Raw genomic sequence first — 56,592 nt, 5'->3', positions numbered from 1 at the left:
TGGCTCGAAACCCAGCCCGTTCTTGATGATCAGTCTGGTGTTGAGCAATGCCTTTGCATCGTCCGGCGTCGGTTCGTAGGTGTGGGCATCGGCGTCCGGACCGACCATGTTGGTGATCTGAATATGGTCGCCGCCGACCTGATGGGTCATGTCGGCGAGGATGCTGAAGCTGGTGACCACCTGGAGTTTTTCCGCGGCAGACAGCGACATCGACAGCATCAGACTGAACAGCACGAGTAAAGCGCGCATCGGGTTACACCTCATTGGGATGTGAGCAAAGGCGGGCGGCGCAGCAAACCGTGTACCGGACCGAACACCACGGACAGCAGATACACACCGCCAGCCACCAGCACGATTGCCGGGCCGCTGGGCAGCGAGTAGTAGAACGACAGCAACAATCCGAGCCAGACCGATAGGCTGCCGAGCAACGCGGCGATGATGATCAGCACCGGCAAACGACGACTCCAGAAGCGAGAAGCGGCGGCCGGCAGCATCATCAAACCGACCACCATCAGCGCGCCGATAGCCTGGAAACCGATCACCAGATTCAGCACCACCAGCGTCAGAAATACTCCGTGAGCCAGCGGCCCGAGGCGGCTGACGGTTTGCAGAAAGAGCGGGTCGAGGGTGTCCAGCAACAGTGGTTTGTAGATCAGGGCCATGGCGATCAGGCTGAAGCCCGAGACCCAGAGCATGCCGGTCAAGGTCGGGCCATCGACCGCCAGCGCCGAACCGAATAACAGGTGCAACAGGTCCAGCCGCTTGCCGGCGATGCCAAGGATCAGCACGCCGCTGGCCAGGGAGATCGGGTAGATCGCCGCCAGGCTCGCGTCTTCCCGCAAACCGGTGCGACGGGTGATCCAGGCGGCCAGTCCGGCCATGCTCAGGCCGGCACCGAGACCGCCGAGGGTCAGTGCGGGCAGGCTCAACCCGGCGAACCAGAAACCCAGTGCAGCGCCGGGCAAGATGCCGTGAGCCACTGCATCGCCGATCAGACTCATGCGCCGCAGAATCAGAAACACCCCAAGCGGCGCCGTACTACAGGCCAGAACAAGGCCACCCAGCAGTGCTCGACGCATGAATACGAATTCGTGAAACGGTTGCCAAAGGTGAGCAGCAGCGATCATCAAGCCACCTGCGTCTGAGGTTGTTGGCGAATCAGCTCGGTACTGGGACCGAGGACGCAGCCGCTGCTTTTGATCAGTAGCGCTTGTGGAATCTGTTGGCGCACGGCGGCCAAGTCATGACACACCACGACCAGGGTTCGGCCGTCTGCATGCCAGGCGTGGAGGTGTTTCCAGAGCAGCGCCTGGCCGAGTTCGTCGAGTGCGGCGTGGGGTTCGTCGAGCAGCAGTAAGGGCGCTTCGGCGAGGCTCAATCGGGCGAGTAGGGCACGCTGCAATTCGCCTCCGGAGAGGGCCATCAATGGGCGATGCTCCAGACCGGTCAGGCACCAGTCTTCCAATGCAGCCTTGAGTCGCTGGCTGCGAATTTCCGGAGTTTGCTTGTTGCCCCAAAAACCGGCGGCCACCAACTCTTGCAGGCTGATGGGGAATTGTCGGTCCAGGTGTTGTTGCTGAGGCAGGAACGAAAGGCCACCCTTGCGTGGAACATCAATGACGACGTTGCCGGCCAGTGGCTTTTGCAGGCCGGCGATGACTTTCAGCAGGCTGCTTTTGCCCGACCCGTTGGCGCCGATGACGGCGGTCAGACTCCCCTTGGGCAGTTCGAAATCAACTGCTGGAGTGAGCGGCTGACCGGGTGCGCCCCAGCGCAAGGCTTGGCATCGGATCATGCGGCCTCCCAGTTCCAGCGGCTTTCGGCGACGGCATCGTGGGCATGAAGACTTTCGGCGTGGACGACTCGCACTTTGAAGGCGTTGATGCCCGGGGAGCGTCTCAATGCCAGGTTCAGGCGTCGCGCGGCGTCTTCGCAGAACATCAGGTTCTGACCGTTGGCGAGGGCGAAAGCTTGTTCGTCGGCGCGTTTCACGGCGGTTTGCACAGCGGTGCCGAGAGCGGCTTCCGCGTCGTTGATCGCGGCGATCAGTGGCAGGTCATCCAGATAGTCATCCAGACGCAGCTGCAATTGCGCATTACTGCGTTGGCTATGCGGCGTCGCGACGATGCCTTTCGTGGAACCGAGCCAAGCCAGAACGTCTGCGTGTTGCAATGGTTGATTGGCGAAGTCATCAACGAATTGCTGCTGAATCAACTGCCTCGAGAGGGCTGCTGAGCATGGACAGGTTGAGGAATATGGAACGTCGATTTTTAGTTCCACGTGGAACATCGCGTTTTTCAGACTCGCTTCGATGCTCACCGGATAGGTTTTCCAGCCGGCCAACGGACTGACGAGCGCGGGTCTTTTGAGCAGAAGTTCGGTGTGAATTTTTAGGTAAGCGTTGTGGGAAAGTCCTTCATGGGTCTCGAGAAAACTCAGCAAGACTCGCCGCAACAACGTGGGTGAAAGGTTTTCCTGCTCAAGCATCTCCAGCGCCAGGTACAGCCGTGACATATGGATGCCACGCGCCTCTCCATCGTCGAGGCTAACGCCAGCGTCGGCTTTTGCACTCAGTCGCTGGCCATCGAATAAAACAGGAAGAGCAATGCCGCACATGCCCACCCAATCGAGTGGCAGGGCTTGGCGTGAGGCCTGCGCGGCGATATCCGGCAGAGTCAGCGCATTCATGAGCAGGTCCATCGTGGGAGTTGATTTGGCATGTTATATTATAACAATCAAATCGACGATGCCTTTTTCGTGAACGAGTTTTCATCATGCACAGACGTCACTTGCTCAACCTGATTCTGGCCAGCGCAGCCTTTGCGTTACCTTTTGGTGTGTCGGCCACGCAAATTCGCAATGCACGACTGTGGCGTTCGGACGACAAGCTGCGACTGGTGTTCGATCTGAGCGGGCCGGTGCAGTACAAAACCTTTTCCCTGAGTGCTCCGGAGCGGCTGATCATCGATCTGAGTGGCGCCAACTTCAGTGGCGACTTCAGTCAGCTGGCGCTCGACAACTCGGTGATTCGCGCGATCCGTTCCGGGCATTTCGGTCAGGGCGATACACGGATCGTCCTCGACCTCAGCGGTCCGGTGCAGCTCAACAGCTTCCTGTTGCCGCCACAGGATGGGCAGGGGCACCGATTGGTGCTCGATCTGAAGGCCATTGCTCCGCTACAGATCGCGGCGGCGCCGTCGGACAAACGTGAGCCCATCATCGACAAGGCTCATCCCAAGCGCGACATCATTGTGGTGGTCGACCCTGGTCACGGCGGCAAAGACCCGGGCGCGGTTGGCGCCAAAGGTGAGCGGGAGAAAGACGTGGTGCTATCGATCGCCCAGCTGTTGGCAAAGAGGCTGAAGCGTGAAAAGGGCTTCGACGTGAAACTGGTGCGTAACGACGACTTTTTCGTCCCACTGCGCAAGCGCGTGGAGATCGCCCGCAAGCACAAGGCCGACATGTTCATTTCGGTCCATGCGGACGCAGCACCGCGTCTCACGGCTTCAGGTGCGTCGGTGTACTGCCTGTCCGAAGGTGGTGCGACCTCGGCCACCGCGCGTTTCATGGCGCAACGGGAGAACGGCGCGGACCTGTTGGGCGCCACCAGCTTGCTCAATCTCAAGGACAAGGATCCGATGCTCGCCGGGGTGATTCTCGACATGTCGATGAACGCCACCATCGCCGCCAGTTTGCAGTTGGGCAACACGGTGCTCGGCAGTCTGGCGGGCATTACCACGCTGCATCAGAAGCGTGTGGAACAGGCGGGTTTCGCCGTGTTGAAGTCGCCGGATGTGCCATCGATTCTGGTGGAAACCGGCTTCATCTCGAACGCCCGCGACAGCCAGCGACTGGTGACGGCGCGGCATCAGCAGGCCGTGGCGGATGGTTTATTCGAAGGCTTGCAGCGTTACTTCCAGAAGAATCCCCCAATGAACAGCTATATCGCCTGGCAGCAGGAGCAGAAAAAGGCACAGGCCTAGCAACCCGTCATCCGGCTACAGGTGAACTTCGCGCTGCTGCCCCCGGAACTGGAGAACCGATTGATGGTTGTCCAGCCAACCCGACGGTTGTAGCCGACCCAGGCTTCGCCATCGGATGCGAGGCCGGTAAAGAACGTCAGTTGCCCGTAGCGGCTGTTGGTTTGCGCCCAATGGCGTTTGCTGGCCACTTCGAAGCCGCGCAAGTAGATCGTGCTACCCACGGTATTAACGCTGTAGGCATTGCCGTCGGCATCCACGCAAGCCAGCAGGTTGGCGCTACGGGTGCATTTGGCCAGGCTGGGGACTTGTCCCCAGGCATTGACCGCGATCAGCAACGAAAGGCTCAGTAACGAGAATCTCAGGGCGTTTCCCATGGCATTTCTCAAGGGGCGGACGGGCTAAAGCATCGTGCCCTTTGTCGTTGTGGGCAAGAGGGGGAGTGGCTTGTTTGTGTTGTTATACTATAACATAAATTAAGCCCGACATTGCGACCGGGCATCCCTGTGAGGAATACCTGATGCCCAATCGTCTCCCCGTGACCGTCCTGTCGGGCTTTCTCGGCGCCGGAAAAAGTACACTGCTTAATTACGTACTACGTAATCGCGATAATTTGCGGGTCGCGGTGATCGTCAACGACATGAGCGAAATCAACATCGATGGCAGCGAAGTTCAACGCGATGTCAGCCTGAACCGTGCCGAAGAAAAACTCGTGGAAATGAGCAACGGCTGCATTTGCTGCACCTTGCGTGAAGACCTCCTCGAAGAAGTCAGCAAACTCGCCAGGGACGGTCGTTTCGACTATCTGCTGATCGAGTCCACCGGCATTTCCGAGCCGCTGCCCGTGGCGGAAACCTTCACCTTTCGCGATGAAGAAGGGCAGAGCCTGGCCGACATTGCGCGGCTCGACACCATGGTCACCGTGGTCGACGGCATGAACTTCCTGCTCGACTACCAAGCCGCCGAAAGCCTCGCTTCCCGTGGTGAAACCCTGGGCGAGGAGGACGAGCGCTCGATCACTGACCTGTTGATCGAGCAGATCGAATTCGCCGACGTGATCCTGATCAGCAAGATCGATTTGATCAGCAGCCGCGAACGCCAGGAGCTGATCGCGATCCTCGAACGGCTCAATGCCGAGGCCGAAATCATTCCGATGGTCATGGGCGAGGTGCCACTCAAGAAGATCCTCAACACTGGGCGTTTCGACTTCGAGAAGGCCGCTCAGGCACCAGGATGGTTACAGGAATTGCGCGGTGAACACGTGCCGGAAACCGAGGAGTACGGCATTGCCTCCACGGCTTATCGGGCGCGGCGACCGTTTCATCCGCAGCGTTTTTTCAGCTTCATCGATCGCCCGTGGGTGAACGGCAAACTGCTGCGTTCCAAGGGTTTTTTCTGGCTGGCCAGCAAACACATGGATGCCGGCAGCTGGTCCCAGGCCGGCGGCTTGATGCGTCACGGGTTTGCCGGGCGCTGGTGGCGTTTTGTGCCGAAAAACCAGTGGCCGCAAGACGAAGAAAGCACCGCCGGGATCATGGAGAACTGGACGGCCGCCACCGGCGATTGCCGGCAGGAACTGGTGTTTATCGGCCAGAACATCGACTTTGCACAACTCACCGCCGAACTTGATAACTGCCTGCTGATGGATGATGAAATGGCCCTGGGCGTCGAGGGTTGGCGGTTGTTGCCCGATCCGTTCGGTCCCTGGCACGAAGAGGCGGCTGCCTGATGCTGGCGCCCAGTCTGAAGCTGCGACCGGTCATTGCTCAGGTTCAAGGTGAAACGCCAAAGGTGCTGACCGGGATTCTGGACGACGGTGTGAACCTCGCCCTTTGGCAGCGCCAACTGCCGGTGCACATTGCTGATTTCGGTCGCTTGCTGTTGTCCCTGAACCAGCCGCTGGCCGAGTCGCTTTCCCTTGACATGGCCAGTGATGACGCCGAACCCAATCTCCACGGTTTAGCCTCAGGCTTCAGCGATCTTGAAGGCTACGAAGGCTTTATCGCCGACGTTTCCTGGCTGGTCAGCGCGTTCGCCTGCCTGTTGGGCGCCCAACGCGTCGGCCTGCGCCTGCGGGTTCTGGACAAAGCCATGTGCCCGCGTTTCCACGTCGATCATGTGCCAGTGCGGTTGATCACTACCTACGCAGGGACCGGCAGCCAATGGCTGAAAGAAGGGGCGATGGATCGCCGCCGATTAGGCGAGCCTGACGCCGAACCCCAGGATGATTCGCTGATCCAGCGTATCGCCAGCGGCGAAGTGGCGCTGCTTAAAGGAGAGAAGTGGCACGGCAACGAAGGTTTCGGTCTGGTTCACCGTTCGCCGCAGCCGGCACCGGGCGAGCGTCGTTTGATCCTGACCCTCGACTGGCTGGGCTGACGGCTCAAGGTTTGAGCCAGGTTCCCTGGCTCTGGGCTTCGCAAAACGGCTTCAGATACGCCGCATCGGTGGCCACGCCGTAATAGTGAATATCCTGCCGGTAAGGCATATTGGCGACTTGAGCGTTGCTGCATACCCCGAACGCGCCGGCGGGGCATTGGTCGACGTACTGCACCTCGACTTTCTGCCCGGCCAGATTCGGCTGGCAGAAGCCGTCGGCGAACAGTTTTTCCGGGATGTTGCGGTTCTGCTGGCAGACCTTCACGTCCAGCCGCGCTGCCGTACTATGTACCACGCAGGCCTGGGCCAGCGCTTCACCCGACGTGAGTGCCAGAAGCAACGACCATCCCATCAACCGCATCCTTTACCTCCTCAGAAAACTTCGACCATGTTGCAGAACATTCCCACCCACGTCATCGCCGGCCCGCTGGGTGCCGGCAAGACCAGCCTGATCAAGCACCTGCTGGCGCAGCGGCCGGCCGGTGAGCGCTGGGCGGTGCTGATCAACGAATTCGGCCAGATCGGCCTGGATGCTGCGCTGCTGACCCAGGACGCCGATGGTATCGCACTGGGAGAAGTGGCCGGGGGGTGTTTGTGTTGCGTCAATGGTGCGCCGTTTCAGATCGGCCTCGGGCGGCTGCTGCGCAAGGCACGACCGGATCGACTGTTCATCGAGCCCTCCGGGCTGGGGCATCCGGCGCAGTTGCTCAGGCAATTGAGCGAGGCACCGTGGCAAGGCGTCCTGGCGGTTCAGCCTTGCGTGTTGGTACTGGACGCCCGGGCACTCGCGGCCAGAAAACCGCTGCCAGCGGCGCAACAGCAAGCCTTGGACAGTGCCGGGTTGCTGTTGCTGAACAAGGCGGAAAGCCTCGACGACAGTGATCGCCAGCGAGTTGTCGCACAGTTGCCGTCGCGTCCTTTGTACTGGACGCAGCAAGCTGTCTTGCCGCTGAGCGAGTTGCCGGGCCTCAAGGCTCAGGCTGTCGCGGGTGTGGATAACTTCATCGTGCCCAAGGGGCTGGCACAGATGCCGGCCATCTGGACTGACCCTGCGCAGCCGATTTGCTTGAGTCAGGCGCAAGAGGGTGGCTGGAGCGTCGGCTGGCGCTGGCATCCGAGTCAGACGTTCGATGCAGTGCTTGTTGGAAAGTGGCTTGAGAGCCTTGAATGGCTGCGGGCGAAGCTGGTTATCCACAGTGTCGAGGGCTGGGTGTCGGCCAACGCACTGGATAACTCGCTACTGGATTGGCAGCCCAGCGAATGGCGACGGGATTCGCGCATCGAGCTGATTTTCAGTGAGGTACAGGGTGTTGAGTCACTGCAAAGAGATCTGGCCGATTGCCGGTCGGGGTGAAGATCAAAAGACCGCAGCTCCTATGGTGCGATCTTTTAATCTTCAGGGACGCCACTTGGTGTGTTCTTGCCGCCACTGGCTCAATTCAATCACCTCGGCGCTGGGTTTTGCGACTTCGACCACCGGTGGTGTGTCGTCGAATGGCATTGGGTAGGGCGCGAGCTCGATCTGTGCGCTATGGGCGCCGAACTGAGTGATGGTGCCGTTGTGGCGGGTTTCACCGGTCACGGTGAATTCGAAGTTATACACACGGGCCAGGCGCCGACGGCCGTTGGCGTCTTTAATGAAAGCGATCTTTTTCAAAGCTACGTTGCCGTCCAGCAACTCGATCCGCAACTTGGCGCAATGCTGCTGAACCCGCTCCAGAGCGCGTTCACGCAATCCGTGGTTGTGCCACAGCCATGCGCCACCGGTGGCGAGCAGCATGAACACGAAGATATTTCCGAGGGTCAGCATCAACAGGGTGCTCCAACAAGATAGTGCCAGCTTAACTGCGTCTCTGGTCTGTCGTACAGGCTGCGTTTAGTCGCATACTGCGCGGCTCGAATTTCAATCGGTTTATGGAAAACTCACCGCATGAAACGTACGCCCCATCTGCTCGCCATCCAGTCCCATGTGGTGTTCGGCCACGCTGGCAACAGCGCCGCGGTTTTCCCGATGCAGCGGGTCGGGGTGAACGTCTGGCCACTCAATACCGTGCAGTTCTCCAACCACACGCAATATGGCCAGTGGGCCGGGGAAGTGCTGGCCCCGCATCAGATTCCGGAATTGGTGGAGGGGATCGCGGCGATTGGCGAACTGGGCAACTGCGATGCCGTGTTGTCCGGCTACCTCGGCAGCGCTGCCCAGGGACGGGCGATTCTGGCGGGGGTGGAGCGAATCAAATCGATTAATCCCAAAGCCTTATACCTTTGCGACCCGGTGATGGGCCATCCGGAGAAAGGCTGCAGCGTTCCAGCCGAAGTCAGCGATTTCCTGCTGGAAGAGGCAGCGGCAATAGCCGACTTCATGTGCCCGAATCAGTTGGAGCTGAACAGCTTCTCGGGGCGCAAGGCGCAGTCACTGTTCGATTGCCTGGCCATGGCGCGGGCGCTGCTGGCGCGCGGTCCGAAGGCGGTGTTGGTCAAGCATCTGGACTATCCCGGCAAACTGACGGATGGCTTCGAGATGTTGCTGGTGACCGCTGAAGGCAGCTGGCACTTGCGTCGGCCGTTGCTGGCGTTCCCGCGTCAGCCGGTGGGCGTTGGCGATCTGACTTCCGGGCTGTTCCTGGCGCGTGTGCTGCTGGGTGACAGTCTGCTGAGCGCCTTCGAATTCACCGCGGCGGCGGTGCATGAAGTGCTGCTGGAAACCCAGGCTTGCGCCAGCTATGAGCTGGAACTGGTGCGAGCGCAGGACCGGATCGCCCATCCGCGGGTGCGGTTCGAGGCGGTAGCGATCAGTTTGTAACGGTGTGGAGGTAGAAAAGATCGCAGCCTTCGGCAGCTCCTGCGTGCCTGTTGGCGCTGCTCCAGGCTGCGATCTTTTGTTTTAAGCGTCGCCCTTGATTTCCTGATAGCGCTTTTCCAGTTCCTGACGAATCTGCCGACGCTGCTGGGCTTGCATGTATCGACGCTTGTCTTCGCTGTTCTGCGGTTGCAGTGGCGGGACGGAGGCCGGTTTACGCTGGTCATCCACCGCGACCATGGTGAAGAAGCAGCTGTTGGTGTGGCGCACCGAGCGCTCGCGAATGTTCTCGGTCACGACCTTGATGCCCACTTCCATCGAGGTATTACCGGTGTAGTTGACCGAGGCCAGAAAGGTCACCAGCTCACCGACATGAATCGGCTCGCGGAAGATCACCTGATCCACTGACAAGGTCACTACGTAACGGCCGGCATACCGGCTGGCGCAAGCGTAGGCCACTTCATCGAGGTATTTGAGCAGGGTGCCGCCGTGGACATTGCCTGAGAAGTTGGCCATGTCGGGGGTCATCAATACCGTCATCGACAGCTGGGCGTTTCCGGGTTCCATAACGTACTCACGGGTTCAAGGCAGGGGTTGGGGGTTACACCTCTGTGGGTGCTTGTCGGTGTTTTTCAAACCAACAGTTATCGGGACGCCGGGCGGGGAGACGCCGTCACGCCCGAAGCGATCTGTTTCCATATATTGCACCGTCTTTGCGCCGGAAGTCGTGGTGTTACCCTTCAAAAGCCCACCCCCCGAAGGAGCCACACACCATGCATGCCATCAGTTTCATTCAGGATCTGGCAGTGATCATGTTGATCGCGGGTGTGGTGACCGTGCTCTTTCATCGTCTCAAACAACCGGTGGTGCTCGGCTACATTGTCGCCGGTTTCATTATCGGCCCGCACACGCCGCCCTTCGGCCTGATCCACGACGAAGAAACCATCAAGACCCTCGCCGAGCTCGGGGTGATTTTCCTGATGTTCTGCCTGGGGCTGGAGTTCAGCCTGCGCAAGCTGTTCAAGGTCGGTGCCACGGCGTTTATCGCAGCCTTCCTGGAAATCGTCCTGATGATCTGGATCGGCTACGAAATCGGCCGCTGGTTCGACTGGAATACCATGGACTCGCTGTTCCTCGGCGCGATCCTGGCGATTTCCTCGACCACCATCATCGTCAAGGCGCTCAATGACCTGAAGATGAAGAACGAGCGTTTTGCGCAGTTGATCTTCGGCGTACTGATCGTCGAGGACATCCTCGGTATCGGCATCATCGCCTTGCTGTCGAGCATCGCCGTCAGCGGTACGGTCAGTTCCGGCGAAGTCTTTTCCACCGTCGGCAAGCTTTCCCTGTTCATGATTGTCGCACTGGTCATCGGCATTCTGCTGGTGCCGCGACTACTGGCCTATGTGGCGAAATTCGAAAGCAATGAGATGTTGCTGATTACCGTGCTGGGCCTGTGTTTCGGCTTCTGCCTGCTGGTGGTCAAGCTTGAATACAGCATGGTTCTCGGCGCGTTCCTGATCGGTGCGATCATGGCCGAATCTCGCCAGCTGCTGAAAATCGAGCAGTTGATCGAGCCGGTTCGCGACCTGTTCAGTGCGATCTTCTTCGTCGCCATCGGCCTGATGCTCGACCCGATGATCCTGCTGCAATACGCCTGGCCGATTGCGGTGATCACTGTGGCGGTAGTGCTGGGCAAGATGCTGTCCTGCGGCCTCGGCGCGTTTATCGCCGGCAATGACGGACGCACCTCACTGCGCGTGGGGATGGGGCTTTCACAGATTGGCGAATTCTCTTTCATCATCGCCGCGCTGGGTATGACGCTGCAGGTCACCAGCAGCTTTCTCTATCCGGTGGCTGTGGCCGTCTCGGTGATCACCACGCTGTTGACGCCCTATCTGATCCGCGCGGCCGATCCGCTGTCGATCAAGCTTGCTGCCGTGATGCCGCAGCGCCTGGCTCGTGTGCTGGGGATGTATGGCGAATGGCTGCGCAGCATCCAGCCTCAGGGCGAGGGCGCGCTGTTGGCGTCGATGATTCGGCGGATTCTGTTGCAGGTGGGGGTCAATCTGGCGCTGGTGGTTGCGATCTTTTTATCGGGCGCCTTCTTCGCCGAGCGCATGTCCGTTTACCTGCAAGACTGGATCAGCGACCCGAGCTGGCAAAAAGCGTTGATCTGGGGCGGGGCGTTGCTGTTGTCGCTGCCGTTCCTGATCGCCGCCTATCGCAAGCTCAAGGCGCTGTCGATGCTGCTGGCAGAAATGGGGGTGAAGCCGGAGATGGCCGGCCGTCACACGCAGCGAGTGCGTCGGGTGATCGCCGAAGTGATTCCGATCCTCTCGCTGTTGGTGATTTTCCTGCTGCTGGCAGCCTTGTCAGCCAGTATTCTGCCGACCAACAAGTTGCTGGTGCTGATTGTCGTGGTCGCGGCCGCGGTGGCGGCGCTGCTCTGGCGCTGGTTCATCCGCGTGCATACGCGGATGCAGGTGGCCTTGCTGGAAACCCTGGATAACCACAAGGATTCGTCCGAGCATTGAGCGTGACGAATCCCTGTAGCAGCTGCCGAAGGCTGCATTCGACTGCGCAGCAGTCGCCAATCAGGCTACGAGGTGATTCAGGTTAACCGAGTGTCAGGGTTTACGACTGCTTCGCAGCCGAACGCAGGCTGCGCCAGCTGCTACAAAAAGTCGTGCAGGGGTAAATCAGCTTTCCAGCCAGACGTCCCGTGCCCAGTGCCAGACCGATTCCCAGGTTTCTTCGGCGAGTAACTCTTCTTCGGCCAGCCACAACACCACGGTGCCGTCTTCTTCGACGCAGTAGTAGTTGTCACCGTCCTGGCAAATCGGGATCAGGCTGCGATCAACACCAGCGTCCCAGGCGTTGGCGGCAACGTCCGGCAGGTAGGTGTGGGATTGCGGGTCGGTGACGGTCACCGGCTCCAGGCTGCCGTAGACTACATCGCTGACGGTCAGCAGGAATTCTCTGAATACGAAGGGAATGTCGATGAACAGTTGTTCTTCGATTTCTACCAGCAGATCTTCGTCGGGCAACTCCAAGGGGACCGGTACCGGTTCGTTGGCTTCACGCAGTTGTTCGATGATTTCTTCCACGTCCGGGATCCTCTTGCTTGATGGCGCGGTTTAGTTGGGGCGGTTTATACAGTAGCTCGCTATAGATGCAACCGTGAAATAGAAAACCCCGGCAGAGCCGGGGTTTTCATTACAGCATGCGAAAGCGCGGAGTTATCAGCCGTTCTGGCGGATACCTGCTACCAGCCAAGGCTGGTTTTCGCCCTGTGGACGTTCCATGTTCCAGCTTTCGCTGAACACTTCGCCCTGGTCGAAACGCGAGGTCTTCGACACGCCGCTGAAGGTCAGGGTGGCGATGGTCTTGTCCGCACGGTCATCAACGCCGTCCAGTTGTACCTGGAGGTTGTCGATGTAGGTCGACTGGAAGCCGTCGCCCAGGTCGGCACGTTCGCGCTTGAGGAACTCCAGCAGTTGCGGGGTTACGAACTCGGCGATCTTGTCCATTTCGTTGGCGTCCCAGTGCTGTTGCAAGGACTGGAAATGGTTGCGTGCGGCTTCGACGAAGCGCTCTTCGTTGAACCAGGCCGGAGCATTGATCACTGGGCGTGCGGCAGGTGCAGCCGAACCGCCGAAGATCGAACCCATGGCAGGCTTCTGCTCGAACACTTCACGTTGCATCGGCGCGCCGGCCGGAGCCAGGTGCTCCTGCTGCTTGCGACGACGAGCGGCAATGAAGCGGAAGACCAGGAAGGCGATGACCGCCATGATCAGGATGTCGAAGAACTGCATGCCCTGGAAACCGCCGCCCATGAACATGGAAGCCAGCAGGCCACCGGCCGCGATACCGGCCAGAGGGCCGAGCCAGCGCGAAGCACCGCCGGCCTTGGCGGCAGCGCCAGCGGCACCGGCCGCGCCGGCAGTGGCGGCTGCACCGCCCACGCCAGGAGAAGAAGGAGCCATTTGGCTGGTCTGGTGAGTCGGCGCAGCGCCGACACTCTTGCCGCCACCAAAGCGCTTGGCGTTGGCGTCCAGGCTCATCGTCAGGCCGATGCACAACGCCATGGCGATGCTAAGAAAACGTTTCATAAAGGGAATTCCCATTTGTGGATGGCACGCGCGCCATGTTGCACAGCTGAAGTGTCACTGGCTAGCGGCAGAGTGTTTCGGGCTTTTGCCTGACAGGTTCTGTTCAGCTTCAGTCTGCGCAATAAGGCCTGTTAACGTTCGTCAGTAGGACGAGTGGATAGCTTCTGTAGGAAGGATGCTTAGCGCCGCAGCGCCAGCATGACGACACCGGCCGTAATCAGGCCGATTCCGCCCCATTGGCGCAGGTCGAGTTTTTCGCCCAGCAGGATTACGCCGAGCACCGCCACCAGCACCACGCTGAGTTTGTCCACCGGAGCGACCAACGAGGCCGGCCCCAGTTTCAGCGCGCGGAAGTAGCAGATCCACGAGGCACCAGTGGCCAGTCCCGACAGCAGCAGGAACAGGTAGCTCCTGGCCGAGATCGATCCTAATGACTGATATTGGCCCGTGGCGTACAAAATCAAGGCCAGGCTGACCAAAACCACCACCGTGCGCAGCAGCGTGGCGAAGTCCGAGTTGACGTTTTCGATGCCGATTTTGGCGAAGATCGCGGTCATGGCGGCAAACGCCGCCGACATCAGGGCCCAGAATGTCCAGGAAGAAAAGAAACCCGAGCCCATGCTTTCGCGCCTTTCATAAGATCAATCTGAAACAAAGAACCTTGTGGGAGCGAACAGGCTCGCCCCCACATTAAATCACTGGCAGGTTTTAGATCGCTTCCAGCTTGGCGTAACCGAGCATCAGCCACTTGCTGCCTTCGCTGAAGTTCACCTGCACCCGCGCCTGAGCACCGGCGCCTTCGAAATTCAGGATCACACCGTCGCCGAACACCGAATGCCGCACAGTCTGGCCGAGGCTGAACCCGGTGTCCGGGATCTCGCTGCCGCCGAACAGGCTGCTGGAACTCTGCTGCTGGCCACCGCCGAACGGACGGCTGACGCTGTTGGACAGTCGCACTTCCTGGATCAGGCCTTTGGGCACTTCACGGACGAAACGCGACACCTTGTTGTAGGTCTCGCTGCCGTACAAGCGTCGGGTTTCAGCATAAGTCAGCACAAGGTTCTGCATCGCCCGGGTGATACCGACGTAGGCCAGACGCCGCTCTTCTTCAAGGCGGCCGGGTTCTTCCAGGCTCATCTTGTGCGGGAACAGGCCTTCTTCCATGCCCACCAGGAACACGTAAGGGAATTCCAGGCCCTTGGCGCTGTGCAGAGTCATTAGCTGAATGCTGTCTTCGTGCTCGTCGGCCTGGGTGTCCCCGGCCTCCAGCGAGGCGTGGCCGAGGAATGCCGCCAGTGGCGATTGCTCTTCGTCCTCTTCCGGGTTTTCGAAGTTGCGCGCGGCGCTGACCAGTTCCTCAAGGTTTTCTACCCGGGCCTGGCCTTTCTCGCCTTTTTCCGCCTGGTGGTAGGCGATCAGCCCCGATTGCTCGATGACGGTCTGGGTCATCAGGTGCAACGGCATTTCCATGCACTTGGCGGCGAGGTTCTCGATCAGTTCCATAAACGCCCCAAGAGCACCGGCAGCGCGCCCGGTCAGGCCCTTGTTGGCCACCAGCTGACGCATGGCTTCCCACATCGACACGTCGCTGTGGCGCGCATGATCGCGAATCGCTTCGACGGTTTTTTCGCCGATGCCACGGGCCGGAACGTTGATCACCCGCTCCAGGGCCGCATCGTTGCCACGGCCTTCCAACAAACGCAGGTAAGCCATGGCGTTCTTGATTTCTGCCCGTTCAAAGAAGCGCTGACCGCCATAAATGCGGTACGGGATGCGCTCGCGCAGCAAGGCTTCTTCCAAAACGCGCGATTGGGCGTTAGAGCGGTACAGAATCGCGATATCACTGCGAGCCAAGCCGGTTTTCAGCGCGCTTTCAATGGTTTCAACCACGTAGCGTGCTTCATCGTGTTCGTTGAACGCGGCGTACAGATTGATCGCTTCGCCTTCGCCACCATCGGTCCACAGCTCTTTGCCCATGCGCCCGGTATTGTTGGCGATCAGGGCGTTGGCGGCCTTGAGGATCCCGGCGGTGGAGCGGTAGTTCTGCTCCAGACGAATGATCTCGGCATCCGGGAAGTCGTCGGAATACTGATAGATGTTCTCGATTTTCGCGCCGCGCCAGCCATAGATCGACTGATCGTCGTCGCCGACCACCATCAGGCTGTCGCCACCCTTGGCCAGCAGACGCAGCCAGGCGTACTGCACGGCGTTGGTGTCCTGGAACTCGTCCACCAGAATGTGCCGGAAGCGCTTCTGATAATGGGCGAGCAGGCCCGGGTGGTCGCGCCACAGATCGAGGGCGCGCAGCAGCAGTTCGGAGAAGTCGATGACGCCGGCGCGCAGGCACGCAGCCTCGTAGGCTTCATAAATGCTGCGCATGGTCGCCAGGAACAGATCGCCGCTGGCTTGAATATGTTGTGGACGCAGACCTTCGTCTTTCTGCCCGTTGATGAACCACTGGGCCTGCCGGGCCGGCCAGCGTTGCTCGTCCAGGCCCAGCTCGCGGATCACCCGCTTGACCAGCCGTTGCTGGTCGTCGCTGTCGAGAATCTGGAAGGTCTGGCTCAGGCCCGCCTCTTGCCAGTGCGCCCGCAATAAGCGGTGCGCCAGGCCGTGGAAGGTGCCGACCCACATGCCGGCCGGGTTGATACCCATCAGCTGCTCGATGCGATGACGCATCTCGGCAGCGGCCTTGTTGGTGAAGGTCACCGACAGAATGGAGTGGGGCGAGGCGTTTTCGACCTGGATCAACCAGGCGATACGGTGCACCAGCACTCGGGTTTTACCGGAGCCAGCACCGGCCAGGACCAACTGACGACCCACGGAGGCAGCTACGGCCTGGCGTTGGGCATCGTTGAGGGAGTTCAGCAGAAGGGAGAGATCATCGCGCATCGGGGCATTCTAGGGTGCGCCGTCACACCGGGCAAACCGAGCTTTGCATTAGCCGATGAAAGAAGCATCGACGATGACCGGTTGGTCACTGGCTGCAAGCAGGGACGGGGCTCGCCTGGCGGCTTTTGCGCCGGATGCGGGCGACTAAAACTTTTGTCTATTTTATGACCTGAGGCAGTTTGGTCCGGGCATTTGCTTGTGTATGCTCCGTCCACAATTCGGGCTCGCATGCTCAACTATAAGAACAAGAACATCGCCTATGACCCTCAGCTCCGACCTGTCGGGCCCCTCCGTGGAGCCTCGGGCTATCCGCAAACAGTACGCCATGGAGATGGCGGTCGAACGCACGCGTCTGCTGTACCAGGGCTCGCTCTTGCCGACGCTTTTCATGTTGATCAACGGTCTGGTCTGCGCCGGGTTGCTCTGGAGCCCGCAGCGTTACTTCGTGGTCAGCGTCTGGCTGATCTGGTTGCTGTCGCTGGTGGCGTTGCGAGTGATTCAGGTCGCGGCCTTCGATTCGGCGATTCCCCACCGTCAGGCCCATCCGATCTGGCGTCGCATGTTTCTGCTCGGTTCGGCGATGACCGGCCTGACCCTGGCCGGTGCCGGCATCGCGCTGGTGCCCGCTGACAATTTCATCCAGCAAGCGTGGGTGTTCGGCCTGATCGGCGCCGCGGCCCTCTCGGCCAGCGTCGCTTATGCGGTCAGCCTGCCAGCATTTCTATCCTTTACCTTGCCCTGTCTGTTGCCCGCCATCGGCTATCTGTTCTGGGGCGGCGATGAACAGGAGCAGGGCTGGGGCTGGTTCGGGCTGATTCTGCTGGGCTCGTTGAGCGTGGTCGCCTGGCAGGTCAATCGGTTGATCGATCAGGGTTTGTTGCGGCGTTTTCAAAATCAGGCGCTGATCGAGCACTTGCAGCAGGCGCAAAGTCGCAGCGAGCAACTCAATCACGAACTGGCCAGGGAAATCGACCAGCGTCGTCGCGCCGAAGAAGAATTGCGCGAAACCCAGGTCGACCTTGAAAACCGGGTTGCCCAACGCAGTCTGGAGCTGGATGCGGCCAACCAGGCCTTGAGCAAGAGCGAAGCGCGGCTGGCGCTGGCGTTGAAAGCGAGTGAGCTCGGTTTGTGGGACTGGAACCTGCAGACCGACGAAGTTCATCACACTCAGCTCCAGGAGTTGTTCGGGCTGGAGCCGGAATACGTGACGGCGATGCTCCGCCACCTCAAGCCGAGGCTGCATCCCGACGACTTGCCAGCGCTGAAGCGGGCGCTGGTCGAGCATTTGAAGGGCCGCACCGAGGATTATCAGATCGAGTACCGCGTTCGGCATGGCGATGGCCATTGGGTCTGGATCGAGGACCGTGGTCGAGCGGTCGAGCGCAGTGAAAACGGCCGGGTGATCCGCATGGTCGGCACCCGCCGCGACATCAGCGCCAGCAAGCACCTGGAAGAACAGCGCCAACTGGCGGCGACGGTGTTCGAGGCGGCCAGCGAAGGCATCGTGATTTTCGACCCGAATTACGCACTGATCGCAGTCAATCAGGCTTTCAGTCGGGTGACTGGCTATGAAATCGGCGACATGCTCGGGCGCAACGTGGTCGATTTGCCTTGCAGCCGCGACGCCCGTCGGCATTACGCGGCGATTCGTCAGGCGCTGGAGCAGCACGGTAGTTGGCAGGGCGAGTTGGTCGAGACCCGCAAGAATGGCGAGTTGTATCCGCAGTGGCTGCAACTGAATGCCGTGCGCGATATGCGGGGAAATGTCAGTCATATTGTTGGCTTCTTCGCTGATCTGTCCGCTCGGCGTGAATCCGAAGAGCGTATGCGCTACCTCACCCATTACGACGAGCTCACGGGGCTGGCCAACCGTTCGTTGTTCCGTGAACGACTGAGCGAGGCTCATCAGCGGGTGCGCCAAGGCGGTCGACGCAGCCTGGCGTTGCTGCACATCAATCTGGATCGCTTCAAGCTGCTCAACGACAGCCTCGGTCACGAAATCGCCGATCAGCTGTTACAGAAAATGGCCCGGCGGTTGGTCAATGCGTTGCCGGAAGCAGACACCATCGCCCGGTTGTCAGGCGATGAATTTGCGGTGCTGTTCGACGCCTACGGCAACCTGTCGAGCCTGGCGCGCGTGGCGACCCGATTGTCGACCAAGCTGCGTTTGCCGATCACCGTCGAGGGGCATGAACTGGTGATGAGCGCGTCCATGGGCATCAGTCTGTTGCCGGACACCGCGCGGGAGATTTCCGCGCTGGTCAGCCAGTCGAACATGGCCATGCAGCATGCCAAACACTTGGGCGGCAACAACTTCCAGTTCTATACCGACAGCCTGCAGGCCAGCACGCTCGAGCGTTTGCAGCTTGAGAACCAATTGCGCAAAGCCATCGAAGAAAAGCAGTTGAAGGTGTTTTATCAACCGAAACTCTGCCTCGCCACCGGTCGGCTGAATGCTGCCGAGGCGTTGGTGCGCTGGGATCACCCGACCCTGGGTCGAGTGCCGCCGGGGGATTTCATTGGTCTGGCCGAGGAAACCGGACTGATCAACGCTATCGGCGAGTTCGTATTGCGTCAGGCCTGCTGGCAAGCCTGCGAATGGCAGCGTCAGGGGCTTGAGCCGATTCGGGTGTCGGTCAATCTGTCGGTGCATCAGCTGCGTCAGGGGAAACTGGTCAGCCTGGTGCGTCAGGTGCTGGAGGAAACCGGTCTGGCGCCGCACTACCTGGAACTGGAACTTACTGAAAGCCAGTTGCTGGACAGCGTCGAGCACATCATCGCGACCTTCCAGCAATTGCGCGATCTGGGGGTGAAGCTGGCGATCGACGATTTTGGTACCGGGTATTCGTCTCTGAGCTACCTCAAACGTATTCCTGTGGATTACGTGAAGATCGATCAGGCATTTATCCGTGGGCTGGGGGAGAGCAGTGAAGATGCGGCGATCACCCGGGCGATTATTGCCATGGCCCATGGTCTGTCGTTGAAAGTGGTGGCTGAAGGCGTCGAGCGAGCCGAGCAGCTGGAGTTTTTGAAGGCTGAAGGTTGCGATGAGGTGCAGGGCTATCTGATCAGTCGACCGATTGACTCCGATGGTTTGGGTAACCTTCTACTTGAGCAAGATGCTGGTTTCCTCAGCTAAGTCATCAATAAACGTGATGACTTAGCTGGGAAAATTCCGGTTGCTAGCGCGTTAGGAGAATCGTCGTATCCACCAGGATATATAATCTTCAAGATGGTTGTTTGACCAGGTCATATATTTTTTACCCTGAAAATCAGAAAGGTGTTTTACGCTAACATCTTCAGAATTTCTCTGTGGGTATAATTCAAATAAAAAATCTGTTTCTTTTGGAAAGTGTACTATCGAAACTAAGCGGCCGTTGATAAATTTGAATCGGGTAATGCCAGTATTTTTGTCGCCCTGTATTTGGTAATTGGTTATTTCGAAAATATCGGTATTGAACTCTTCTCTGAATATGCCGCCTAAATATTTAGAGCTCTCTAGTATAGCTGGATTGTAGCCATTTTCTTTAAGGGTGCTTAACACGTCTTCGATAAGGCTACAGCTGCGGAAATTATTCACTAATAGGGGGTGGGCGCTTTTGCATGTCTTTTCTATGTTTGCTGGATTATGGTATCTGATATAGAAGATCGCAAAAAGCACCAATATTAAGAATGCAAATGTGAAATATTTTATGGTTAATACTTTTGTTTTAATAGTATGACCCATGAGACGTCGCCTCTGTTGCTAATGCACCATTATTAAGAAGGTTCATGCAGCTTTCGGGACATGCCTCAGGAGATTCGCTGTCCTTGGCTGCACATAAACCTGCTTGGTTGTTCCAGTCATCCATAGCTCTCTCACTACGGTTCTGTCCAACGTTTGATACTTCATTCGCCCAGCCGGCAAGTTTGCTGATCGTTTCTCCCCAATTTGACGCAGCAATCATGCATGAGGCAATGCAATGTCTGTAGGCGTCTTGAGGTCCGTTACGCTGTCCCGGTAGTGGGCTTTCATTCGCTATGGCTTCTGCTTTGGAAGACCATTCAAACACAGATTCTAATCCAAATGGATCAACGTATTTCAACGGATTGCCGTTCACATACCCATATGTATTCATTCCGCCCTTTAGCCCAATTGGGTCGCTCTCCAAATAGCGTCCTGTCTCCGGGTCATAATTTCTGAAGTAGTTGTAGTGCAACCCAGTTTCAGCATCGAAGTACTGACCAGGGAAGCGGAGGTTTAGAGTCAAAAAACCACTGGCTTTTTCCAAACCAAAAGCGTCAGATTTCCATTCCCATACAATTTCCCGAGCGGCGTTCGTTACGATGCGGGGTGTGTTGAGGTGGTCGCTATGAATGTAGAACGGCGTGCTATTAGTCAGTACACCTTCCGTATCGTAACTAATATTCACACCGCCCAATGGCAAGCCATCAAGCCAGAAATAATATTGACTTTCGAGCTTCTTGCCTTCGCTATTGAACATCGTTTCGCCTAGCAGTTGGCCATCAGGTCCGTAGAGAAATGTGGTAACGCCTTGTGAGGTGATTTTCTGGGTGCGTTGACCTAGTGTGTTGTAGCGAAACTGAGCCCGGATCATCCCATCAATCTTCACGCTGCTCAGGCGATTCTGTTCGTCGTATGAGAATTGGCGATTGTCGCGGCCTTCGATCAGATTGCCTGTCGCATCGGAACTCACCAAATGGCCGTCTATTTGGATCAAGCGATTGTTACTGGCGCCATACTGGTAGGTCGTGACTGCACTGTCTTGCACCTTGCCTTCGACCAGAGGAGTGAGAGTTTTGTTGGTGCGGTTACCCACCGCGTCATAAGTGAAGGTTTGCTGTCGGTCTGCATTTGCTTCTTCTGTCAGGCGATCGAGCGCGTCGTAGCTGTAATTCAGATCGCCGACCGAGCTGCTTTGTACTTTGGTGATGTTTCCGGTGGCGTCGTAGGCATAGCTGTTGCTCCAGCCGGCGACGGTTTGTGCAGTTAGCCGATAGTCCAGATTGTAGGTACGTTGAAGCGTAGTGCCATTGTTCCAGGTCAGACTTTTGAGTGGACCGAAAGGTAGATACGCGATGTCGCTGACGAAGGTAGTCGGTTCATCTGCGCCACGCTGGATTTCCACTTGACTGACCTGCCCAGCGGAGTTGCGTAGGTAGTGAATGCTGAACCCGGTCGGGTAGTCGATCCGACTGAGTCGATTTGCTCCATCGTACCCATAACCCAGTTTTTCTAGCTGGGTTTCTTCATTCGTTCGCGGTGTATGCAGTTGGGCCGTGAGGTTGCCTTGCGCGTCATAGGTGTAACTCAGGACGCCATTTATGTCTTCCACTGCTGTCAGTCGGCCGATACCTTTGTTGCCGCTGGCAATCGAGTCGTAGTGGAAGTGAATATCCAGCCCTGAGTTTGCCGGATAACGGCGGGTGGTCAATCGATTAAGGGCATCGTAGGTGAACGTTGTGACTGCGCCGTGCGCATCGGTTATTTGTGTGATGTTACCAGCGGCGTCATATTTGTAGTTACTGGTACCACTGTCGGGGCTGTCCAACTGCGTCAGATTACCTAAACCATCGTGCTGATATCGAGTGATCACACCGCGTGAATCGCTGACTTGTGTGAGGTTGTCTTGAGCGTCGTATTCAAAATTAGTCGTGCCGTTAAGTGGGTCAGTATTCTTTATCAATCGATCGAGTGAGTCATAGGCTCCGGTGTGGTTGTAATGACGAGGATTGGTAATAGTGGTCGGATTATTGTTCAGGTCATATTGCGTGCGACTGATCTGGCCACTAGCTCCCACTGACTGCAGTAAGCGTCCGAGTTCGTCATATACCCATTGATGCTGTTTTGTCAGATCGCCTGTATTGTCTTTGAGTCGTAATATGGTGCGATTGCCCATCGGGTCAAGATCAAATTCGATCTGTTCCTCGAGGTTATTGGTGATGCGAATGAGCCGCCTGGCGTCATCCCAAGTGTAGGTTAACCAACTACCATCGGCACGAATCAGCTTGGTAATGTCACTGACAGCATTGTGTTCGAAGCGAGTATTATTATTGGCAGCACTTACTGACGTTAACCAGCCTTGCGGCGCATAAGTCAGGTTTGTGATGACTCCATTGGGATCGACAATAGTTTGTGAGTTACCCATAGCATCGAAATTCGAAAGTTCAGTGATATGTCCGAGCGCGTTGATGACGCGTGTCAAATGACCTTTCGTATCGTATTCGTAGCGGGTGATGTCGTTTACATCGGTCCTGGGACCATCCGATAACTCAAGCAGGCCTTCAGTGTTGTAGGCGAATGACCTGCTGCGTTCCGTTGTTTGTCCAAACAGGGATGTAATGGTCGCTCCGCCTAGTGCAAGCGCAAAAAGACCTGCGCTCAATATCAGTGTGTTCATGATCAGATCCTTCTGAGTCAGCGTGCAGTAATGGTTTGAGTGAGTTTTCGTCCTTCAGCGTCGTAGGTGTATTGAATTAACCGGTTCGGTTGGGTGATGCGCACGGGAAGGAATAGAGTTGGGTGCCATTCGGTGGTGATGGTTCTGGAGTCGGTTGTTCCGCTGGCTTCGGTGCGGGAGGTTTCTAAACCACGATCATTGTGGATATACGTTGTGATGCTCCCATTGTTATCAGTCTTCGACTTAAGCAGACCGAGTTCGTCATAAATAAAGGTAGAGTTGCTACTTGGGCAATTAGCAGTGGGTTCGCCATCAATCGAAGTGATGCGTTTGACGCCTTGAAAGAAGCCGAATTTGTAATTTGTATGTTTGCCGAGAGCATTAATAACCGTGACTGAATCGTCGAGGTTGTATTTGATGTTTGTTTTTTCCGCTCCGTTAGCGTGCTCGCTAGAGATGGCGCGGCCATGATCATCATAACTCCACGATGCATAGGTGACGCCGCGCTCGTCAGTCATCGACGTCAGTAGCCTACCGTCCCGAGGATCCTGGTAGAAATACCTCTTTTGATCTGACTTGGTAGTAAATACTCTCGATACGGATTTGAGTTGTCGATAGTCATCATAGCTGTATTCGATCTGCATATCTTCGGATGAGAAGCTTAGAGGCTGTTTATTAGGGTCCTCTGTAAATTTTATCGTGGTGCCGTAGCTGTCAGTGACAGTAATATGGTCTTCTTTATATTTGATGTTTTGCACTGTGCCCAATTTGCGGACTTCAGTGAGCCTGCCGTTTTCGTTAAAGATGTAATAATAATTTTCTGGTGAATGGTACGTCCATTGGAGTTTCTCTTTTATCAGAGATTCTGCGGTTGGTTTTTTTGGGTGGTAGGTATCTCCAGTCTTATCAAATGTCGATATTTTTCCATTGGCATGAATAATCGATACAGAGTTTGTATCGAAGAGCATTCGAGACGCATAATTGTGTGTCCATGTACCGCTTTTGCTGCTGTAATTTCGTGAGAATTTAATTTCGTTGGGTTTGGGTGTTTTTCTTGATGCAGGGAAGTCTGTCTCTAGTTCGATTTTATGGCCCGTCAAAAAATTAATCGGGTTCCCGACAATATTTGATGGGCAGCTATTCTCTATGCTCTCAACTTCACATATCCCCGTCAGTTTATTAAGTGATTTATTTTTTTCGCAGGAGTCTCCGGTGAGGAGTATTTCCGCTGTGAAAGTGCCGGGATCAGGCCCGCCGTCTTCCTCGTCTATTTCGATAGGTTCATAGTCTATCTTGCATAGCCATTTCCAATCGTAAGTTTCATGTGGCATGGCGGGGTTGTAACCCAATATATAATCGTCGTGCTCAATTTTTAATTCTTTATGGAGCGCTTGGCACGCGATTTCTGGAGAATTATGCTGCGAGGGTTGATTGAGAAGATCTCCCGCTTTCCAGTTGTATATTTCAGCTGTTGAGTATTGATGGAGTGTTGATGTTAGAAGCAAGATGGGGATGCCGAAGCTTTGTTTGATGTTCATTTGATCTTCCATGATCATTCTTAATAGTTTGTTGGTTAATTTCAGTGAGTGCCCCTCCAGTTTATTCTCCGCAGTTGACTACTTTGCGGTACATATATATTGCATTTGTAAAATTATGCGGCGCGTTGCTTGGCCGGCATTGGGTCTAGGGGCTAGGAGGGGCAGGGGTGAGAGGTGTGGGCTTGTCAGCCGCTTCTACGGTGTGGGTCCGCGCAAACCTTGGCCGTGGGGCTACATGAAGTCCATCACGCCTGATACGGGGACATAGAGTTACGCATTGAGCAGGCAAAAAGCCGATTCATGTAGTATAACTACAAGCGTGCTACATCCCCGGCAACTGCCAATAACAAAGAGTCCAGCCCCTTGAATCTGCTGCAACACATCGCCCAGTCACGCCACCTGTTACGCAAGTCGGAGCTCAAGGTCGCCGACCACGTGCTGCTTGATCCTGCGGCGGTGATGCACAGTTCCATGGCCGACCTGGCCCACAGCGTAGGCATCAGCGAGCCGACCATCGTGCGGTTTTGCCGCGCCATCGGTTGCTCCGGGTTCCAGGATTTGAAACTGAAGCTGGCGCAGAGCCTGGCGGCCGGCGCGAGCTTCGGGCAATTCGCGATCCATGAAGACGATTCGGTTGCCGACTACAGCCTGAAAATCTTCGACACCACCCTGCACACCCTGATGGAAGTTCGCGAGAAACTTGACCCGGTAGCGTTGCAGAAAGCCGTGACCGCGATGTCCCAGGCCCAGCGTGTCGAGTTCTACGGCTTCGGCGCCTCCGGTGCGGTGGCGGCGGATGCCCAGCACAAGTTCTTCCGTTTGTTGCTGACTGCGGCGGCGTATTCCGACCCGCACATGCAGGCGATGTCGGCGGTGACGTTGAAGCCGACCGACGTGGCGATCTGCATTTCCCAGTCCGGTCGCTCAAAAGACCTGTTGATCACCGCCAACCTGGTGCGCGAAAGCGGCGCCACGCTGATCACCCTGTGCCCGAGCCAGACACCGTTGGCCGAGCTGTCGACCGTCAACCTGGCGATCGACGTGCACGAAGACACTGAAATCTACACGCCGCTGACGTCGCGCATCGCCCACCTGGTAGTGATCGATGTGTTGGCGATGGGCGTGGCCATGGCTCGTGGGCCGAGCCTGGTCAATCACTTGAAAAGCGTCAAGCGCAGCCTTCGCAGCTTGCGGTTGTCGCCAAAGTCAGTAAAAGCGCTGGACGATTGATTCTGGCTGGAATTGTGGCGAGGGAGCTTGCTCCCGCTCGGCTGCGCAGCAGTCGCAAAATCTTAGGGCCGCTTTGCGAACCAGCGGGAGCAAGCTCTCTCGCCGCAGGTTCGCGGTCAGCCAGTGAGTTTCATCGTTCTGTAACCCTCCCGCCGCCAAACCGTCATCCCTCGCGCCTATCTTGAAACTCCCGTACTCGCCTTGGGAGACTCGAAATGGCCCAGCCCTACGAAGAACGCAACAGCGCTGTCAAAACCCGTCGTCAGCAAGAAGACCAGCGCCGCATGGAATTTCGCCGCGCCATCGAAGATCGCTGCGAGCGCCGCCAGCTTCTGGCCGAAATCGGCGAATTTCCCGACGACCTCGAACTCAACTACTGGCAGGCAGCACCGGTAACTTCCCGTCGAAACGCTCAACCAGTGCGCTGATTTGCGCCCGTTCGCTGCGGATAAACGCAAGGAATGCGTGGGCCACCGGCGATAGCCGTTTGGCCTTGGCCTGCACCAGGCACCAGCTACGCAGCAGCGGCAGCTCCTCGACCGGTAGCTCAATCAGGGCGCCGGTCGCCAATTCAAGGTTCAGGGCGTGGCGCGTCAGCAGCGCCAGGCCCAGACCCGCCAGCACGCATTCACGCTGAGCTTCCGCCGACGCGACCTCCTGGGTCTGGGTGAAGTGCACGCGCTTCTCTTTGAAATACTCCTCGCAGGCCAGCCGCGTGCCGGAACCGGGTTCGCGCAACAGCAGCGTGTAGGGCTCCAGATCCTGCAAGCGCAGCGGCCCCATATGGCACAGCGGATGATCCGGCGGCGCCACGGCTACAATCGGGTTATTGAGGAACGGCAGGAATTCCAGCCCCATGTCCTGGGGGACCATCGACATGATCACCAGATCGTCACGGTTATCCGACAGGCGCCGGATGACCTGGCCACGGTTGACCACCGTCAGGTGCAGGTTCACTTCCGGGTGCTGGCGCTTGAACGCGGCAAACAGGTGCGGCACGAAATACTTGGCGCTGGACTCCACCGCCAGTTTCAGCTGACCTTGCAATGAGCCTTGCATGTCCGACAGCTGCATATCGAGGTTTTCCAGGCGGCCGAAAATGTCCCGGCTGGCGCGCTGCAGCGCTTCGGCCGCCTCGGTCATGTAGAGCTTTTTGCCGACGTAATCGAACAAGGGCTGACCGATCAGCTCTTCGAGTTGACGAATCTGTAGGCTCACGGCAGGTTGTGTGAGAGACATTTCGTCGGCTGCGCGGCTGTAGGACCTTAAATCGCACACCTCATTGAAGATCTGCAATTGACGCAATGTCATACGCATCAATGACTTACGCATTTTCTATAAATCCTGAGCGAAGGCCGATGACTCAACTATAAGTCTTTGCTTATGCCTGACCCAATTATTATTCATTTTTGTTAATCCCTTACGAGAGCTAGTGTGGAGCTGCGACTGAATTGAAACATTTGGTCACGCGTCGACCTGTCTAATCGGGTCGTGGGTGCCACCGGCTCAAGGGAACCTCCAAGTGATAAAAAAGATCCTGATTGCCAACCGTGGTGAGATTGCCGTACGAATCGTGCGCGCCTGCGCCGAGATGGGCATTCGCTCGGTCGCGATCTATTCCGACGCCGACCGTCATGCTTTGCATGTGAAGCGTGCGGACGAGGCCCACAGCATCGGTGCCGAGCCACTGGCCGGCTACCTGAACCCGCGCAAGCTGGTGAACCTGGCGGTGGAAACCGGTTGCGATGCGTTGCACCCCGGCTACGGCTTCCTTTCGGAAAATGCCGAGTTGGCGGACATCTGCGCCGAACGCGGAATCAAATTCATCGGCCCGTCGGCGGAAGTCATTCGCCGCATGGGCGACAAGACCGAAGCGCGCCGCAGCATGATCAAGGCCGGCGTGCCGGTCACACCGGGCACCGAAGGCAACGTGTCGGGCATCGAAGAAGCCCTGACCGAAGGCGACCGCATCGGTTACCCGGTGATGCTCAAGGCTACCTCCGGTGGTGGCGGCCGCGGCATTCGTCGTTGCAACAGTCGCGAAGAACTCGAACAGGCCTTTCCTCGGGTGATTTCCGAAGCCACCAAGGCTTTCGGTTCGGCGGAAGTGTTCCTGGAAAAATGCATCGTAAACCCGAAACACATCGAAGCGCAGATCCTCGGCGACAGCTTCGGCAATGTGGTGCACCTGTTCGAGCGTGACTGCTCGATCCAGCGTCGCAACCAGAAGCTGATCGAGATCGCTCCGAGCCCGCAACTGACCCCGGAACAGCGCGCCTACATCGGCGACTTGTCGGTGCGTGCAGCCAAGGCCGTGGGTTACGAGAACGCCGGCACCGTGGAGTTCCTGCTCGCCGAGGGCGAGGTGTACTTCATGGAAATGAACACCCGGGTTCAGGTGGAACACACCATCACTGAAGAAATCACCGGCATCGACATCGTTCGCGAGCAGATCCGCATCGCATCCGGTTTGCCGCTCTCGGTGAAACAGGAAGACATCCTGCACCGTGGTTTCGCGCTGCAGTTCCGGATCAACGCCGAAGACCCGAAAAACAACTTCCTCCCGAGTTTTGGCAAGATCACCCGTTACTACGCGCCCGGCGGTCCCGGCGTGCGCACCGATACGGCGATCTACACCGGTTACACCATTCCACCGTTCTACGATTCGATGTGCCTGAAACTGGTGGTCTGGGCGCTGACCTGGGAAGAGGCGATGGACCGTGGCTTGCGAGCCCTCGACGACATGCGCGTGCAAGGGGTCAAGACCACTGCCGCGTACTACCAGGAAATACTGCGTAACCCGGAATTTCGTAGCGGCCAGTTCAACACCAGCTTCGTTGAAAGCCATCCTGAACTGACCAACTACTCGATCAAGCGCAAACCCGAAGAGCTGGCCCTGGCCATCGCCGCCGCCATCGCCGCCCACGCAGGCCTGTGAGGAATATGACAATGTCCAAGAAGATCCATGTAACTGACACAATCCTGCGCGACGCCCACCAATCGCTGCTCGCCACCCGCATGCGCACCGAAGACATGCTGCCGATCTGCGACAAGCTCGACAAAGTCGGCTACTGGTCGCTGGAAGTCTGGGGCGGCGCGACCTTCGACGCCTGCGTACGCTTCCTGAAAGAAGACCCGTGGGAGCGTCTGCGCCAACTGCGCGCCGCGTTGCCTAACACGCGTCTGCAAATGCTCCTGCGTGGCCAGAACCTGCTGGGCTACCGCCACTATAGCGACGACGTGGTCAAAGCCTTCGTCGCCAAGGCCGCGGTCAACGGCATCGACGTGTTCCGCATCTTCGACGCCATGAACGATGTGCGTAACCTGCGCGTGGCCATTGAAGCGGTGAAGGCTGCTGGCAAACACGCCCAGGGCACCATCGCCTACACCACCAGCCCGGTGCACACCATCGAGGCTTTCGTGGCGCAAGCCAAGCAAATGGAAGCCATGGGTTGCGACTCGGTGGCGATCAAGGACATGGCCGGTCTGCTGACCCCGTACGCCACTGGCGAACTGGTCAAGGCACTGAAAGCCGAGCAGTCGCTGCCGGTGTTCATCCATTCCCACGACACCGCCGGCCTGGCTGCGATGTGCCAACTCAAGGGCATCGAAAACGGCGCCGACCATATCGACACCGCGATCTCCAGCTTCGCCTGGGGCACCAGCCACCCGGGTACCGAGTCGATGGTCGCCGCCCTTAAAGGCAGCGAGTTCGACACCGGCCTGAACCTGGAACTGCTGCAAGAGATCGGCCTGTACTTCTACGCCGTGCGCAAGAAGTACCACCAGTTCGAAAGCGAATTCACCGCCGTCGACACTCGCGTGCAAGTCAACCAGGTTCCGGGCGGGATGATTTCCAACCTGGCCAACCAGTTGAAAGAGCAGGGCGCCCTGAACCGCATGAGCGAAGTGCTGGCGGAAATCCCGCGCGTTCGTGAAGACCTCGGCTTCCCTCCGCTGGTGACCCCGACCTCGCAGATCGTCGGCACCCAGGCGTTCTTCAACGTGCTGGCCGGCGAGCGCTACAAGACCATCACCAACGAAGTGAAGCTTTACCTGCAAGGCGGCTACGGCAAGGCGCCGGGCACTGTGAACGAAAAGCTGCGTCGTCAGGCCATCGGCAGCGAAGAGGTGATCGACGTGCGTCCGGCCGATCTGCTCAAGCCGGAGATGACCAAGCTGCGTGCCGAAATCGGCGCCGTGGCCAAGTCTGAAGAAGACGTGCTGACCTACGCCATGTTCCCGGACATCGGCCGCAAGTTCCTCGAAGAACGCGCAGCCGGCACCCTGACGCCAGAAGTGCTGCTGCCGATTCCTGAAGCGGGCGGCGTGGCGTCGGCCGGTGGTGAAGGCGTGCCGACCGAGTTCGTCATCGACGTTCACGGCGAAACCTACCGCGTCGACATCACGGGTGTCGGCGTCAAGGCTGAAGGCAAGCGCCACTTCTACCTGTCCATCGACGGCATGCCGGAAGAAGTGGTGTTCGAACCGCTCAACGAATTCGTCAGCGGCGGCAGCAGCAAGCGCAAGCAAGCCACTGCACCGGGCCACGTCAGCACCACCATGCCGGGCAACATCGTCGACGTGCTGGTCAAGGAAGGCGACACCGTGAAAGCCGGCCAGGCCGTACTGATCACCGAGGCGATGAAGATGGAAACCGAAGTCCAGTCGGCCATCACCGGTAAAGTCACCGCCATCCACGTGGCCAAGGGCGACCGGGTGAATCCGGGCGAGATCCTGATCGAGATCGAAGGCTGAGTTAACAGCCTCGATAGACCGCTTTAAACCTCGGGGGGGCATGTGCTCCCCTTTTTTTTCGCCCGGAGTTTGGGCTTTCCCCAATGCCGGTAAGCTAAAGGAGAACCTGTGGGAGCGTGGCTTGCCGCGAAGAACGATGACGCGTAATACCTGAAAAACCGCGGTGTATTCTTCGCGGGCAAGCCACGCTCCCACAAGGAACTGTGCTGAATCAGTGAGGACGAGGCAATTTCGTCAGAATGCCATCCGCCACTGCCCCATCACGCCATGACTGCGGCTCTCAGTGCCGATTTCCCCAGTGACGCCCACACCCAGCGAGTGGTTGGCCGAGAGCCCCAGGTCGAGCCCGGCATCAAGCGACAGGCTGTCGCGATCCAACCCTGCCCCGGCGATGTCGAAACGTTTCCCGCCCTTGACCAACTGTTGGCGCGTTTCGCTGTCGAGCTCGCCATAGATGTGTATCCAGCCGGCGCTGAATCGCGGCGTCAGGCGCATGCCGTTGTCCAGTGTGTTCAGCTTCGCCGCGCGCAGGCCGAAGGTGCTGCTGAAGTTGTCCTGGGTTTGCCCATGGACTTTCAGCGCTGCATCCCCTCCTTTTTCGGTGTGTTTTTCACGCTGGTAGCGTTGATAACCGACACTGGCGAATGGCTCGATGGTCACATTGTTGCTGCCCAGATTGAAGCCCGCTTCGGCAAAGGCCTGCTGGGTGTTGGCGTCATAACTGCCTTTGATACGGTCGCTGAATCCGTTGAACGCGACCCGACGTTTGCTGCTGCCTTCGTGGCTGGCGTAAGTAGCACCGAGACGCAGCGCCAATGGACCATCCTGGCGCACCGCATAAGCACCCAGATGCCAACTGTCGAGGTCGCCATCGAATTGCCGGGCATCGAGTTGCGTCTGTGATTTTCCGCCCATCACCCCGGCATGCCATTGCTGATCGAGCCGCCAGTCGGCACCCAGAACCAGGCCTTGGGTGGAATGTTTCAGCGTGTTGTCGAAGTCGTTCTCGACTTTGCCGCCATGGCCCAATGCCTGAAGCCAGACGCGACTGCTGTTTTCACTACCAGCGGCAACGCGTGGAGCTTTGTTGGAAAAAGAGCCCGTGCCGTTATCCAATTGGTGCATGGCGGAGAGCATGCTGGCACTGACGGGGCTGACACTGCTTAAAGTGGCTTTTGCGAGATTGGCGTTGCTACTTGCGCTCAATTGTTCAATGGCGATGGAGGCAGTGGTCTTGTTGCTGGCCAGCAGTGCGTTGATGGCAGCGTTGGCAGTGATGGTCTTGGAGGTATCCACATTGCGGGCCAGGGCCTGCCCGCTGGTAGAGGTGTCAGCCGTCTCGAGCGGCACGTCATTACGGGGCAACGCCACTTGAGTGTCGCTATCGGAAGCCTTCGGCGTCATGAATGCCGGATTGCCGGTGACTTGTTCGAACCCATCTTCAACTTTTCCGGCATTCAGTACGGTGTAGACGGAGTTATCGGGAAGATCAATAACATTCAAACCTGTGTTACTTGGTGTGGCCTCTTCAAACCCACTGCCAGTGGGGAACACAGGTTTGGCGGCTTTTTTTCGGGTTTTGGTGGGCTTTGTGTTGGTATCGACTTGAGGCTCCAGTTGCTGGGCAAGGGATAACTCTGCACAACCAACTGCAAGTGCAATGGCCAAAACAAGGTGGTGGGGTTTGTATTTGTGTTGAACGGGCATCGAGTACGGCCTCTTTTGACAGGAGGCCAAACTCTAAGAGGGAGGCTATGGGTGCCGATGTCAGCCGCTTCCGGCGGGTTTGCGGGGGGAGTCAAATGGTTGTGTAGAACATTGCCAGCCGCTTGAAGGTGGCGGTTTTTTAACCATTCCAGCTGGATGCTTTTTCTTACGACGAATCAAGACATGGGAGCTGGCGCACGGCCAAAAACGTATCTACCGCAGATCAAACGATCGCAGCCCTCGCAGCCCTTACCGGCTCACATACGCCTTCCCGTAATGCCGTTCCATCCGCGCCTGAATCAGCTCCAGCCCAATCGACATCAGCCAATAAATGATCGCCGCCGTCGTCAGCATTTCGATATAGCGATAGCTCGAGCGCCCGTACGATTGCGCCAGGAACATCACTTCCCAAACCCCCATCACCGAGATCAGGGATGAGTCCTTGAGCATGGAGATGAACTGGTTGGTGGTGGGCGGGATGATGGCGCGCATGGCTTGGGGCAGGGTGACGCGCCAGAAAATCACGGTTTCGCGCATGCCCAGGGCCAGCGATGCTTCGCGTTGGCCGTGGGGAACGCCGAGGATGCCGGCGCGGAAGATTTCGCTCAGGTAGGCGCCATAGTTCAGCGACAGGGCGATGATGCCGGCGGCGATGGCGCCCGGCACGACGCCCAATTGCGGCAAGCCGAGGTAGATCAGCAATATCTGGATCAGCAGCGGCGTGCCGCGAAAGAACGAGGCATAGAAACTTGCGATGCCGAACGCCACGGCGCTTTTCGACAGTCGAGCCAGGGCCGTGATGAAGCCCAGCAGCGACGAAGCCACAATCGAGCACAGGCACAAGAACAGCGTCAGCGCCGCGCCTTGCAGAAAGCCGTTGGGCGCCAGGTGCAGGCCGATCAGGTTCGGCAGTTTGTCGAGGATGATCGAGAACTTCAGGTCGAAGCTCAGGAAGAAACTGGCGAACAAGCCGAACATCGCCGCCCAGGTCAGGTACAGCCGGGTACGGAAGCCGAAGACCCGTTGCAGTAATGACTCAGCCACCGGTTGCGGCGGCTGAGGAGGTTTGGGGAAGGAAGTCATTTGCTGATGTCGGCGCCGATCCATTTTTGCGACAGCTTGCTCAAGGTGCCGTCCTGTTTCAACTGAGCGAACACATCACGCACTTTGGCGTCCCACTGGGCATCGCCTTTTTCGATGGCCACCGAGTTCGGCTCCGAGTACAGCGGCTGGCCGGCGAGCTTGAAGCGCTTGTCTTCGTTCAGGCGCGGTTGCGCGGTGACGAGGTTGGTGAGGATCGCGTCCAGACGCACGCCAGCGCCCAGGCCCAGATCCTGGAACGCGACGTTGTCGGTGTCATACGGGGCGATCTGCACGTTCTCGAACGGGTACTGCAATTGAGTGTCTTCGGCGCCTTCGATCACCAGGTTTTTGTTCAGGTAGCTTTCATAGCTGGAGGCGCTGGTGAGACCGACTTTCTTGCCGCTCAGGTCTTTGGCGCTGTGGATGCTATCGTCCTTGGCATTGACCACGATCACGGCAGGGGAGGCGTAGTACTCGACCGGGAAGTCGAAGACTTCGGCGCGGGCCTTGCTCGGGGTCATGGAGCAGATGCAGATGTCGTAACGCCCGCTCCAGCGGCCGGCGGCGATCACATCCCAGGACGGCGTTTCCAGACGCAGCTTGACGCCCAGCTTGTCCGCCACGGCCTTGGCCACCTCAACGTCGAAGCCGTCGAGCTGGTTTTGATCGTTGAGGAACGAGAAGGGTGGGTAGCTTTCCATCAACACACCGACCAGTTCTTTCTTTTGTTCGATGCGATCCAGGGTGGCGCCGGCAAAGGCTTGGGTGGAGGCAGCCAGAATCGTCAGGCCCAGGGCCAGCAGCGGTTGAAGTTTCACAGTTGATCCCTGAAAAAAGAGGTTGTTATTAACCGTATGGTGCGCATTAAATAGTTATAAGAACGACTCTGATAGTGAGTTATTTTCATAAGCTTATGAGTGAAAAGCATATGGGCGCAGACAGCACGGTAATTCTGGATGGCGGCATGGGTCGTGAACTGCAACGCCGAGGGGCGCCGTTCCGGCAACCCGAGTGGTCGGCACTGGCCTTGAGCGAGGCGCCACAAGCCGTAGAGGCGGTGCACGCGGCCTATATCGAAAGCGGTGCCAACGTGATCACCAGCAACAGTTACGCGGTGGTGCCGTTCCACATTGGCGAAGAACGTTTCGCCGCTGAAGGCCAGGCCCTTGCGGCGTTGGCCGGCGAGCTGGCTCGGCGTGCAGTCGATGCTTCGGGCCAATCGGTGCGCGTGGCCGGTTCATTGCCGCCTTTGTTCGGCTCCTACCGCCCGGACTTGTTCGACGCTGCCCGGGTGACTGAACTGCTGACCCCTCTGGTCAATGGCCTGGCGCCTCATGTCGACCTGTGGCTGGCCGAAACCCAGAGCTCGATCGTCGAAGCACGGGCGATCCATGCCGGGCTGCCGAAGGACGGCAAACCGTTGTGGCTGTCGTTTACTTTGAAGGATGAAGACACCGACGAAGTGCCGCGTTTGCGCTCCGGTGAGCCAGTGGCTGAGGCCGCCGCGGTGGCGGCTGAGTTGGGTGTCGAGACGTTGCTGTTCAACTGCAGCCAGCCGGAAGTGATCGGTGCGGCGATTGATGCGGCGCGGGAAACCTTCGAGCGCCTGGGGGTGAAGATTCACATCGGCGCTTACGCCAATGCTTTCCCGCCTCAACCGAAAGAAGCCACGGCCAACGACGGTTTGGACCCGTTGCGTGATGATCTCGACCCGCCGGGTTATCTGCAGTGGGCGGCCGATTGGCGCAAGCGCGGGGCCAGCCATTTGGGCGGGTGCTGCGGGATCGGGCCAGAGCATATTGCGGTACTCGCCCAGACATTAGCGTGATGCCATTCGCGGGCAAGCCTCGCTCCAGGTTCGTGTGATCCGTAGGAGCGAGGCTTGCCCGCGAAGTTGTCCGTACGGGCGTCGAAGATTACCCGCGACACTCCGTCAACGTTTGCACTTGCCCCGATTCCGTCTGGTTTTCATCACTCAACCACCGCTCGAACCCCGCCTGAATCGTCGGCCATTCCGAGTCCAGAATCGAATACCACGCCGTGTCACGGTTCTGACCCTTGACCACCATGTGCTGGCGGAACACCCCCTCAAAACTGAACCCCAACCGCTCTGCTGCGTACTTGGAGCGAGCGTTGCCGTTGTTGCACTTCCATTCCAGGCGCCGGTAGCCCAACGCAAAGGCTTCCCTGGCCAGCAGGTAAACCGCCTCGGTACTTTTGGGCGAGCGCTGCATCGGTGCGCCGAAGGTCACATGGCCGATCTCGATGCGACCCTGGGCAGGAACAATCGACATCAGGCTGAGCAGACCCTGCACCTCGCCGCTGACACGGTCGATCACACTGAAGAAATACGGATCGCTGTTGGCCGCATGATTGTTCAGCCAGTCATTGAACGCACTGCGCTCCGGGAAAGGACCGTAGGGCAGATAGTCCCAGAGTTTCGGGTCCGAGCCTGGGCCTTCCAGGGCTTTCCACAAACCATCGGCGTGACGCGCCGGGTCGAGTTTTTCCAGGCGAATGAAACGCCCTTCGATCAGTTGGGCCGAGGGCGCCGGGACGCCTTTCCAGTCTGCGAGTGAAGTCGACATGGTGTTCTCCTTGAACCTTAAAGGGCTTTGCGAAACTGGATGAAACCGGGGCGTTCGGCGATGCGCTCATAGAGCTGGATCGCGGTGGCGTTGGTTTCGTGGGTCAGCCAGTGGACCTTGCAGCAACCGTCGGCCTTGGCTGTGCTGTAGACGAATTCGATCAGTTGCCGACCGACGCCGGTGCCACGAGTTTCGGGTGCCACCAGCAAGTCTTGCAGGTAACAGGAGTTTTCGATGCTCCAGTTCGAGCGGTGATAGATGAAATGCACCATGCCCACCGCTTTGCCGTCGACCCAGGCCAGCGCCCCGTGGGTCGGTTCGCTCGGGTCGAGCAGGCGCTGCCAGGTGCTTTGAGTGACCGCCTCGGGCAGCTCGGTGTTGTAGAAGCGCAAGTAGGCTTGCCACAACGGCAGCCAGGCAGCGTGATCGTCGGCGGTGACCTGGCGGATGTCGATCTGACTCATGTTCATTCCTTAACGCGTCAAAGTGGCAGGTACATGGAAAATTCCTTGGCGAATGCCTTCATCCTAGGCAGGCTAATGGTCTGTTGTAAGAGCCATTAATGACCAATTTCATAGGTCCATTGTCATGTCGAATACGCCGCTTCCCTCGTCGTTCAACCCGGCGGGTATCGAACTCGACCGCCGCCAGGGCCTGAGTCGACAGCTCTATCAAGCGCTGCGGGTACGCGTACTCGACGGACGATTGGCCAGCGGCACACGACTGCCGGCCAGTCGCGATCTGGCTACGGCGTTATCGATTTCCCGCAACAGCGTGGTTCGTGCCTACGATCAGCTTTACGCTGAAGGCTTCATCGAGGGGCGTGTGGGTGACGGGACTTACGTGGCGCAATTGCCTCAGGCGGCGTTGCCGGCGAAAAAATTATCCACAAAAGTATCCACAGGGTTTTCAACAGGGTTACCCACAGCCTTATCCACAAATTGGCTGGATTTACCTGTTGTTCCATCCAGTAAAGTTATCCACAGCGGTGCTTTGGGGCGCGTTGAAAAGAATCATTTGGCTGCACCGCCCGGTGGCCCGCCGCGCGCATTCAGGGTCGGCGTGCCGGCGTTCGATCTGTTCCCTTTCGAGGTTTGGGCCAAGCTGAATGCGGCTTTCTGGCGTAAACAGGATTTACAGCAGTTGTGTTATGGCGACCCGGCAGGCGATGAACGCTTGCGCGGATTGATTGCTGCCTACTTGCGCAGCTCGAGAGGGATGCAGTGCGCCGCTGAGCAAATTGTGATCACCAGTGGCGCGCAGCAGGGGATCAGCCTTTGTGCACAGTTGCTGGTGGAGCCTGGCGATGGGGTGGGGATTGAAAATCCGGGTTATCGCGCTGCCGGCCATGCCTTTGCGGTAGCCGGTGCACGGTTGCACGGTGTGCCGGTGGATGAGGAGGGGATCGACTGCAGCGCCTTGGCGCAGTTGAGCGATTGCCGGCTGGCTTACGTTACGCCTTCCCATCAATACCCGACCGGTGTGGTCATGAGTCTGGCCCGGCGTCTGGAACTGCTCGCCTGGGCCGAGGGCAACCAGGGCTGGATCATCGAGGACGACTACGATGGCGAGTACCGTTACAGCGGCGCGCCACTGGCGCCGCTGGCGGCACTCGATCGCCATGGGCGGGTGCTGTATGTCGGCACCTTCGGCAAGGTCGCTTTTCCGGCGCTGCGCCTGGGTTATCTGGTGCTGCCGCCGGGCCTGGTGGACGCATTCGCGCAGCGTCGGGCGGTGGATGTGCGGCATTCCGAAGTGAGCACTCAAGCGGTGATGGCCGAGTTCATGGCCGCCGGGCATTTCCAGCGGCACATTCGCCGGATGCGGCGTGCCGCCCTCAGCCGTCGCAATTGTTTGCTGGGTGGCTGGCCGGCGGGGATGACCGGAGTGGGTAGCCTGCCCGCCGTCTCCGCCGGGCTGCACCTGACGGTTTCGGTGGACAGCCTGGCCCGCGAACGGCAACTGATCGAACAAGCGGAAAGCGTAGGCGTGGAGATCAATGGCTTGAGCAACTATTGGCTACCGGACTCCAGGACTCCAGTCGATCAGCGCGCCGGTCTGGTATTGGGTTTTGCGGCGGTGCCAGAGCCAGCGATAGAGTCGGCGCTGGCACGGTTGCGGCAGGTCTGGCGGGATTGAACGATGGCCTCCCGGTTTTTAAATGAACCGCTGATCTATGAAAAACACTGAGGCGGCGAGTGTGCGACTGATCTCGCCGCGATAAATGGCGATGAGTTCCTGATTGCTGCCACCGCGCAGATCAAAGCCCCCCTATTAGCCGTTGACCAAAAAAGACCCGCGATGGCGCGGGTCTTTGATGCACGGGGTGTTTCAGGTCCCGGACTTGATCTTGGTCCAGGCCCGGGTCCGCGCCCGTTCAGCATCGCGAGGCAAGGGTTGCAGGGTGTAAAGCGTGCTCATCGCCGTTTCGGTCGGGTACAGGTTCGAGTTGTTGCGAATCGCCGGGTCGACCATTTCCGTGGCGTCCTTGTTCGGGTTCGGGTAGCCGACGAAGTCGCTGACCGGTGCGATGACCTGGGGTTGCAGCAGGTAGTTGATGAAGGTGTAGGCGTCTTCCGGGTTTTTCGCGCCTTTGGGGATCGCGAGCATGTCGAACCAGATCGGCGCGCCTTCCTTGGGCAGGCGCATGTCGACGATCACACCGTTCTTGGCTTCCTTGGCGCGGTTGGCGGCCTGGGAGAAGCTGCCGGAATACCCGACCGCGACGCAGATGTCACCGTTGGCGATGTCGGCCATGTACTTGGACGAATGGAAGTAGGTGATGTACGGCCGGATCTTCATCAGCAGCGCTTCAGCCTTGGCGTAGTCCGCCGGCTTCTTGCTGTTGGGGTCCAGGCCGAGGTGTTGCAGGGCCAGCGGCAGGATCTCCGAAGGTGAGTCGAGCAGGGCCACGCCGCACTGCTTGAGCTTGCTGATGTTCTCTTCCTTGAAGATCAGGTCCCAGCTGTTCACCGGTGCGTTGTCACCCAGCGCAGCCTTGACCTTGGCCGGGTTGAAACCGATCAGGATGGTGCCGTACATGTACGGCACGGCAAATTTGTTACCCGGGTCGTTGGCTTCGATCAGCTTCATCAGCTTGGGGTCGAGGTGGTTCCAGTTCGGCAGTTTGCTGCGGTCCACTGGCTGGAATACGCCGGCTTCGATCTGCTTGGCGAGGAACACGTTGGACGGCACCACCACGTCGTAGCCGGAGTTGCCGGTCAGCAGCTTGGCTTCCAGCGCTTCGTTGGTGTCGAAGATGTCGTAGACCAGTTTGGTCTGGGTGTTCTGAGCCTTGAAATCGTCCAGGGCTTTGGGGGTGATGTAGTCGAACCAGTTGTAGACCCGCAAAGTACGTTCTTCAGCATGGACGGCGCCACTGAGCAGCGTGGCGCAGAGCGCTGGAGCGATAAGACGCTTGAGTCTGTTCATTCTTCTAATTCCTCATTGGGCGCTTTCAAAACCTTCGAGAACGTTCACGGCGTTGATGCCGATTTCTTCTACCGCGTAACCGCCTTCCATCACGAACAGCGTCGGCTTGCCGAGGCCTGCGATGCGGGTACCCATCGCCAGGTAATCCGGGCTGTCGAGTTTGAATTGGGAGATGGGGTCGTCCTTGAACGTATCGACGCCCAGGGACACGACAACGATGTCGGCGCCGTACGTTTCGATCTCTTTGCAGGCTTGTTCCAGCGCGGCGCTCCAACGGTCCCAAGCACTGCCGGCGGGCAATGGGTAGTTGAAGTTGAACCCTTCGCCTGCGCCTTCACCGCGTTCGTCTTCGTAGCCGAGGAAGAACGGAAACTCGGCTTCTGGATGACCGTGGATCGAGGTGAACAGTACGTCGTTGCGTGCGTAGAAAATCGATTGAGTGCCGTTGCCGTGGTGGTAATCGACATCGAGGATCGCGACCTTTTTGTGGCCCTGATCGAGGAACGCTTGAGCGGCGATGGCAGCATTGTTGAGGTAGCAATAGCCGCCCATCAAATCGCTGGCGGCATGGTGTCCCGGTGGACGGCACAGGGCGAAGGCACTGCGGGCGCCCTGCTGGATCGCCGCTTGGGCCGTGAGGGCAACTTGCGCTGCGCTGTACGCCGCTTGCCAGGTGCCGGCGGTAATCGGTGCGCCGCCGTCGAAGCTGTAATAGCCGAGTTGGCCGTGCAGGCTGGTGGGCATGATTCGGCGCAAGGTGCGGGCCGGCCAGGTGTAGGGCAGCAAGTCGCCGTCGGTATTGAATGCGGTCCAGCGCGCCCAGGCGCCTTTGAAGAAGTCGAGGTAGTCGCGGCTGTGGATGCGCGCGATCGGATCAAGGCCAAAGTCTTTCGGCACTTCAACCGGGCCGAGGTTCTGGTCCTTGACCCGTTGTAATACGTGATCGGCCCGTGAAGGCATTTCGAAGCAGGGCATCAATTGCCCGTCCATCAATTCACAACGGCCGTGATGCAGGTGGTGATCGTCCGAGTAGATCGTCAGCATTGTTGTTCTCCGCAGGCTGATTCGGTTTGAACACAGTCTTGCGGCAGGCGACGTCTGGGAGAACGGCAGGAAAGGCCAAAAGGGGATCTATGTGGCCAAAACATTTGACCGAAATTCGCCCCCCCCCTGTGGCGAGGGAGCTTGCTCCCGCTCGGCTGCGCAGCAGTCGTTACCCGGCAACTGCTATCTGAAGGGAGGAATGCGGTGTTCGGTTTGGGTCTGCTACGCAGACCAACGGGAGCAAGCTCCCTCGCCACAGGGGCGGCTCAAGGGCGGAACTGGCTCGGCGCCACGCCACTCCAGCGCACAAACGCATGCCGGAAGCTCGCGGTCTCGCTGAAGCCCAGTGCTTCGGCGATTTGATAGATCGGCAGTTGATCCTCGCAGAGCATGCGTTTGGCCTGTTCGAATCGCAGTTCATCGAGCAGTTCCTGATAGCTGCATCCCAGATCCTTCAGATGGCGGCGCAGGGTGCGCGACGAGCAGTTCAACTGTTCGGCCAACCCGTCCAGACCGGGTGCCGCGCTCAGTTGTGCGGCGAGCAATTGGCGGATGCGCCCGAGCCAGGCCTGACGCCCGGTGAACTCGGTGTTTTGCTTGCGGCAGCGTTCGGCCATGGCCTGGTGGGTGATGGCGTCGGCCAGCGGCAGGGGGTGTTCGAGCCAGCGCTTGTCGAAGGCAAATCCGTTGGACGCTGCATCAAACTGCAACGGACAGTCGAAACGCTCGCTGTAGCGCGCCTGATAGTCCGGTGCCGGGTAATCGAAGCGAGCGCCAAGCAAAGGCAGGGGGTGGCCGAGCAGGTCTTCACAGGTGACCTTCATCGAGACCAGGCAAAACTCGACATTGAACGGTGCCAGCGCGGGGTTTTCCCGATAGTCGCCCGCGGTGAGCCAGATGCGCTCGCCATCCTCCTCCAGGCTCAACTCGAACAGTGTTCCCAATAGCGCCGGGTAGTGCAGCGCCAACTGCAAGGCGTCACCTAAAGTGGCGCTGGTGAGTAAGGCGTACCCGAGCATGCCATAGGACGAAACGTGCATCCGCCGGCCCAACTCCAGACCGATATCGCGGCGCAGCGCGACGGCATTGGCGCACACCAGCATCTCTTGATTGGTGGTGATGCGCGTGTCCGCCCGGCTCAGATCAGCCGCGCTGATGCCGCTGCCGGCCAACAACGCCTCGCTGGACAGGCCTTCGGCCTTGAAGGTGTTGAGCACCAGGGAGACGGCGTTGAGGGTGGTGAGGTGGGAGTGGAGCATGGAGTCTTCCAGCGTCGAGATGCTGGAACGGGAGCAAGTTATGTGCCCAACAACGATCTTGTGGGAGCGGTCCGTGGCGAGGGGGCTTGCCCCCGTTGGGCTGCGAAGCTGCCCCAAAATCTCTGATGTACCAAAGATCTTGTGAGTGCTACGCACTCAAACGGGGGCAAGCCCCCTCGCCACAGCCCGCTCCCACAAGGTTATGTGTTGTGTCAGCTCAGTTCGCCACACAGGTCAAGTTCGACCAGTCGCCGAACTTCAGGGGTTTCAAGCCCTGCACCGAGCAGCCCATGCAACTTGCCGAGCGCCGCCTCGCGAGTCATGCCGCCACCGGACAACAGGCCGGCATCGCGCAAGCGGCTGCCCGCCTCATACACGTCGAGCTTCACGCCACCCTCATGACATTGGGTGACCGCAACCACTACCACGCCATTGTCTCGTGCCCGTTCCAGGCTGGCGATAAACCCGGGGTTGTCGCTTGGTCCGGTACCGCTGCCATAACATTCCAGCACCAGACCCTGAATACCGCTGTTGAGCAGGCCATCCAGTTGCTCGGCGCCGATGCCGGGGAACAACGGCAGCACCGCGACCTTCGCCAGTTGCCTTGGCTGGTTGTAGTTCAGTTGGGCAGGTATCGAGGAAGCTTTCACGCCGCCGCCCTGACGCTCCAGTCGCTTGAACGGATGACGACCGAAACTGCGAACCTTGGCGCAGCGGGTCGGGTCGAGCAGTTCACCGTGGAAGTACAGATGAACACCCGGCGCCAGGCCTTGACCAAGGGCAACCAGTGCACCACTGATGTTTTCCCAGGCATCACTGTCGGTCACGCCGGCTGGCAGCATCGAGCCGGTGAAACACACGCGGGCGTTCAGGCCGAGCAACTGAAAGCTCATGGCCGCGGCGCTGTAGGCCAGGGTGTCGGTGCCATGCAGGATCAGCACGCTGTCGCAGCCCTGGGCATCAACGGCGTCGACCACCGCTTCACGCAGTTGCTGCCAGTACGCAGGGGTCATGTTGGCGCTGTCGATCAGTGGCGACATCTCGCGAAAGCGCCACTGCGGCACCACCAACTCAGGCTGGCTGTGCAGGTAGTCGCGCATCCGCGCTTCGAAACCGGACGCCGGGGCCAAGCCGTGGGCACTGGCTTGCATGCCGATGGTGCCACCGGTGTAGAGCACCATGACGTGCTGCGCGGCAGGGTAAGAGGCGGAATTCATTGATGGGTCTCCTGGACGAATGCACCTTGCGCCGCAGCATGCCTGCGTGCGCAAGGTGTGTCACGTCGAGTGGCAGGACGCCACTCGTTGCGGTCTGTCGCGGCGGGTGGCGGGGAGCCACCCGCCAGGGCGATCAGCGTTGCGTGGCAGGCGTGCCCTGGGCTGCGCCTTGCTCGCGTGGAGCCGATTGGCTTGGGCTGCTCGGCCAGGCCTTCAGGTCCAGGTCCAGATCGGTGAATTTGCTGGAGTCGAACACTGGCTGCTTGACGCCGGCGCGGCGCTGCTCGTCGTAGTCGCGCATCACGCGCAGGCCGACCTTGAACAACATGGCCAGGGCCATCAAGTTGACGAAGGCCAGGCAGGTCATGGTGATGTCGGCGAAGGCGAACACGGTCGACAGGTCCTGCATCGAACCCCATACCACCAGCGCCAGAACCAGGCCGCGGAAAACCATCAGCACGGCGCGGTTGCGGCTGAGGAACTGCAGGCTGTTCTCGCCCAGGTAGTAGTTGTAGAGGATGCAGGTGAAGACGAACAGCGACAGCGCGACGCTGACGAACACGCGGCCCCAGTCACCGACCACGGCGGCCAGCGAGTTTTGGGTCAGGACGATGCCGTCACCTTCGAAGCCCGGGGTGTAGAAGCCCGACAGCAGGATCAGCAGCGCGGTGCAGGTGCAGATCACGAAGGTGTCGAGGAACACGCTGAAGGCCTGGACCACGCCCTGGGCGCCCGGGTGCTTCACGGCGGCCACGGCGGCGACGTTCGGCGCACTGCCCAGGCCTGCTTCGTTGGCGAACACGCCACGCTTCACGCCCATCACGATGGCGCTGCCGAGCAGGCCGCCGAAGGCTGGGTCGAGGCCGAAGGCACTCTTGAAGATGGTTTCCAGCATGGCTGGCACGTGTTCGATCTGGGTGCCGATCACGTACAGGGTCACGCCGATATAGGCCAGGGTCTTGACCGGTACCAGCAGGTCGGACACCGCGGCGATGCGTTTGATGCCGCCGATGAAGGTAATGGCCAGCAGCACCGCCAGGACGATACCGGTGTGGCGTGGGTCGAAGGCAAAGGCGTTCTGCAGCGAGTGGGTCACGGTGTAGGACTGCAGGCCGATGAAGGCGAAGCCGTAGGTGACCAGCAGCAGGATGGAGAACACCACCGCCATGCCTTTCAGCTTCAGGCCGTGCTGGATGTAGTAGGCCGGGCCCCCACGATACAGGCCGTCGCCTTCGGCGCGCTTGTAGACCTGGGCCAGGGTGCATTCGAAGAAGCTGCTGGACATGCCTACCAGTGCGGTGACCCACATCCAGAACACGGCGCCCGGGCCGCCGAGGGTCACGGCGATGCCGACACCGGCGATGTTACCGGCGCCGACGCGGCCGGCGAGGCTCAGCATCAGGGCCTGGAACGAGCTCAGCTGGCCTGCCTGGCCGTGAAGGGACTCTTTGAAGACACTGAACATGTGGCCGAAATGGCGGAACTGGACGAAACGCGAGCGGATCGTGAAGTAGCTACCGAGCCCGACAATGAGCGCGATCAGTACTTTCCCTGAGAGGAAGTCGTTGATGACTTCGAGCATGGATTATTCCTCGCTATTTTTTGTGTGTGCGAATACTGGGTGGTCGACACATCGCGTTACACCAGGTTGTGCGTGGCACAACAGGTGGGTCGAAGGTTCGTCCCTGTTCCATTTCGCGGGTTGTTATTAGTTCGGCTTTCGCATGGGCTTGGGTCTCGTTATCGACGACCGCTCACGCGAAGAGGGCCGGCACTATACATAGGAGAGTGCCGTCCGTCTGCACAGTTGTGGTGCAATCGACGAAACGAAAGTGCTGCAAAATCAAAAAATCGCAGCCTTCGGCAGCCTCTACGGGTCTCTGTCAAACCCTGTAGAAGCTGTCGAAGGCTGCGATCTTGGCGGCACTGAAAACATTCAACATGTTCGTAAAATCCGCAAAGTGTTGGAAAAAAAAGGGCTTGAGGGAGTAAATCCCCAAGCCCTCAAAAGGTGAGAGGTGTCTAGTCCCTCGACCTGGTGAGCGTGCTCTTCAAAAGAGCCTGCGTTTGGTTAAGCCTTCAAAGGCACCAGACGCGGAGCAATCATGTTTTCCGGGCGCAGGATGTCGGCGAGCATTTCTTCGTCGAGCAAGCGTTCCTCGCGCACCAGTTCCAGCACGCCGCGGCCGCTTTCGAGGGCAACACGGGCAATGCGGGTGGCGTTTTCATAGCCGATGTACGGGTTCAGCGCGGTGACCAGGCCAATCGAGTGTTCGACCAGTTCACGGCAACGCTCTTCGTTGGCGGTGATGCCGACGATGCAGTGCTCGCGCAGCATGTCCATGGCGCGTTGCAGCAGGCGGATCGAGTCGAAGATCTTGAAGGCGATCAGCGGCTCCATCACGTTCAGCTGCAGCTGGCCGCCTTCGGCCGCGATGGTCAGGGCCAGGTCGTTGCCGATGATCTGGAACGCCACCTGGTTCACGGCTTCAGGGATAACCGGGTTGACCTTGCCTGGCATGATCGAGCTGCCTGGCTGACGCGCCGGCAGGTTGATTTCGTTGATGCCGGTGCGTGGGCCGCTGGACAGCAGACGCAGGTCGTTGCAGATCTTCGACAGCTTGACCGCGGTGCGCTTGAGCATGCCGGAGAACAGCACGAAGGCGCCCATGTCGGAGGTGGCTTCGATCAGGTCGGCGGCTGGCACCAGCGGTTGACCGCTGATCAGGGCCAGACGCTGAACGGCCAGGGCCTGGTAACGCGGGTCGGCGTTGATGCCGGTACCAATCGCGGTGCCGCCCAGGTTCACTTCGGTCAGCAGTTCAGGCGCCAGGGTTTTCAGGCGCGCCAGGTCTTCGCTCAGGGTGGTGGCGAAGGCGCGGAATTCCTGGCCGAGGGTCATCGGCACGGCGTCTTGCAGCTGGGTACGACCCATCTTCAGGACGTGGCTGAATTCTTCACCTTTGGCGGCGAACGACTGGATCAGGCTGTCGAGGCTGGCCAGCAGCGCGTCGTGACCCAACAGCAGACCCAGGCGGATGGCCGTCGGGTAGGCGTCGTTGGTCGACTGCGCCATGTTCACGTCGTTGTTCGGGTGCAGGTACTGGTATTCGCCCTTGCTGTGGCCCATGGCCTCCAGCGCGATGTTGGCGATGACTTCGTTGGCATTCATGTTGGTTGAAGTGCCAGCGCCGCCTTGAATCATGTCCACCACGAACTCTTCGTGGAAATCGCCGCGGATCAATCGGGCACAGGCTTCGCTGATGGCAGCGTGCTTGGCTTCGCTCAGGTGACCCAGCTCGCGGTTGGCGTCAGCGGCGGCCTGTTTGACCATCGCCAGACCAACAACCAGTTTTGGGTAATGCGAAATCGGAACGCCGGAGAGACGGAAGTTGTTCACCGCTCGCAGGGTCTGGATGCCGTAATACGCTTGAGCAGGTACTTCGAGTACGCCAAGCAGGTCTTTTTCTGTGCGGAAAGATGCAGCGGAGGACATGATAGAAATCATCTCGATATGGACCCGGTCTGTGCCGGAACAGCGCAAATGCTAGGCTTGTGAAGAATTTTGGGCCAATGCTGTTAAACACTGGGCTATGCACATTCGGCATAATGTCGGTGTGACGCCGCGTACGTGGCGAACGTGTGACCTAAATTGGTGCATGTCCGGGAGGGCGTGATGAATCTGGAAAGCAAATGGCTGGAGGACTTTAGTGCTCTGGCTGCCACCCGCAGCTTCTCCCAGGCGGCCGAAAGACGCTTCGTGACTCAGCCAGCCTTCAGTCGGCGGATCCGCAGCCTCGAAGCCGCGCTGGGGCTGACCTTGGTCAATCGCTCTCGCACCCCGGTCGAACTGACGGCGGCGGGGCAGTTGTTTCTCGTGACCGCGCGAACCGTGGTCGAACAGCTGGGTGAAGTGTTACGTCATCTTCATCACCTGGAAGGCGGGCAGGGCGAGGTGATCCAGGTCTCCGCCGCCCACTCCCTGGCACTGGGCTTCTTTCCACGCTGGATCGCACAATTGCGCAACGAAGGGCTGAACATTGCCACGCGGCTGGTGGCCACCAACGTCGGCGATGCGGTGCATGCGCTGCGTGAAGGCGGGTGTGATCTGATGCTGGCGTTCTATGATCCGGATTCCGCGATGCAAATGGACCCGGAAATTTTCCCGTCACTGCATCTGGGGGACACTGAAATGCTCCCGGTGTGCGCCGCGGACGCTCACGGCAAACCGTTGTTCGACCTGGAAGGCGAGACCAGCGTGCCTTTGCTGGCCTACAGCGCCGGGGCATTTCTCGGGCGCTCGGTGAACATGCTGTTGCGCCAGCGTGCCCTGAGGTTCACCACTATTTACGAGACCGCCATGGCCGACAGCCTGAAAAGCATGGCGCTGGAAGGCCTGGGCATCGCCTGGGTGCCGCGCTTGAGCGCGCGCGCCGAATTGGCTCGCGGCGAGTTGGTCATCTGCGGTGGTCCGCAATGGCATGTGCCGCTGGAGATTCGGCTGTATCGCTGCGCGCTGGTGCGCAAGGCGAATGTTCGGTTGCTCTGGCGCAAGCTGGAAGGCGGCACAGCGCAAAACCCGGCAGGTTAATGTTTTTTGTAGGAGCCAGGCTTGCCGGCGAAGGCGTCCGCGAGATCGCCTTCGCCGGCAAGCCTGGCTCCTACAGATTCAGGTCGATATGAACTATTTCAGGCTGACCCTGAAGTCAATAAAACCGGCGCTTTGCGCCGTATGACAGATGGTCGTATGGGGGGCTGTTTATCTGCTTCATTGAGGTATACTGCGCGGCCTTCGGCCGGTTTGACTGGCCATAATTCGTACAATCAAGCCACGCATTTTGCGTGGCTTGTTGTTTTTTGACGCGCCCGCGGGCGCCCAGAGAGAAGAGGCACGACGATGAGCGCACTGGTTGGCGTGATCATGGGCTCCAAGTCCGATTGGTCCACCCTTAGCCACACCGCCGATATGCTGGAAAAGCTCGGCATCCCTTACGAGGTGAAAGTGGTCTCTGCCCACCGCACCCCGGACCTGCTGTTCCAGTATGCCGAAGAGGCCGAGGCCCGTGGCATCGAGGTGATCATCGCCGGTGCCGGTGGCGCGGCCCACCTGCCAGGCATGTGTGCAGCCAAGACCCACCTGCCGGTGCTGGGCGTGCCGGTGCAGTCGTCGATGCTCTCGGGCGTCGATTCGCTGCTTTCTATCGTGCAGATGCCAGCTGGCATTCCGGTCGCCACCCTGGCCATCGGCAAGGCCGGTGCGATCAACGCAGCGCTGCTCTCGGCGAGCATCCTGGGCGCCAAGCATCCGCAGTTTCATACCGTGCTGAAAAAATTCCGCGCTGAGCAGACAGACAGCGTCCTGGACAATCCAGACCCACGCATCGCCTGAGGTTGTTGACGATGAAGATCGGTGTAATCGGTGGCGGCCAGTTGGGTCGCATGTTGGCGCTGGCGGGCACTCCGCTGGGCATGAACTTCGCTTTCCTGGACCCGGCGCCGGATGCTTGCGCAGCCGCATTGGGCGAACACCTGCGGGCCGATTACGGCGATCAGGATCACCTGCGTCAGTTGGCCGATGAAGTCGATCTGGTGACCTTCGAGTTCGAAAGCGTCCCGGCCGAAACCGTGGCCTTCCTGTCGCAATTCGTCCCGGTGTACCCGAGCGCCGAAGCGCTGCGCATTGCCCGCGATCGCTGGTTCGAGAAGAGCATGTTCAAGGACCTGGGGATCCCGACTCCCGCGTTCGCCGACATCCAGTCCCAAGCCGATCTGGACGCCGCCGTGGCCTCCATCGGCCTGCCGGCTGTGCTGAAAACCCGCACCCTGGGCTACGACGGCAAGGGTCAGAAAGTCCTGCGCAAGCCTGAAGATGTGGTCGGCACCTTCGCCGAACTGGGCAGCGTCGCCTGCTTGCTGGAAGGCTTCGTGCCGTTCACTGGCGAAGTCTCGCTGATCGCCGTGCGCGCTCGCGATGGCGAAACCAGGTTCTACCCGCTGGTGCACAACACCCACGACAGCGGCATCCTCAAGCTGTCCGTGGCCAGCACCGACCACCCGTTGCAAGCGTTGGCTGAAGACTACTCCAGCCGGGTACTCAAGCAGCTGGATTACGTCGGCGTGATGGCGTTCGAGTTCTTCGAAGTCGACGGTGGCCTCAAGGCCAACGAGATCGCCCCGCGTGTGCACAACTCCGGGCACTGGACCACCGAAGGTGCCGAGTGCAGTCAGTTCGAAAACCACCTGCGGGCCGTTGCCGGTCTGCCGCTGGGTTCGACGGCCAAGGTCGGTGAGAGTGCGATGCTCAACTTCATCGGCAAAGTACCCGACACCGAGAAAGTCCTGGCCATTGCCGACTGCCATCTGCATCACTACGGCAAGGCCTTCAAGGTCGGCCGCAAGGTTGGTCACGCCAACCTGCGTTGTGCTGACCGGGCGACGCTTGCCGCGCAGATCCTCAAGGTCGAAGCGCTGATTGCCGAATAGTTTCATGTAGCAGCGGCGGAACCTTCAGTGGCCGCCGTTCTCTGATGGCAGGATGCCAAAGTCTGGCTAGGCTTTCGCTTAGCCAATTCAATCAGAGGGAAATGCCATGGGAATTATCGGAACCATCTTTATCGGCTTGATCGTCGGCCTGCTGGCTCGGTTTCTGAAACCGGGCGATGACAGCATGGGCTGGATCATGACCATCCTGCTCGGTATCGGCGGTTCGCTGGCGGCCACTTACGGCGGCCAGGCCCTGGGCATTTACCAGGCCGGTCAGGGCGCAGGCTTCATTGGTGCGCTGGTGGGCGCGGTGATATTGCTGGTGGTCTACGGCCTGATCAAAAAGAACTGATTCAAGCGACAAAGCCCTCTCTGCGCCAACACCGGAGAGGGCTAGAATGCTTGGCGTTCCACCGTCCTTTCCTTTGCCGAGCACCTTCATGCGCCGTCTTCTGTTGACTCTTCTCTTCCTGGGCAGTGGTTTGGCCCATGCCGGCGAACTGCCGGAAACCGACTGGCTCGAACTGATGCCCAAGTCGGACCAGAAGGCCCTCGAGGCCATGCCCGAAATCGATCACAACTCACCGGAAGCCAATGGCACCTTTACCCAAAAAGGTGGCATGAAGCAGAGCAAGGGCTTGCCGGCGGTGATGTATTCGACCAAGACCGTGCCGTCGATGAACGACAAGCACATCCGCATCGGCGGTTATCCGGTACCGCTGGAATCCGATGCGAAGGGCCGCAGCACATTGTTCTTCCTCGTGCCGTACCCGGGCGCTTGTATCCACGTGCCACCGCCGCCGCCTAACCAACTGGTGCTGGTGCGTTATCCCAAAGGCCTGAAGCTGAATGACATCTACACACCGCTGTGGGTGACTGGCACGCTGAAGATCGAGAAGGTCACCAACGACCTGGCGGATGCGGCGTATGCGCTGGACGCGGCGCAGGTGCGGGTGGTCAAGGAGTCGGATTTGTAGGTTTTTAAATGTGGGAGCAAGCCTGCTCCCACATTTATTGTGTGGTGTTAAAGCGGTTTGCTGGCGATGCTCACGCCCAGGGTATGGCTAGCCCCCGGCGCCAGCGTCACCACATCATCCATCACATTTGCCGTTTCAATGCACAACATGCGCTGCCAGCCATCGTCAGCCATGTCGCTGAACGCGGCCGCACGGTCGATCCACGGGTTCCAGATCACCGCCGAGCGCGAACCGCTGCTGGTCAGTTCAATGCGTCGCTCCCAATGCGGGTCAACGATGCTCAATGTCGGCGGGGTATTCAGATAGATGCGGTCGGTCTCGCCGGTAAAACGCAGATCACCGGTCTGAGTGACGGTTTTCCAGTCGTCCAGCGTCTCGATGTAACTCAAGCCATCCAGCCCTTCAACGTGCACGTTGCGCACATCGCTGACCGCGAAATAGCTGTGCAGCGCCTGGCTGATCGTGACGGGTTCAGCGCCCTTGTTGTCGCTCGTCAGGCTGATATGCAACTGTTCATCCAGACGAATGCTCAGTTTCAAGTCCACCTGATGCGGCCAGCCTGGCAGGCCGCCTTCAGGGTAGGGCAGGACGAATTCTACCTTCAGGCTTTCGCCCTCGGTTTCGATGCTGCCCAGTTCCCAGTCCATCGCTCGCACCAGCCCGTGAGCGGTCGGCGGCTCCTGGCTGATGCGCATGGCCTGGACACTCTGCGGGTTGCGCGACAGATTGCCGAACCACGGCCAGCACACTGGCACACCGGCACGAATAGCTTTGCCGGTCTTGAACACCGCCTCGTCGTTGAGCCAGATCAGCGGCGGTTGGCCGGCCAATTGATAGCTGAGGATGTGCGCGCCTTGCTGGGCCACCAGCAATTCGGCCTGACCGTGGCGGATACGCCAGCAGTTCAGTTCATCCAGTTTCACGGCTTCGACGGTGGGCGTGCTCATGGGGCGACTCTCAATCAGGAACAATGACTGCTATGGACCGCAAAACGGTCACCGCGTTTAACGAGCGCCTTGTTTAACGAGCTCTGGGCGGAACCGAACGAGTGCGGCCGCTGCCGTCGATAGCGACGAACACAAATACGGCTTCGGTGACTTTACGCCACTCGCTGGACAGTGGATCGTCGCTCCAGACTTCAACCATCATCTGAATCGAGCTGCGACCGATTTCCAGGGCCTGGGTATAGAAGGAGAGCTGAGCGCCCACCGCCACCGGCACCAGAAACGCCATGCGATCGATCGCAACGGTGGCCACGCGACCACCGGCAACCTTGCTGGCCATTGCGGTGCCCGCCAAATCCATCTGCGCCACCAACCAGCCGCCGAAAATATCGCCAAAGCCGTTGGTTTCACGCGGAAGCGCGGTAATTTGCAGGGCCAGGTCGCCTTGCGGGATTGGATCTTCTTGTTCGAGCTCTATCATGCCGGGGGTGCCTCTGACCCGTGACTCTTCGTAGGTATAGCGGGTGAGTAGCCGTCTTGGAAAAACGATTCAGCCCCGAACATACTACGTTCGTCACGTTTTTCGTAAGGCGCCTAAAGGGAAACTCTGCGAAATCGGCTGACGGGTGCCAACGACGGTTTCGCACAGCAACCCCTTACAAACCGTTGCAATGTTGTGAGTATATCGGTCGATAGACTCCGAGACGACCGTCCGGTTCTCATTTCGACCGTCAAATACGCACCTCTATGTGCTTTTTCGAACAATTTGCTATCGTGCCGAACCTGCCCAAGCCTCCGCCAGCGTTGTTGAGGTTGCAGATCCGACTATAAGAGAAGCCCTTGCCATGACCACAGCGCCCTCGAGCATCGCGCAACCAGCCCAACCTGCACGTCCGCTGACCCGTAACGACTACAAGACCTTGTCGCTGTCTGCCCTGGGCGGCGCGCTGGAGTTTTACGACTTCATCATCTTTGTGTTCTTCGCCACAGTGGTCGGCAAACTGTTCTTCCCCGCCGACATGCCTGAGTGGCTGCGCCTGATGCAGACGTTCGGCATTTTCGCCGCAGGTTATCTGGCCCGGCCGCTGGGCGGCATTGTCATGGCGCACTTCGGTGACCTGCTGGGACGCAAGAAGATGTTCACCCTGAGCATTTTCATGATGGCGGTGCCGACCCTGATCATGGGCTTGCTGCCGACTTATGCGCAGATAGGCATGTGGGCGCCGATCCTGTTGCTGCTGATGCGGGTGATCCAGGGCGCGGCGATTGGTGGCGAAGTGCCGGGAGCCTGGGTATTCGTTTCCGAACACGTACCGCAACGGCATATCGGTTATGCCTGCGGCACGCTGACCAGCGGTCTGACGGCCGGCATTCTTTTGGGCTCGTTGGTCGCCACGGCAATCAACAGCCTCTATACGCCGGTGGAAGTGGCGGATTACGCCTGGCGGATCCCGTTCCTGCTGGGCGGCGTGTTTGGCCTGTTCTCGGTCTACCTGCGCCGCTGGCTGCACGAAACCCCGGTGTTTGCCGAACTGCAATTGCGTAAAGCCCTGGCCGAAGAAGTGCCGCTGCGCGCTGTGCTGCGTGACCATCGCGGGGCGATTCTGATTTCCATGCTGCTGACCTGGTTGCTGTCCGCGGGGATCATCGTGGTCATCCTCATGACGCCGACTGTATTGCAGACTGTTTACCACTTCCCGCCGACTACCGCGTTGCAGGCCAACAGCCTGGCCATCGTGTTCCTGAGCCTGGGCTGTGTGGCCTCCGGTGCACTGGCTGACCGTTTTGGCGCCGGGCGGGTGTTCGTGTTCGGTAGCGCGTTGCTGCTGCTGACCTCGTGGACCTTCTATCACAGCCTGTTCAATCATCCCGACTGGCTGTTCCCGATGTATGCCCTGACCGGTTTGCTGGTCGGCACTATCGGTGCAGTGCCGTATGTGATGGTCAAGGCCTTCCCGGCGGTGGTGCGCTTCAGCGGCCTGTCGTTCTCCTACAACCTGGCCTACGCGATTTTCGGCGGCTTGACCCCGATGGTCGTCACCCTGCTGCTCAAGGAAAGCCCGATGGGGCCGGCCTATTACGTGGCGATTATCTGCGGCGTCGGGATTGTGGTGGGTGGTTACCTCTGGAAGAAAGGTCGCTAAGCCGACCGATGCCTTCGCGGGCAAGCCTCGCTCCTTGGTCATGCGCCAGTTTTGAAATGACGCTGATCCTGTAGGAGCGAGCGGTGCGGCGATCCGACTTGCCCGCGAAGAACGATGACGCGATATCCCTTCAAAAATCCAAATACTGGCCTTTCATCCAATTGTCATATTTCAGCCATAGAGTGTTCACACGGCCTGCTGATACTTGGCCCCGACTTAACACACCCTATCTGCTAGGAGTAAGGCATGAAACTGAAGCGTTTGATGGCGGCAATGACTTTTGTCGCTGCTGGCGTTGCGACTGCCAACGCGGTTGCCGCTGTTGACCCTGCTATCCCGAGCTACACCAAGACCACTGGTGTGTCGGGCAACCTGTCCAGCGTCGGCTCCGATACCCTGGCCAACCTCATGACCCTGTGGGCTGAGAACTACAAAAAAGAATACCCGAACGTAAACATCCAGATTCAGGCCGCCGGCTCCGCCACCGCGCCACCTGCGCTGACTGAAGGTACCTCCAACCTGGGCCCGATGAGCCGCAAGATGAAGGACACCGAACTGGCGGCCTTCGAGCAGAAGTACGGCTACAAGCCAACCGCTATCCCGGTGGCCGTGGACGCCTTGGCCGTCTTCGTACACAAAGACAACCCGATCCAGCACCTGACCATGGAACAAGTCGACGCGATCTTCTCCTCGACTCGTCTGTGCGGCGCCAAAGCTGATGTGAAAACCTGGGGCGACCTGGGTGTGACCGGCGACCTGGCCAACAAGCCAGTACAACTGTTCGGTCGTAACTCGGTATCCGGCACTTATGGCTACTTCAAAGAAGAAGCCCTGTGCAAAGGCGACTACAAGCCAAACGTCAACGAACAACCAGGCTCGGCGTCGGTCGTGCAGTCGATCAGCTCCTCGCTGAACGGCATCGGTTACTCGGGCATCGGCTACAAGACCGCCAGCGTGAAGACCGTGGCCCTGTCCAAGAAAGGCAGCACTGAATTCATCGAAGACACCGAAGAAAACGCCCTGAACGGTAAGTATCCGCTGTCGCGTTTCCTCTACGTATACGTCAACAAAGCCCCGAACAAGCCTCTGGCCCCGCTGGAAGCCGAGTTCGTGAAACTGGTTCTGTCCAAGCAGGGCCAGGAAGTTGTAGTGAAAGACGGCTACATCCCACTGCCAGCCAAGGTAGCTGCAAAAGCACTGGCTGACCTGGGTCTCGCGGAAGGCGGCGCTGAAGTCGCAAAAAAGTAAAACCCTAGGTCCGGGGTAAACCCGGACCTGAGTAGGAGCGAGGCTTGCCCGCGAAAGCGGTGGGTCGGTCAACATTGATGTTGAATGTAACGACCCCTTCGCGGGCAAGCCTTGCTCCTACAATTGCCGGTAAATACCGGCCCCCAAATTTCCGATCCACTGCCAGTTTCCACTGGCGGCGGATTTGTTGCGTCACTGCATTGTCATCTTTCTGTCATACAGGATCGCTAGGGTGTGCGCATGAATGATCTGGCCAACTCCACCATGACTACAAATCCCCCCAAGCGAATTGACTTCAATACGCCTGAGCTGCACCGCAAGCGCCGTATTCGTGCGCTGAAAGATCGCCTGACCCGTTGGTACGTTCTTGTCGGCGGCCTCGCCGTCCTGGGCGCGATCACCCTGATCTTCTTCTTCCTCGGTTATGTTGTCGCGCCGCTGTTCCAGGGTGCAGACCTGACCGCCAAAGACGCCATCACGCCCGCCTGGATGCAAGACTCCGGCAAGCCGCTGATGATCTCCCTTGAAGAACAGAACCAGGTGGCCATGCGGGTTTCCGACAAGGGCCAGGCGCTATTCTTTGATATCGATAGCGGCGCCGAACTGCGCCGCGTCGACCTGCCGATCCCGGCCGGTACCAGCGTGACCTCCATCGGTGAAGATCAACCCGGCCATCCATTGGTCGCAGTGGGGTTGTCCAACGGTCAGGTGCTGGTGTTCCGCCACACCTATAAAGTCAGCTACCCGGACGGCAAGAAAACCATCTCGCCGGCTATCGAATACCCGTACGGCGAAACGCCAATCGCGCTGAACGAGGCGGGCGGCGCTCTGGAGCACGTCAGCCTCAATGCCACCGATTCGACCCTTCTGCTGGCTGGCTCCACCGGTGCGCAACTGCATGTCATGTCGCTGACCAGCGAAGAAAACATGATGACCGGCGAAGTCACCAACGAGCAGAAACGTATCGACCTGCCGCAAATGACCGAGCCAGTGAAGAACATCTTCGTCGACCCGCGTCAGCAGTGGCTGTACGTGGTCAACGGTCGTGCTCAAGCCGATGTGTTCAGCCTGCGCGACAAGAGTCTCAACGGTCGCTACAAATTGCTCGAAGACGGCGATGCCGAGATTACCGCCAGCACCCAGCTGGTGGGTGGTATCTCACTGATCCTCGGCGACTCCAAGGGCGGTCTCGCCCAGTGGTTCATGGCTCGCGATCACGATGGCGAACTGCGCCTGAAGCAAATCCGCACCTTCCAGATGGGCGCTGCGCCGATTGTTGAAATCACCGCCGAAGAACGTCGCAAAGGCTTCGTTGCCCTTGATGCGTCCGGCAAGCTCGGCGTGTTCCACAGCACCGCGCACCGCACTTTGCTGGTGGATCAGGTGGTCGACGGCCAAGGCCTGTTCGGCCTGTCGCCACGGGCCAACCGCGTGATCGTGGAGCAGGGCGGCAAGCTGCAACCGTTGCTGCTCGACAACCCGCACCCGGAAGTTTCCTGGAGCGCGTTGTGGAGCAAGGTCTGGTACGAGAACTACGACGAGCCTAAATACGTCTGGCAATCGACCGCCGCCAACACCGACTTCGAACCCAAGCTGAGCCTCTCGCCGCTGACCTTCGGTACCCTGAAAGCCGCGTTCTACGCCATGCTGCTGGCCGCGCCCCTGGCCGTCGCCGCGGCGATCTACACCGCGTACTTCATGGCCCCGGGCATGCGTCGCAAGGTCAAGCCGGTGATCGAACTGATGGAAGCGATGCCGACGGTGATCCTCGGCTTCTTCGCCGGCCTGTTCCTCGCACCGTATGTAGAAGGGCATTTGCCGGGCATCTTCAGCCTGCTGATGCTCCTGCCGATCGGCATTCTGGTGGCGGGTTTCGTCTTCAGTCGCCTGCCTGAGTCGATCCGCCTGAAAGTGCCGGACGGCTGGGAAAGCGCGATCCTGATCCCGGTGATTCTGTTCGTGGGCTGGCTGTCGCTGTACATGAGCCCGTACATGGAAGCCTGGTTCTTCGGCGGTGACATGCGTATGTGGATCTCCCACGACCTGGGCATCACCTACGACCAGCGCAACGCTCTGGTGGTCGGCCTGGCCATGGGCTTTGCAGTCATCCCGAACATCTACTCGATCGCCGAAGACGCCGTGTTCAGTGTGCCGCGCGGCCTGACCCTCGGCTCCCTGGCCCTCGGTGCCACGCCGTGGCAGACCATGACCCGCGTGGTGATCCTCACCGCCAGCCCGGGCATCTTCTCGGCGCTGATGATCGGCATGGGCCGTGCGGTCGGTGAAACCATGATCGTGCTGATGGCCACTGGTAACACCCCGGTCATGGAAATGAACCTGTTCGAAGGCCTGCGCACACTGGCAGCCAACGTC

Annotated in this window: 51 protein-coding genes (2 of these 51 running past the window's edge); 22 read left to right on the top strand and 29 right to left on the bottom strand. The window is 59.0% G+C overall.

Features of this window, described 5'->3' with window-relative positions:
• The 4 genes in view from JUI81_RS10945 to folE2 are tightly spaced (at most 11 nt apart) and all read right to left on the bottom strand, a layout consistent with a single transcriptional unit that may run on beyond the window.
• Positions 1–249 carry the beginning of a metal ABC transporter substrate-binding protein gene (locus JUI81_RS10945; RefSeq protein ID WP_019580364.1) on the bottom strand. It extends 627 nt beyond the left edge of the window, so the window shows 249 of its 876 coding nt (coding positions 1–249); it begins with the start codon at positions 247–249; the stop codon falls past the left edge of the window.
• A gap of 11 nt (positions 250–260) precedes the next feature.
• Positions 261–1,127 (bottom strand): metal ABC transporter permease, encoded by an 867-nt coding sequence (locus JUI81_RS10940; protein ID WP_204124246.1) that lies wholly within the window; start codon positions 1,125–1,127, stop codon positions 261–263.
• Positions 1,127–1,795, bottom strand: coding sequence for a metal ABC transporter ATP-binding protein (locus JUI81_RS10935; protein WP_204124245.1), 669 nt, complete (start codon positions 1,793–1,795; stop codon positions 1,127–1,129). The genes JUI81_RS10940 and JUI81_RS10935 overlap by 1 nt, the downstream gene beginning before the upstream one ends.
• A complete protein-coding gene (gene folE2, locus JUI81_RS10930) occupies positions 1,792–2,688 on the bottom strand; it encodes a GTP cyclohydrolase FolE2 (RefSeq protein WP_204124244.1) in 897 nt (298 codons plus the stop codon). Before folE2 ends, JUI81_RS10935 begins: the two co-directional genes overlap by 4 nt.
• A gap of 86 nt (positions 2,689–2,774) precedes the next feature.
• On the opposite strand from folE2, the gene JUI81_RS10925 reads away from it, so the two are divergent.
• Positions 2,775–3,983, top strand: coding sequence for an N-acetylmuramoyl-L-alanine amidase (locus JUI81_RS10925; RefSeq protein ID WP_204124243.1), 1,209 nt, complete (start codon positions 2,775–2,777; stop codon positions 3,981–3,983).
• Here the strand turns inward: JUI81_RS10925 and JUI81_RS10920 are convergent.
• Entirely contained in the window at positions 3,980–4,357 is a 378-nt protein-coding gene (locus JUI81_RS10920; RefSeq protein WP_019580369.1) for a hypothetical protein, read from the bottom strand. The two genes, JUI81_RS10925 and JUI81_RS10920, sit on opposite strands and share 4 nt — an antisense overlap.
• 143 nt (positions 4,358–4,500) lie before the next feature.
• Between JUI81_RS10920 and zigA the strand changes: the two genes are divergently transcribed.
• Together zigA and JUI81_RS10910 are read left to right on the top strand one after the other, a co-directional pair.
• Positions 4,501–5,709 (top strand): zinc metallochaperone GTPase ZigA, encoded by a 1,209-nt coding sequence (zigA, locus tag JUI81_RS10915; protein WP_204124242.1) that lies wholly within the window; start codon positions 4,501–4,503, stop codon positions 5,707–5,709.
• Positions 5,709–6,359: a DUF1826 domain-containing protein gene (locus tag JUI81_RS10910; protein WP_204124241.1), complete on the top strand. Its 651-nt coding sequence runs from the start codon at positions 5,709–5,711 to the stop codon at positions 6,357–6,359. The genes zigA and JUI81_RS10910 overlap by 1 nt, the downstream gene beginning before the upstream one ends.
• A 4-nt stretch (positions 6,360–6,363) precedes the next feature.
• Here the strand turns inward: JUI81_RS10910 and JUI81_RS10905 are convergent, their stop codons facing one another.
• Entirely contained in the window at positions 6,364–6,720 is a 357-nt protein-coding gene (locus JUI81_RS10905) for a hypothetical protein (RefSeq protein WP_028940098.1), read from the bottom strand.
• 27 nt (positions 6,721–6,747) lie between these two features.
• Between JUI81_RS10905 and JUI81_RS10900 the strand changes: the two genes are divergently transcribed.
• On the top strand, positions 6,748–7,713 hold the full coding sequence (locus JUI81_RS10900; RefSeq protein ID WP_204124240.1) for a GTP-binding protein: 966 nt from the start codon (positions 6,748–6,750) through the stop codon (positions 7,711–7,713).
• 42 nt (positions 7,714–7,755) lie between these two features.
• Here the strand turns inward: JUI81_RS10900 and JUI81_RS10895 are convergent, their stop codons facing one another.
• Positions 7,756–8,169: a DUF3301 domain-containing protein gene (locus JUI81_RS10895; protein WP_019580374.1), complete on the bottom strand. Its 414-nt coding sequence runs from the start codon at positions 8,167–8,169 to the stop codon at positions 7,756–7,758.
• A 120-nt stretch (positions 8,170–8,289) separates the two neighbouring features.
• On the opposite strand from JUI81_RS10895, the gene pdxY reads away from it, so the two are divergent.
• Positions 8,290–9,162 carry a pyridoxal kinase PdxY gene (pdxY, locus tag JUI81_RS10890; protein WP_204124239.1) on the top strand — a complete coding sequence of 291 codons (873 nt, stop codon included), beginning with the start codon at positions 8,290–8,292 and terminating at the stop codon, positions 9,160–9,162.
• A gap of 81 nt (positions 9,163–9,243) precedes the next feature.
• On the opposite strand, the gene JUI81_RS10885 is transcribed toward pdxY, so the two are convergent.
• Positions 9,244–9,726 (bottom strand): acyl-CoA thioesterase, encoded by a 483-nt coding sequence (locus JUI81_RS10885; protein ID WP_007934430.1) that lies wholly within the window; start codon positions 9,724–9,726, stop codon positions 9,244–9,246.
• 206 nt (positions 9,727–9,932) lie between these two features.
• Here JUI81_RS10885 and JUI81_RS10880 point away from each other — a divergent pair, with 206 nt between their 5' ends.
• A complete protein-coding gene (locus JUI81_RS10880) occupies positions 9,933–11,696 on the top strand; it encodes a cation:proton antiporter (RefSeq protein ID WP_204124238.1) in 1,764 nt (587 codons plus the stop codon).
• 165 nt (positions 11,697–11,861) lie between these two features.
• Here the strand turns inward: JUI81_RS10880 and JUI81_RS10875 are convergent, their stop codons facing one another.
• The 4 genes from JUI81_RS10875 to uvrD form a co-directional block, all read right to left on the bottom strand.
• Positions 11,862–12,269 carry an SMI1/KNR4 family protein gene (locus JUI81_RS10875; RefSeq protein ID WP_007934432.1) on the bottom strand — a complete coding sequence of 136 codons (408 nt, stop codon included), beginning with the start codon at positions 12,267–12,269 and terminating at the stop codon, positions 11,862–11,864.
• Positions 12,270–12,404: 135 nt separating this feature from the next.
• Complete coding sequence (locus tag JUI81_RS10870) at positions 12,405–13,274, bottom strand: Tim44 domain-containing protein (RefSeq protein WP_019651287.1); 870 nt, start codon at positions 13,272–13,274, stop codon at positions 12,405–12,407.
• Between the two features lie 179 nt (positions 13,275–13,453).
• The gene (locus tag JUI81_RS10865; RefSeq protein WP_007934436.1) at positions 13,454–13,894 is read right to left on the bottom strand and encodes an EamA family transporter; all 441 of its coding nucleotides are present in this window, start codon (positions 13,892–13,894) and stop codon (positions 13,454–13,456) included.
• 88 nt (positions 13,895–13,982) lie between these two features.
• Positions 13,983–16,166: a DNA helicase II gene (gene uvrD, locus JUI81_RS10860; protein ID WP_007934438.1), complete on the bottom strand. Its 2,184-nt coding sequence runs from the start codon at positions 16,164–16,166 to the stop codon at positions 13,983–13,985.
• 259 nt (positions 16,167–16,425) lie between these two features.
• On the opposite strand from uvrD, the gene JUI81_RS10855 reads away from it, so the two are divergent.
• Complete coding sequence (locus JUI81_RS10855) at positions 16,426–19,305, top strand: EAL domain-containing protein (protein WP_204124237.1); 2,880 nt, start codon at positions 16,426–16,428, stop codon at positions 19,303–19,305.
• Positions 19,306–19,356: 51 nt separating this feature from the next.
• On the opposite strand, the gene JUI81_RS10850 is transcribed toward JUI81_RS10855, so the two are convergent.
• From JUI81_RS10850 to JUI81_RS10840, 3 genes are read right to left on the bottom strand one after another with little or no spacing between them, the layout of a single operon-like run.
• A complete protein-coding gene (locus JUI81_RS10850; protein ID WP_204124236.1) occupies positions 19,357–19,893 on the bottom strand; it encodes a hypothetical protein in 537 nt (178 codons plus the stop codon).
• Positions 19,877–22,567, bottom strand: coding sequence for an RHS repeat protein (locus tag JUI81_RS10845; RefSeq protein ID WP_204124235.1), 2,691 nt, complete (start codon positions 22,565–22,567; stop codon positions 19,877–19,879). The genes JUI81_RS10850 and JUI81_RS10845 overlap by 17 nt, the downstream gene beginning before the upstream one ends.
• Positions 22,568–22,584: 17 nt before the next feature.
• Positions 22,585–24,105, bottom strand: a complete 1,521-nt coding sequence (locus JUI81_RS10840) for a DUF6531 domain-containing protein (RefSeq protein ID WP_204124234.1) — start codon at positions 24,103–24,105, stop codon at positions 22,585–22,587.
• A 363-nt stretch (positions 24,106–24,468) separates the two neighbouring features.
• Between JUI81_RS10840 and hexR the strand changes: the two genes are divergently transcribed.
• Complete coding sequence (hexR, locus tag JUI81_RS10835) at positions 24,469–25,335, top strand: transcriptional regulator HexR (protein ID WP_017850032.1); 867 nt, start codon at positions 24,469–24,471, stop codon at positions 25,333–25,335.
• Positions 25,336–25,550: 215 nt separating this feature from the next.
• Positions 25,551–25,763 carry a PA3496 family putative envelope integrity protein gene (locus JUI81_RS10830; protein ID WP_019020903.1) on the top strand — a complete coding sequence of 71 codons (213 nt, stop codon included), beginning with the start codon at positions 25,551–25,553 and terminating at the stop codon, positions 25,761–25,763.
• Here the strand turns inward: JUI81_RS10830 and JUI81_RS10825 are convergent.
• On the bottom strand, positions 25,705–26,667 hold the full coding sequence (locus JUI81_RS10825; RefSeq protein ID WP_007934452.1) for a LysR family transcriptional regulator: 963 nt from the start codon (positions 26,665–26,667) through the stop codon (positions 25,705–25,707). The two genes, JUI81_RS10830 and JUI81_RS10825, sit on opposite strands and share 59 nt — an antisense overlap.
• Positions 26,668–26,857: 190 nt before the next feature.
• On the opposite strand from JUI81_RS10825, the gene JUI81_RS10820 reads away from it, so the two are divergent.
• Both JUI81_RS10820 and oadA read left to right on the top strand, forming a co-directional pair.
• Positions 26,858–28,273: an acetyl-CoA carboxylase biotin carboxylase subunit gene (locus JUI81_RS10820; RefSeq protein WP_019580379.1), complete on the top strand. Its 1,416-nt coding sequence runs from the start codon at positions 26,858–26,860 to the stop codon at positions 28,271–28,273.
• Positions 28,274–28,284: 11 nt separating this feature from the next.
• Positions 28,285–30,093, top strand: a complete 1,809-nt coding sequence (gene oadA, locus JUI81_RS10815) for a sodium-extruding oxaloacetate decarboxylase subunit alpha (RefSeq protein WP_028940103.1) — start codon at positions 28,285–28,287, stop codon at positions 30,091–30,093.
• Between the two features lie 234 nt (positions 30,094–30,327).
• Here the strand turns inward: oadA and JUI81_RS10810 are convergent, their stop codons facing one another.
• The 3 genes from JUI81_RS10810 to JUI81_RS10800 form a co-directional block, all read right to left on the bottom strand.
• Positions 30,328–31,800, bottom strand: coding sequence for an autotransporter outer membrane beta-barrel domain-containing protein (locus JUI81_RS10810; protein ID WP_204124233.1), 1,473 nt, complete (start codon positions 31,798–31,800; stop codon positions 30,328–30,330).
• Between the two features lie 249 nt (positions 31,801–32,049).
• A complete protein-coding gene (locus JUI81_RS10805; RefSeq protein ID WP_086945218.1) occupies positions 32,050–32,883 on the bottom strand; it encodes an amino acid ABC transporter permease in 834 nt (277 codons plus the stop codon).
• Positions 32,880–33,701, bottom strand: coding sequence for an ABC transporter substrate-binding protein (locus JUI81_RS10800; RefSeq protein ID WP_018927375.1), 822 nt, complete (start codon positions 33,699–33,701; stop codon positions 32,880–32,882). Before JUI81_RS10800 ends, JUI81_RS10805 begins: the two co-directional genes overlap by 4 nt.
• Positions 33,702–33,811: 110 nt before the next feature.
• On the opposite strand from JUI81_RS10800, the gene JUI81_RS10795 reads away from it, so the two are divergent.
• Positions 33,812–34,711, top strand: coding sequence for a homocysteine S-methyltransferase family protein (locus JUI81_RS10795; RefSeq protein WP_019580385.1), 900 nt, complete (start codon positions 33,812–33,814; stop codon positions 34,709–34,711).
• A gap of 88 nt (positions 34,712–34,799) precedes the next feature.
• Here JUI81_RS10795 and JUI81_RS10790 read toward each other — a convergent pair whose 3' ends face one another.
• Positions 34,800–35,471, bottom strand: coding sequence for a GNAT family N-acetyltransferase (locus JUI81_RS10790; protein ID WP_019580386.1), 672 nt, complete (start codon positions 35,469–35,471; stop codon positions 34,800–34,802).
• Between the two features lie 17 nt (positions 35,472–35,488).
• Positions 35,489–35,935 carry a GNAT family N-acetyltransferase gene (locus tag JUI81_RS10785; RefSeq protein ID WP_204124232.1) on the bottom strand — a complete coding sequence of 149 codons (447 nt, stop codon included), beginning with the start codon at positions 35,933–35,935 and terminating at the stop codon, positions 35,489–35,491.
• Positions 35,936–36,059: 124 nt separating this feature from the next.
• Here JUI81_RS10785 and JUI81_RS10780 point away from each other — a divergent pair, with 124 nt between their 5' ends.
• Positions 36,060–37,610, top strand: coding sequence for a PLP-dependent aminotransferase family protein (locus JUI81_RS10780; protein WP_204124231.1), 1,551 nt, complete (start codon positions 36,060–36,062; stop codon positions 37,608–37,610).
• 192 nt (positions 37,611–37,802) lie between these two features.
• On the opposite strand, the gene JUI81_RS10775 is transcribed toward JUI81_RS10780, so the two are convergent.
• From JUI81_RS10775 to JUI81_RS10755, 5 genes are all read right to left on the bottom strand, one after another.
• Entirely contained in the window at positions 37,803–38,903 is a 1,101-nt protein-coding gene (locus JUI81_RS10775) for a polyamine ABC transporter substrate-binding protein (protein ID WP_204124230.1), read from the bottom strand.
• Positions 38,904–38,915: 12 nt separating this feature from the next.
• On the bottom strand, positions 38,916–39,947 hold the full coding sequence (locus tag JUI81_RS10770) for a histone deacetylase family protein (RefSeq protein WP_204124229.1): 1,032 nt from the start codon (positions 39,945–39,947) through the stop codon (positions 38,916–38,918).
• A 266-nt stretch (positions 39,948–40,213) separates the two neighbouring features.
• Entirely contained in the window at positions 40,214–41,206 is a 993-nt protein-coding gene (locus JUI81_RS10765; RefSeq protein ID WP_096479346.1) for an AraC family transcriptional regulator, read from the bottom strand.
• Between the two features lie 212 nt (positions 41,207–41,418).
• Positions 41,419–42,423, bottom strand: a complete 1,005-nt coding sequence (locus JUI81_RS10760) for an asparaginase (protein WP_204124228.1) — start codon at positions 42,421–42,423, stop codon at positions 41,419–41,421.
• A 133-nt stretch (positions 42,424–42,556) separates the two neighbouring features.
• Entirely contained in the window at positions 42,557–44,005 is a 1,449-nt protein-coding gene (locus JUI81_RS10755; RefSeq protein WP_018927384.1) for a sodium:alanine symporter family protein, read from the bottom strand.
• Positions 44,006–44,255: 250 nt separating this feature from the next.
• On the opposite strand from JUI81_RS10755, the gene JUI81_RS10750 reads away from it, so the two are divergent.
• The gene (locus JUI81_RS10750) at positions 44,256–44,438 is read left to right on the top strand and encodes a hypothetical protein (RefSeq protein ID WP_138866537.1); all 183 of its coding nucleotides are present in this window, start codon (positions 44,256–44,258) and stop codon (positions 44,436–44,438) included.
• A gap of 56 nt (positions 44,439–44,494) precedes the next feature.
• On the opposite strand, the gene aspA is transcribed toward JUI81_RS10750, so the two are convergent.
• The gene (gene aspA / locus JUI81_RS10745) at positions 44,495–45,919 is read right to left on the bottom strand and encodes an aspartate ammonia-lyase (RefSeq protein ID WP_105342433.1); all 1,425 of its coding nucleotides are present in this window, start codon (positions 45,917–45,919) and stop codon (positions 44,495–44,497) included.
• Between the two features lie 180 nt (positions 45,920–46,099).
• On the opposite strand from aspA, the gene JUI81_RS10740 reads away from it, so the two are divergent.
• The 5 genes from JUI81_RS10740 to JUI81_RS10720 all read left to right on the top strand — a co-directional run bounded on the left by JUI81_RS10740 (position 46,100) and on the right by JUI81_RS10720 (position 49,883).
• Positions 46,100–47,014, top strand: coding sequence for a LysR substrate-binding domain-containing protein (locus JUI81_RS10740; RefSeq protein ID WP_019580394.1), 915 nt, complete (start codon positions 46,100–46,102; stop codon positions 47,012–47,014).
• Positions 47,015–47,320: 306 nt separating this feature from the next.
• Entirely contained in the window at positions 47,321–47,812 is a 492-nt protein-coding gene (gene purE / locus JUI81_RS10735; RefSeq protein ID WP_003196369.1) for a 5-(carboxyamino)imidazole ribonucleotide mutase, read from the top strand.
• 11 nt (positions 47,813–47,823) lie between these two features.
• Positions 47,824–48,906, top strand: a complete 1,083-nt coding sequence (locus JUI81_RS10730) for a 5-(carboxyamino)imidazole ribonucleotide synthase (RefSeq protein ID WP_019580395.1) — start codon at positions 47,824–47,826, stop codon at positions 48,904–48,906.
• A 106-nt stretch (positions 48,907–49,012) separates the two neighbouring features.
• Positions 49,013–49,258 (top strand): GlsB/YeaQ/YmgE family stress response membrane protein, encoded by a 246-nt coding sequence (locus JUI81_RS10725; RefSeq protein ID WP_028940111.1) that lies wholly within the window; start codon positions 49,013–49,015, stop codon positions 49,256–49,258.
• Between the two features lie 88 nt (positions 49,259–49,346).
• Positions 49,347–49,883: a DUF3299 domain-containing protein gene (locus JUI81_RS10720; RefSeq protein ID WP_026331809.1), complete on the top strand. Its 537-nt coding sequence runs from the start codon at positions 49,347–49,349 to the stop codon at positions 49,881–49,883.
• A 47-nt stretch (positions 49,884–49,930) separates the two neighbouring features.
• On the opposite strand, the gene JUI81_RS10715 is transcribed toward JUI81_RS10720, so the two are convergent.
• Entirely contained in the window at positions 49,931–50,830 is a 900-nt protein-coding gene (locus JUI81_RS10715) for a D-hexose-6-phosphate mutarotase (RefSeq protein ID WP_019580398.1), read from the bottom strand.
• A 73-nt stretch (positions 50,831–50,903) separates the two neighbouring features.
• Positions 50,904–51,308, bottom strand: coding sequence for an acyl-CoA thioesterase (locus JUI81_RS10710; RefSeq protein WP_007896491.1), 405 nt, complete (start codon positions 51,306–51,308; stop codon positions 50,904–50,906).
• Between the two features lie 364 nt (positions 51,309–51,672).
• Between JUI81_RS10710 and JUI81_RS10705 the strand changes: the two genes are divergently transcribed.
• The 3 genes from JUI81_RS10705 to JUI81_RS10695 all read left to right on the top strand — a co-directional run.
• Positions 51,673–52,971, top strand: coding sequence for an MFS transporter (locus JUI81_RS10705; protein WP_018927389.1), 1,299 nt, complete (start codon positions 51,673–51,675; stop codon positions 52,969–52,971).
• A 246-nt stretch (positions 52,972–53,217) separates the two neighbouring features.
• Entirely contained in the window at positions 53,218–54,219 is a 1,002-nt protein-coding gene (locus JUI81_RS10700; protein WP_019580399.1) for a phosphate ABC transporter substrate-binding protein PstS, read from the top strand.
• Between the two features lie 240 nt (positions 54,220–54,459).
• Positions 54,460–56,592: the 5' portion of a phosphate ABC transporter permease gene (locus tag JUI81_RS10695; RefSeq protein ID WP_374707261.1), read on the top strand. Its footprint extends 150 nt past the window's final position; only the first 2,133 of its 2,283 coding nucleotides appear in the window; its start codon is at positions 54,460–54,462; its stop codon lies beyond the right edge, outside the window.

This window comes from Pseudomonas sp. 008 (assembly GCF_016861935.1).
Classification (GTDB): domain Bacteria; phylum Pseudomonadota; class Gammaproteobacteria; order Pseudomonadales; family Pseudomonadaceae; genus Aquipseudomonas.
This window is presented reverse-complemented; position numbering and strand designations above follow the sequence as displayed.

Excerpts from the sequence above, each read along its gene's own strand:
- JUI81_RS10855 (WP_204124237.1), top strand. The coding sequence starts at position 16,426 with ATGACCCTCAGCTCCGACCTGTCGGGCCCCTCCGTGGAGCCTCGGGCT.
- JUI81_RS10700 (WP_019580399.1), top strand. The coding sequence starts at position 53,218 with ATGAAACTGAAGCGTTTGATGGCGGCAATGACTTTTGTCGCTGCTGGC.
- JUI81_RS10850 (WP_204124236.1), bottom strand. The coding sequence starts at position 19,893 with ATGGGTCATACTATTAAAACAAAAGTATTAACCATAAAATATTTCACA.
- JUI81_RS10740 (WP_019580394.1), top strand. The coding sequence starts at position 46,100 with ATGAATCTGGAAAGCAAATGGCTGGAGGACTTTAGTGCTCTGGCTGCC.
- JUI81_RS10790 (WP_019580386.1), bottom strand. The coding sequence starts at position 35,471 with ATGTCGACTTCACTCGCAGACTGGAAAGGCGTCCCGGCGCCCTCGGCC.
- JUI81_RS10910 (WP_204124241.1), top strand. The coding sequence starts at position 5,709 with ATGCTGGCGCCCAGTCTGAAGCTGCGACCGGTCATTGCTCAGGTTCAA.
- oadA (WP_028940103.1), top strand. The coding sequence starts at position 28,285 with ATGTCCAAGAAGATCCATGTAACTGACACAATCCTGCGCGACGCCCAC.
- folE2 (WP_204124244.1), bottom strand. The coding sequence starts at position 2,688 with ATGAATGCGCTGACTCTGCCGGATATCGCCGCGCAGGCCTCACGCCAA.
- JUI81_RS10765 (WP_096479346.1), bottom strand. The coding sequence starts at position 41,206 with ATGCTCCACTCCCACCTCACCACCCTCAACGCCGTCTCCCTGGTGCTC.
- JUI81_RS10825 (WP_007934452.1), bottom strand. The coding sequence starts at position 26,667 with ATGCGTAAGTCATTGATGCGTATGACATTGCGTCAATTGCAGATCTTC.
- aspA (WP_105342433.1), bottom strand. The coding sequence starts at position 45,919 with ATGTCCTCCGCTGCATCTTTCCGCACAGAAAAAGACCTGCTTGGCGTA.
- purE (WP_003196369.1), top strand. The coding sequence starts at position 47,321 with ATGAGCGCACTGGTTGGCGTGATCATGGGCTCCAAGTCCGATTGGTCC.
- pdxY (WP_204124239.1), top strand. The coding sequence starts at position 8,290 with ATGAAACGTACGCCCCATCTGCTCGCCATCCAGTCCCATGTGGTGTTC.
- JUI81_RS10900 (WP_204124240.1), top strand. The coding sequence starts at position 6,748 with ATGTTGCAGAACATTCCCACCCACGTCATCGCCGGCCCGCTGGGTGCC.
- JUI81_RS10715 (WP_019580398.1), bottom strand. The coding sequence starts at position 50,830 with ATGAGCACGCCCACCGTCGAAGCCGTGAAACTGGATGAACTGAACTGC.
- JUI81_RS10840 (WP_204124234.1), bottom strand. The coding sequence starts at position 24,105 with ATGAACATCAAACAAAGCTTCGGCATCCCCATCTTGCTTCTAACATCA.
- JUI81_RS10885 (WP_007934430.1), bottom strand. The coding sequence starts at position 9,726 with ATGGAACCCGGAAACGCCCAGCTGTCGATGACGGTATTGATGACCCCC.
- JUI81_RS10845 (WP_204124235.1), bottom strand. The coding sequence starts at position 22,567 with ATGAACACACTGATATTGAGCGCAGGTCTTTTTGCGCTTGCACTAGGC.
- zigA (WP_204124242.1), top strand. The coding sequence starts at position 4,501 with ATGCCCAATCGTCTCCCCGTGACCGTCCTGTCGGGCTTTCTCGGCGCC.
- JUI81_RS10870 (WP_019651287.1), bottom strand. The coding sequence starts at position 13,274 with ATGAAACGTTTTCTTAGCATCGCCATGGCGTTGTGCATCGGCCTGACG.
- JUI81_RS10925 (WP_204124243.1), top strand. The coding sequence starts at position 2,775 with ATGCACAGACGTCACTTGCTCAACCTGATTCTGGCCAGCGCAGCCTTT.
- JUI81_RS10920 (WP_019580369.1), bottom strand. The coding sequence starts at position 4,357 with ATGGGAAACGCCCTGAGATTCTCGTTACTGAGCCTTTCGTTGCTGATC.
- JUI81_RS10785 (WP_204124232.1), bottom strand. The coding sequence starts at position 35,935 with ATGAGTCAGATCGACATCCGCCAGGTCACCGCCGACGATCACGCTGCC.
- uvrD (WP_007934438.1), bottom strand. The coding sequence starts at position 16,166 with ATGCGCGATGATCTCTCCCTTCTGCTGAACTCCCTCAACGATGCCCAA.
- JUI81_RS10775 (WP_204124230.1), bottom strand. The coding sequence starts at position 38,903 with ATGAACAGACTCAAGCGTCTTATCGCTCCAGCGCTCTGCGCCACGCTG.
- JUI81_RS10780 (WP_204124231.1), top strand. The coding sequence starts at position 36,060 with ATGTCGAATACGCCGCTTCCCTCGTCGTTCAACCCGGCGGGTATCGAA.
- JUI81_RS10730 (WP_019580395.1), top strand. The coding sequence starts at position 47,824 with ATGAAGATCGGTGTAATCGGTGGCGGCCAGTTGGGTCGCATGTTGGCG.
- JUI81_RS10720 (WP_026331809.1), top strand. The coding sequence starts at position 49,347 with ATGCGCCGTCTTCTGTTGACTCTTCTCTTCCTGGGCAGTGGTTTGGCC.
- JUI81_RS10810 (WP_204124233.1), bottom strand. The coding sequence starts at position 31,800 with ATGCCCGTTCAACACAAATACAAACCCCACCACCTTGTTTTGGCCATT.
- JUI81_RS10755 (WP_018927384.1), bottom strand. The coding sequence starts at position 44,005 with ATGCTCGAAGTCATCAACGACTTCCTCTCAGGGAAAGTACTGATCGCG.
- JUI81_RS10940 (WP_204124246.1), bottom strand. The coding sequence starts at position 1,127 with ATGATCGCTGCTGCTCACCTTTGGCAACCGTTTCACGAATTCGTATTC.
- JUI81_RS10795 (WP_019580385.1), top strand. The coding sequence starts at position 33,812 with ATGGGCGCAGACAGCACGGTAATTCTGGATGGCGGCATGGGTCGTGAA.
- JUI81_RS10905 (WP_028940098.1), bottom strand. The coding sequence starts at position 6,720 with ATGCGGTTGATGGGATGGTCGTTGCTTCTGGCACTCACGTCGGGTGAA.
- JUI81_RS10865 (WP_007934436.1), bottom strand. The coding sequence starts at position 13,894 with ATGGGCTCGGGTTTCTTTTCTTCCTGGACATTCTGGGCCCTGATGTCG.
- JUI81_RS10805 (WP_086945218.1), bottom strand. The coding sequence starts at position 32,883 with ATGACTTCCTTCCCCAAACCTCCTCAGCCGCCGCAACCGGTGGCTGAG.
- JUI81_RS10725 (WP_028940111.1), top strand. The coding sequence starts at position 49,013 with ATGGGAATTATCGGAACCATCTTTATCGGCTTGATCGTCGGCCTGCTG.
- JUI81_RS10880 (WP_204124238.1), top strand. The coding sequence starts at position 9,933 with ATGCATGCCATCAGTTTCATTCAGGATCTGGCAGTGATCATGTTGATC.
- JUI81_RS10760 (WP_204124228.1), bottom strand. The coding sequence starts at position 42,423 with ATGAATTCCGCCTCTTACCCTGCCGCGCAGCACGTCATGGTGCTCTAC.
- JUI81_RS10830 (WP_019020903.1), top strand. The coding sequence starts at position 25,551 with ATGGCCCAGCCCTACGAAGAACGCAACAGCGCTGTCAAAACCCGTCGT.
- JUI81_RS10895 (WP_019580374.1), bottom strand. The coding sequence starts at position 8,169 with ATGCTGACCCTCGGAAATATCTTCGTGTTCATGCTGCTCGCCACCGGT.
- JUI81_RS10935 (WP_204124245.1), bottom strand. The coding sequence starts at position 1,795 with ATGATCCGATGCCAAGCCTTGCGCTGGGGCGCACCCGGTCAGCCGCTC.
- JUI81_RS10710 (WP_007896491.1), bottom strand. The coding sequence starts at position 51,308 with ATGATAGAGCTCGAACAAGAAGATCCAATCCCGCAAGGCGACCTGGCC.
- JUI81_RS10770 (WP_204124229.1), bottom strand. The coding sequence starts at position 39,947 with ATGCTGACGATCTACTCGGACGATCACCACCTGCATCACGGCCGTTGT.
- JUI81_RS10705 (WP_018927389.1), top strand. The coding sequence starts at position 51,673 with ATGACCACAGCGCCCTCGAGCATCGCGCAACCAGCCCAACCTGCACGT.